This is a genomic window from Streptomyces sp. NPDC043870, assembly GCF_056435785.1.
In genome coordinates, this window is the sequence record NZ_JBWKDT010000020.1 from 1 (window position 1) to 57,671 (window position 57,671).

The 57,671-nt window shown below is 71.7% G+C and carries 27 protein-coding genes (1 of these 27 running past the window's edge); 15 read left to right on the forward strand and 12 right to left on the reverse strand.

Annotated elements, in window-relative coordinates:
* From AC0699_RS23305 to AC0699_RS23330, 6 genes are all read left to right on the forward strand, one after another.
* On the forward strand, positions 1-14,476 hold a 14,476-nt coding region (locus tag AC0699_RS23305; RefSeq protein WP_478663358.1), incomplete at its 5' end, for an amino acid adenylation domain-containing protein.
* The gene (locus AC0699_RS23310; protein ID WP_478663361.1) at positions 14,473-21,678 is read left to right on the forward strand and encodes an amino acid adenylation domain-containing protein; all 7,206 of its coding nucleotides are present in this window, start codon (positions 14,473-14,475) and stop codon (positions 21,676-21,678) included. The genes AC0699_RS23305 and AC0699_RS23310, both read left to right, overlap by 4 nt.
* A gap of 133 nt (positions 21,679-21,811) precedes the next feature.
* A complete protein-coding gene (locus AC0699_RS23315) occupies positions 21,812-23,062 on the forward strand; it encodes a cytochrome P450 (RefSeq protein ID WP_478663363.1) in 1,251 nt (416 codons plus the stop codon).
* 28 nt (positions 23,063-23,090) lie between these two features.
* Positions 23,091-23,315, forward strand: coding sequence for an MbtH family protein (locus tag AC0699_RS23320; RefSeq protein WP_478663366.1), 225 nt, complete (start codon positions 23,091-23,093; stop codon positions 23,313-23,315).
* Between the two features lie 81 nt (positions 23,316-23,396).
* Positions 23,397-25,847 (forward strand): penicillin acylase family protein, encoded by a 2,451-nt coding sequence (locus AC0699_RS23325; protein ID WP_478663369.1) that lies wholly within the window; start codon positions 23,397-23,399, stop codon positions 25,845-25,847.
* A gap of 7 nt (positions 25,848-25,854) precedes the next feature.
* Positions 25,855-26,688 (forward strand): alpha/beta fold hydrolase, encoded by an 834-nt coding sequence (locus tag AC0699_RS23330; RefSeq protein ID WP_478663371.1) that lies wholly within the window; start codon positions 25,855-25,857, stop codon positions 26,686-26,688.
* Between the two features lie 76 nt (positions 26,689-26,764).
* Here AC0699_RS23330 and hisC read toward each other — a convergent pair whose 3' ends face one another.
* The 5 genes from hisC to AC0699_RS23355 form a co-directional block, all read right to left on the reverse strand.
* Positions 26,765-28,882, reverse strand: coding sequence for a histidinol-phosphate transaminase (gene hisC / locus AC0699_RS23335; RefSeq protein WP_478663373.1), 2,118 nt, complete (start codon positions 28,880-28,882; stop codon positions 26,765-26,767).
* A 72-nt stretch (positions 28,883-28,954) separates the two neighbouring features.
* On the reverse strand, positions 28,955-31,705 hold the full coding sequence (locus AC0699_RS23340; protein ID WP_478663375.1) for a ferritin-like domain-containing protein: 2,751 nt from the start codon (positions 31,703-31,705) through the stop codon (positions 28,955-28,957).
* A 21-nt stretch (positions 31,706-31,726) separates the two neighbouring features.
* Entirely contained in the window at positions 31,727-32,860 is a 1,134-nt protein-coding gene (locus AC0699_RS23345) for a cytochrome P450 (protein WP_478663378.1), read from the reverse strand.
* Between the two features lie 352 nt (positions 32,861-33,212).
* Positions 33,213-34,025, reverse strand: coding sequence for an ABC transporter (locus AC0699_RS23350; protein WP_478663380.1), 813 nt, complete (start codon positions 34,023-34,025; stop codon positions 33,213-33,215).
* Positions 34,022-34,966 carry an ABC transporter ATP-binding protein gene (locus tag AC0699_RS23355; RefSeq protein ID WP_478663382.1) on the reverse strand — a complete coding sequence of 315 codons (945 nt, stop codon included), beginning with the start codon at positions 34,964-34,966 and terminating at the stop codon, positions 34,022-34,024. Before AC0699_RS23355 ends, AC0699_RS23350 begins: the two co-directional genes overlap by 4 nt.
* A gap of 283 nt (positions 34,967-35,249) precedes the next feature.
* Here AC0699_RS23355 and AC0699_RS23360 point away from each other — a divergent pair, with 283 nt between their 5' ends.
* The 3 genes from AC0699_RS23360 to AC0699_RS23370 are packed head-to-tail and all read left to right on the forward strand — an operon-like array spanning position 35,250 to position 39,141.
* The gene (locus tag AC0699_RS23360; protein WP_478663388.1) at positions 35,250-36,077 is read left to right on the forward strand and encodes an aspartyl/asparaginyl beta-hydroxylase domain-containing protein; all 828 of its coding nucleotides are present in this window, start codon (positions 35,250-35,252) and stop codon (positions 36,075-36,077) included.
* A 49-nt stretch (positions 36,078-36,126) separates the two neighbouring features.
* Complete coding sequence (locus AC0699_RS23365; protein WP_478663389.1) at positions 36,127-37,050, forward strand: hypothetical protein; 924 nt, start codon at positions 36,127-36,129, stop codon at positions 37,048-37,050.
* An 18-nt stretch (positions 37,051-37,068) separates the two neighbouring features.
* Positions 37,069-39,141: a glycosyl hydrolase family 95 catalytic domain-containing protein gene (locus tag AC0699_RS23370; RefSeq protein WP_478663391.1), complete on the forward strand. Its 2,073-nt coding sequence runs from the start codon at positions 37,069-37,071 to the stop codon at positions 39,139-39,141.
* 88 nt (positions 39,142-39,229) lie between these two features.
* On the opposite strand, the gene AC0699_RS23375 is transcribed toward AC0699_RS23370, so the two are convergent.
* Both AC0699_RS23375 and AC0699_RS23380 read right to left on the reverse strand, forming a co-directional pair.
* Positions 39,230-41,743, reverse strand: a complete 2,514-nt coding sequence (locus AC0699_RS23375) for an ABC transporter permease (RefSeq protein ID WP_478663393.1) — start codon at positions 41,741-41,743, stop codon at positions 39,230-39,232.
* On the reverse strand, positions 41,743-42,486 hold the full coding sequence (locus AC0699_RS23380) for an ABC transporter ATP-binding protein (RefSeq protein ID WP_478663395.1): 744 nt from the start codon (positions 42,484-42,486) through the stop codon (positions 41,743-41,745). Before AC0699_RS23380 ends, AC0699_RS23375 begins: the two co-directional genes overlap by 1 nt.
* 154 nt (positions 42,487-42,640) lie before the next feature.
* Here AC0699_RS23380 and AC0699_RS23385 point away from each other — a divergent pair, with 154 nt between their 5' ends.
* The 3 genes from AC0699_RS23385 to AC0699_RS23395 all read left to right on the forward strand — a co-directional run bounded on the left by AC0699_RS23385 (position 42,641) and on the right by AC0699_RS23395 (position 47,186).
* Positions 42,641-43,873, forward strand: a complete 1,233-nt coding sequence (locus AC0699_RS23385) for a sensor histidine kinase (RefSeq protein WP_478663398.1) — start codon at positions 42,641-42,643, stop codon at positions 43,871-43,873.
* Positions 43,870-44,517 carry a response regulator gene (locus AC0699_RS23390; RefSeq protein ID WP_478663400.1) on the forward strand — a complete coding sequence of 216 codons (648 nt, stop codon included), beginning with the start codon at positions 43,870-43,872 and terminating at the stop codon, positions 44,515-44,517. Before AC0699_RS23385 ends, AC0699_RS23390 begins: the two co-directional genes overlap by 4 nt.
* A 224-nt stretch (positions 44,518-44,741) precedes the next feature.
* A complete protein-coding gene (locus tag AC0699_RS23395) occupies positions 44,742-47,186 on the forward strand; it encodes an HAD-IC family P-type ATPase (protein ID WP_478663402.1) in 2,445 nt (814 codons plus the stop codon).
* Between the two features lie 177 nt (positions 47,187-47,363).
* Here AC0699_RS23395 and AC0699_RS23400 read toward each other — a convergent pair whose 3' ends face one another.
* From AC0699_RS23400 to AC0699_RS23420, 5 genes are all read right to left on the reverse strand, one after another.
* Complete coding sequence (locus AC0699_RS23400; protein ID WP_478663404.1) at positions 47,364-48,233, reverse strand: sugar phosphate isomerase/epimerase family protein; 870 nt, start codon at positions 48,231-48,233, stop codon at positions 47,364-47,366.
* Positions 48,234-48,567: 334 nt separating this feature from the next.
* Positions 48,568-48,945, reverse strand: a complete 378-nt coding sequence (locus tag AC0699_RS23405) for a hypothetical protein (RefSeq protein WP_478663407.1) — start codon at positions 48,943-48,945, stop codon at positions 48,568-48,570.
* A 60-nt stretch (positions 48,946-49,005) separates the two neighbouring features.
* Positions 49,006-49,737, reverse strand: coding sequence for a DUF4097 family beta strand repeat-containing protein (locus AC0699_RS23410; RefSeq protein ID WP_478663410.1), 732 nt, complete (start codon positions 49,735-49,737; stop codon positions 49,006-49,008).
* A gap of 228 nt (positions 49,738-49,965) precedes the next feature.
* Complete coding sequence (locus AC0699_RS23415) at positions 49,966-52,038, reverse strand: SpoIIE family protein phosphatase (RefSeq protein WP_478663412.1); 2,073 nt, start codon at positions 52,036-52,038, stop codon at positions 49,966-49,968.
* A 179-nt stretch (positions 52,039-52,217) separates the two neighbouring features.
* Positions 52,218-54,683 carry a SpoIIE family protein phosphatase gene (locus AC0699_RS23420; protein WP_478663415.1) on the reverse strand — a complete coding sequence of 822 codons (2,466 nt, stop codon included), beginning with the start codon at positions 54,681-54,683 and terminating at the stop codon, positions 52,218-52,220.
* A gap of 254 nt (positions 54,684-54,937) precedes the next feature.
* On the opposite strand from AC0699_RS23420, the gene AC0699_RS23425 reads away from it, so the two are divergent.
* The 3 genes from AC0699_RS23425 to AC0699_RS23435 all read left to right on the forward strand — a co-directional run.
* Complete coding sequence (locus AC0699_RS23425) at positions 54,938-55,912, forward strand: alpha/beta hydrolase (protein WP_478663418.1); 975 nt, start codon at positions 54,938-54,940, stop codon at positions 55,910-55,912.
* A 225-nt stretch (positions 55,913-56,137) separates the two neighbouring features.
* Positions 56,138-56,557: a cell division protein SepF gene (locus AC0699_RS23430; RefSeq protein ID WP_478663420.1), complete on the forward strand. Its 420-nt coding sequence runs from the start codon at positions 56,138-56,140 to the stop codon at positions 56,555-56,557.
* 56 nt (positions 56,558-56,613) lie between these two features.
* Positions 56,614-57,671, forward strand: the 5' portion of a protein-coding gene (locus AC0699_RS23435; protein ID WP_478663422.1) for an AAA family ATPase. Its footprint extends 70 nt past the window's final position; only the first 1,058 of its 1,128 coding nucleotides appear in the window; it begins with the start codon at positions 56,614-56,616; its stop codon lies off the right edge, out of view.

The window sequence follows — 57,671 nt, forward strand, 5'->3', positions numbered from 1 at the left end:
GGATGATTCGTTCTTCGACCTGGGTGGGCATTCCCTGCTGGTGACGCGGCTGGTCAGCCGGATCCGTACCGTCCTCGGCGCCGAACTCCCCATCCGGCAGGTGTTCGAGAACACCACGGTCGCGGAGCTGTCCGCCCTGCTCGACACCGCCGCCACGGCACGCACCCCGGTCACCCGGTCGCAGCCCCGGCCCGACCGCATACCGCTCTCCCTCGCCCAGGAACGCCTCTGGTTCCTGCACCGCTTCGAGGGACCGGCAGCCACCTACAACCTGCCCATGACGCTGCGGCTCTCCGGCCGGCTCGACCAGGAGGCGCTGCGCGCCGCCCTTGCGGACGTCCTCGAACGCCACGAGCCGCTGCGTACCGTCTTCGCCGAGGACGCCGACGGCGCACACCAGGTGGTGCGTGACGGCGCCGTACCCGAGCTGACCGTCGTCCCCGTCGACGCCGGGCAGCTCGACGAGGAACTCGCGCTCGCCGCCCGCCACCCCTTCGACCTCACCGCCGAACTACCCGCCCGCGCCTGGCTGTTCGAGGTGGCGGAGGAGGAGCACGTTCTGCTCTTCCTGGTGCACCACATCGCGGCGGACGGCTGGTCCGTACGCGTCCTCGCCGGCGACCTGGCGGCCGCCTACACCGCCCGCTGCTCCGGAACGGCCCCCCAGTGGACCGAGCTGCCGCTGAACTACGCCGATCATGCGTTGTGGCAGCGGGAGGTGCTGGGGTCGGGGGACGATCCGGACTCGCTGCTCGGTGGCCAGCTGGCGTACTGGCGGGAGGCTTTGGCGGGGCTGCCGGAGGAGTTGGCGCTGCCGGTGGACCGGCCGCGTCCGGCGGTGGCGTCGTACCGGGGTGAACGGTTGGAGTTCGAGGTGCCGGCCGGGCTGCACGCGCGGGTGGCGGAGGTGGCGCGGCAGCACCGGGTGAGTGTGTTCATGGTGGTGCAGGCCGCGCTGGCTGCGCTGTTGTCGAGGCTTGGTGCGGGGACCGATGTGCCGATCGGTACGCCGGTGGCCGGGCGTACGGACGATGCGGTGGAGCGGCTGGTGGGCTGCTTCGTGAACACGCTGGTGCTGCGGACCGACGTGTCGGGCGATCCGACGTTCGCGGAGCTGCTGGACCGGGTCCGCGACACCGACCTCGCGGCCTACGACCACCAGGACGTCCCCTTCGAGCGGCTGGTCGAGGAACTCAACCCCGAACGCTCCCTCGCCCGGCACCCCCTCTTCCAGATCATGCTGGCCTCCGCGGACGGCGCGGCCCGGGACCTGACCGGGCTGCCCGGACTGACCGCGCGACCGGTCCCGGTCGGCACCAGCACCGCCCAGTTCGACCTGTACCTCACCATCCAGGAGCAGCGCGGAACCGAGGACGCGAGCCCCCAGGGCATCGGCTGCTCCCTGGAGTTCGGCACCGATCTGTACGACCGCGGCACCGCGCGCAGCCTGGCCGACCGCCTGGTGCGGCTCCTGGCGGCGGCGACGGAAGCCCCCGACACCGCGGTCGCGGACCTCGACCTCCTGGACCCCGCCGAACGCGACCAGGCTTTGTCCCGCTGGAACGACACCGCGGCCGCGCTGCCCGCGGCCTCGCCGGTCGAGCTGTTCGAACAGCAGGCCGGGCGCACCCCGGACGCGGTCGCGGTCGAGCACGAGGGCCGGGCCCTCACCTACCGCGAGTTGAACACGGCCGCCAACCGGCTGGCCCACCACCTCATCGACCGGGGCTGCGGCCCCGAGCGGTATGTGGCCCTCGCCCTGCCCCGCACCGAGCAGCTGATCGTGGCCATGCTTGCCGTGCTCAAAACGGGCGCGGCCTACCTCCCGGTCGATCTCGACTTCCCGTCCGACCGGATCGCGCTGATGCTCGCGGAGGCCTCGCCGGCCCTGACGCTGACCATGGCCGACGTGGCCGGCCCCCTCCCGCTGCCGGACTCCGGCCGGATCGTACGGCTCGACGCGGCGGCCACCCGGGCGGCCGTCGGCCAACGACCCGACCACAACCCGACGGACACCGACCGCACGGCACCCGCGCACCCCGCCCACCCGGCGTACGTCATCTACACCTCCGGCTCCACGGGGCGCCCCAAGGGAGTCGTCGTGCCGCGCGGTGGACTGGTCAACTTCCTGCGGGACATGGGCCACCGGGTCGCCCTGAGCCCCGGCGACCGGCTGCTCGCCGTGACCACCGTCGGGTTCGACATCGCGGCCCTGGAGATCTTCGGCCCGCTGCTGAACGGTTCCACCGTCGTGCTCGCCGACGGCGACACCGTGCGCGACCCGGCCGCCCTGCGCGCGCTCCTCACCGGCCGCGGCATCACCGTCATGCAGGCCACCCCCAGCCTGTGGCACGCGCTCACCGGCGACGGTGGCGACACCGACCTGCGGGGCGTGCGCGTACTGACCGGCGGCGAGCCGCTCCCGGCGGACCTGGCCCGCACACTGCGCCGGCACGCCCCCGCCGTGCTCAACCTGTACGGACCGACCGAGACCACCGTCTGGTCCACCGCGGCCGCCGTCGACGAGCGCGCCGAACGATCCCCGGACATCGGCACCCCGATCGCCAACACCCGCACTTATGTACTCGACCGCGCTCTGCGGCCGGTGCCCGCGGGCGTGGCGGGCGAGCTGTACATCGCCGGAGCGGGCGTCGTCCGCGGCTACCTCGCCCGGCAGGACCTCACGTCGGAACGGTTCGTCGCCGACCCCTACGGCGCCCTGCACGGCGACGCCGGGGCCCGTATGTACCGCACCGGCGACCTGGCACGCTGGACCACCGACGGGCGTCTCCGCTTCGTCGCCCGCGCCGACGACCAGGTCAAACTGCGCGGCTTCCGGATCGAGCTGGGCGAGGTCGAGACCGCCCTCGGCAGCCACCCGGACGTCCTCCGGGCCGCTGCCGCGGTCCGCGAGGACCGCCCCGGCGACAAGCGCCTGGTGGCCTATGTCGTCCCGGTGGACGGACGGGTTCCGCAGGCCTCCCGGCTGCGCGAGCACGCCGCCGCAACCCTGCCGGACTACATGGTGCCCTCGGCGTTCGTGACGCTGGAGGCGCTGCCGCTCACGCCGAACGGCAAGCTCGACCGCAAGGCGCTGCCCGCGCCCGTCCACGGCGGTACGGACGGCGGCGGACGGGCCCCGCGCTCCCCCCGCGAGGAAATCCTCTGCGCGCTCTTCGCCGAGGTGCTGGGTGTACCCGACGTGACGATCGACGACGACTTCTTCGCCCTCGGCGGGCACTCCCTGCTCGCCACCCGCCTTGTCAGCCGGGTCCGCGCCACCCTCGGCGCGGAACTGCCGCTGCGCGCCCTGTTCGAGGCATCCACCGTCGCCCGGCTGGCGCCCCGGCTGGACTCCGCGGACCGCGCGCGCCAAGCCGTGACGGCGGGCCCCCGGCCCGACCGGCTGCCCCTGTCGTACGCGCAGCAGCGGCTGTGGTTCCTCAACCGCTACGAGGGGCCCTCCGCGACCTACAACATGCCGCTCGCGCTGCGCCTCACCGGCAGGCTGGACGAGCAGGCCATGCGGGCCGCGCTGACCGACCTCGTCACCCGGCACGAGCCGCTGCGCACCGTCTTCGCGGAGGACGAGCACGGCCCGTACCAGATCGTGCGGAGCGCCGCCCCCCTCGAGCCGGAGACCGTGGCCACCCTCCCCGGGGAGCTGGACGCGCGCCTCGCCGAGGCCGCGCGGTACGGGTTCGACCTGTCCGCCGAACCCCCCGTCCGTGCCTGGCTGTTCCAGCTTCCCGAGCCGGAGGGCCCGGCGGAGCGGGAGCAGGTGCTGCTCCTCCTGGTGCACCACATCGCGGCGGACGGCTGGTCCCTCCCGGTGCTCTCCCGCGACCTGAACCTCGCCTACACCGCCCGTTGCGCCGGGCGGCTGCCCGACTGGCGGCCCCTGCCCGTCGGGTACGCGGACTACGCACTGTGGCAGCGACGGGTCCTCGGCGCCGAAGACGTCGCCGACACGCCCGTCGGCAGGCAGCTCGACCACTGGCGGACCGCCCTGGACGGCCTCCCCGAGGAGATCGCCCTCCCCGCGGACCGGCCCCGGCCCGCCACCCCCACCCACCGCGGCGACCGGATCGACTTCGCGATTCCCGCCGCTCTCCACGCCGAGCTGGCGCGGTTGGCCCGCGAGAACCACTGCAGCCTGTTCATGGCGCTGCAGGCCGCCGTGGCCACGCTGTTCTCCCGCCTCGGCGCGGGCACCGACATCCCGTTGGGCAGCCCTGTCGCGGGTCGCAGCGACGAGGCCGTCGAGGATCTGGTCGGCTGCTTCGTCAACACGCTCGTCCTGCGGACCGACCTGTCCGGCGACCCGACGTTCGCCGAACTGCTGGCGCGGGTGCGGGAGACCGGCCTCGCCGCGTACGCCCACCAGGACGTGCCCTTCGAGCGGCTGGTCGAGGAGCTCAACCCGGAGCGCTCCCCCTCGCGTCACCCCCTGTTCCAGGTCCTGCTCGTCCTCAACAACGCCGTACGGGACGGTGGTGTGCGCCCGCTGCCCGGCGTCACCGCCACCGCCCAGCAGGTGGACACCGGCGTGGCCCGCTTCGACCTGCTGCTGTCCTTCACCGAGCGGCGTGACCCGGACGGCGCCCCGGCCGGGATGGACGCGGCGCTGGAGTTCAGCACCGACCTGTTCGACCGCGCCACCGCCGACGCGATGACCGGCCGCCTCCTGCGCCTGATCGAGACCGTGACCGCCGGCCAGGACCAGCCGGTACACGCCATCGACGTGCTCGGGCCCGAGGAACGCGAGCGGGTGCTGGAAGGCTGGAACGACACCGCTCGCGAGGTGCCCGCCGTCACCCTGCCCGGCCTCTTCGAGCGGCAGGCGGCGCTCACCCCCGACGCACCCGCCGTCGTGGCAGCGGACGCCACGCTGACGTACCGGGAGCTCAACACCCGGGCCAACCGGCTGGCACGCCATCTGATCAGCCGTGGAGCGGGGCCGGAACGGTGCGTGGCCCTCGCGATGCGCCGGTCCGAACGGTGGATCGTCGCGCTGCTCGCGGTCCTCAAGGCTGGTGCGGCATGGCTGCCCATCGCCCCCGAGCAGCCCGCCGAGCGCACCGAGTTCATGCTGGCCGACAGTCGTCCGGTCCTGGTCCTCGGCGGAGACGAGCCGGAACTGGCCGATGACTTCGGCCGGTCCCCGCGACCGGCGGACGACGACGTCACCGACGCCGAACGCATCACACCACTGCTCCCGGGCCACCCGGCGTACATCATCTACACCTCGGGCTCCACGGGCCGCCCCAAGGCCGTCGTCATGCCGTCCGAAGCCCTGGTGAACCTGCTGACCTGGCACGACGACGCCCTGCAGGGTGGCTGCGGCACCGTCACCGCGCAGTTCACCGCGATCAGCTTCGACGTGTCCGCGCAGGAGATCCTCTCCACGCTGCTGTACGGCAAGACTCTCGCCCTCTGCCCCGAGGACGTACGCCGTGACCCCGACGCGCTGGCCGCCTGGCTCGACCGGCACCGGGTGGAGGAGCTGTACGCGCCGAACCTGGTGGTGGACGCCGTCTGCCGGGCCGCCGACGAGCAGGGGCTCGAACTGGCCGAACTGCGCCACATCGCCCAGGCGGGCGAGGCCCTCACGCCGCGCGGCGCCATCCAGCGCTTCCACGCCCGCAGGCCGGGCCACCGGCTGCACAACCACTACGGCCCGACCGAGACCCATGTCGTCACCGCCCACACCATGCCGGAGGACGCCGCCGGGTGGCCCGAATCCGCCCCCATCGGGCGCCCGGTCGCCAACACCCGCGCCTATGTCCTCGACGGCCGTCTGCGTCCGGTCCCGTCCGGCTCCGCGGGTGAGCTCTACATCGCCGGCACCGGCCTGGCCCGCGGCTACTGGGACCGCCCGGCGCTGACCGCGGAGCGGTTTGTGGCGTGCCCCTACGGCACGCCGGGGGAGCGGATGTACCGGACCGGTGACCTGGCACGGTGGAACAGGGACGGAGAGCTGGAGTACCTGGGCCGGGCCGACGACCAGGTGAAGATCCGCGGCTTCCGCATCGAGCTGGGCGAGGTGGAGGCCTGCCTGGGGCGCCACGCGGACGTGGCCCGCGCCGCCGTGATCGTGCGCGAGGACACCCCGGGGGACAAGCGGCTCGTCGCCTACGTCGTACCGGAGGACGGAGTGGTCCTGGACACCGCGGCCCTGCGCACGTACGCGGCGGGCACACTGCCCGACTACATGGTGCCGTCCGCGGTCGTGGCCCTTGCCGGACTGCCGCTGACGCTCAACGGCAAGCTCGACCGCCGGGCGCTGCCCGCGCCGCAGTACGGGCCCGACGGCGGCGGGCGCGCACCGCGCTCGCCGCGCGAGGAGATCCTTTGCGGTCTGTTCGCCGAGGTGCTGGGCGTGTCCGAGGTCTCCGTCGACGACGACTTCTTCGCCCTGGGTGGTCACTCCCTGCTCGTCACCCGGCTCGTGAACCGTGTCCGCGCGAACCTGTCGGCCGAGATCTCGGTACGGCAGGTCTTCGAGTCGCCCACGGTCGCGGCGCTGAGTGCCGCCCTCGACGGTGCGGACCGGGGCCGTACCGCGGTCGCCGCCGTCACACCCCGCCCGGCGCGGCTGCCACTGTCGTTCGCCCAGCAGCGGCTGTGGTTCCTGGAACGCCTCCAGGGCCCGAGCCCCACCTACACCATCCCCGCGGCGGTCAGGATCTCGGGCCGGATCGACACCGACGCGCTGCGGCAGGCGCTCGCGGACACGGTGGGCCGGCACGAGGCGCTGCGCACCGTGTACGCCGAGGACGCCGAGGGACCGCACCAGGTGGTGCTGGGCGTCGGCGCGGCACCGGAACTGCACGTGGTGGCCACCACGGAGGAGGAGCTGGACCAGCGCGTGGGCGAGGCCGTGCGGCGGCCCTTCGACATCCGCGCCGAACTCCCGGTGCGCGGTCATCTGCTGGCCCTGGCGGAGGACGATCACGTCCTGCTGCTGCTCATGCACCACATCGCCGGGGACGGCTGGTCGATGCCGGTCATCGGCCGTGACCTCGGCGCGGCCTACGCGGCGCGGTGCGCCGGACAGCGGCCCGACTGGCAGCCGCTGCCGGTGCAGTACGCGGACTACGCCCTGTGGCAGCGTGCGGTCCTCGGCGACGAGAGCGACCCCGACAGTGTGCAGGCGCGCCAGCTCGACCACTGGCGCGAGGCGCTGAGCGGCGTTCCGCAGGAGCTGGCGCTGCCCACCGACCGCCCCCGCCCGGCGGCCACCGCCCACCACGGAGATCTGGTCGGCTTCGAGATACCCGCCGAGCTGTACACGCGGCTGCGACGCGTGGCTGGGCAGAGCCGCTCCAGCCTCTTCATGGTGCTGCAGGCGGGCCTCGCCGCCCTGCTGACACGGCTCGGGGCGGGGACGGACATACCCGTGGGCGCCCCTGTCGCGGGCCGCGCGGACGACGCCGTGGGCGAGGTGGTCGGTGTCTTCGTCAACACCCTCGTCCTGCGCACCGACACCTCAGGTGACCCCACCTTCGCCGAGCTGATCGAGCGGGTGCGGGAGACGGACCTGGCCGCCTACGCCAACCAGGACATCCCGTTCGAACGTCTGGTGGAGGCCATCGCACCCGAGCGTTCCCTCGCCCGCCACCCGCTCTTCCAGGTCGCGCTCGCGCTCAACAACACCGCGGGGTCCGGTGTCACGGAGGCACTGGCGCTGCCGGGCACGAGCATCGCACCGTACGAGGTGAGCACGGCCACGGCCAAGGTCGACCTCGCCTTCGCCCTGCACGAGCGGCCGGAGGCGCACCGGGACGGGCTGCGTGGCGTTCTGGAGTTCAGCACCGACCTGTTCGACCGGCACACGGCCGCGGAGCTGGCCGAGCGCTATGTGCGCCTGCTGGACTCGGTGTCCGCCGCACCCGGCCGCCGTATCGGCGCGGCCGAGGTGCTGGACGCCGGCGAACTGCGCCGCGTCCTGGAGCGGTGGAGCTCGACCGGACACGCCCTGCCGCCGCGCACCCTGCACGCCATGCTCGAGGAGCAGGTGGCCCGTACGCCGGGACACATAGCCGTGGAGAGCGGCGGACAGCGGCTCTCGTACGCGGAGCTGAACGCGCGGGCGAACCGGCTGGCCCGCTTCCTGGTGGCCGAAGGGGCCGGTCCCGAGAGTCTGGTGGCGCTGGTCCTGCCCCGTGGTGAGGCATGGGTCGTGGCGATGCTGGCCGTCGTCAAGGCCGGGGCCGCGTGGGTGCCGGTCGACCCCGACTACCCGGCCGACCGCATCGCGTACATGATCGACGACGCCGCGCCCGTCCTGGTGCTCGCCGATTCCGGTACCCGGGACGTGGCGACCGAGGCCCTCGGCGCCGCCGGCACCGAGCGGCTCGTCGACCTCGACGCACCGGCGGTGCGCACGCGGGTCGACGCGCTGGCGCACAGCGATCTGGCGGACGGCGAACGCGCGGGCGCGTCGCGCCCGGCGAACACCGCTTACGTCATCTACACCTCGGGTTCCACCGGTCGTCCCAAGGGCGTGGCCGTCTCCCACCACGGGCTCGACTCGCTGCTCACCAGCCACATCGAGAACCTGGCGATGGACACGTCGAGCCGGGTGCTGCAAATGGTGTCGCTCAGCTTCGACGCCGCCGTGGCCGACGTCACCCAGGCGCTGGTCTCCGGAGCGACGCTGGTGCTCGGCCCCGCCGACGGCAGGCTTTCCGGTGACGAGCTCGCGGACCTGATGACCGAGCGGGCCGCCACCCACGTACTGCTGCCACCGCCGCTCCTGGCCACCGTGCCCGAGCACCGCGCCGCGACCATCCGGACCGTCATGACCGGCGGTGAGGCGTTCGGACCCGAACTCGCCCGGCGCTGGACGCGCGGTGGGCGCAGGGTCATCGACGCGTACGGCCCGACGGAGGCCACGGTCACCGCCACCATGAGCAGGCCGCTCGCCGAGGGCGAGGCCCCGCACATCGGGCGGCCCGTGGCCGGCACCCGGGTGTACGTCCTCGACCAGGGGCTGCGGCCCGTGCCCCCGGGCGTCGGCGGCGAGCTGTACATCGGCGGCGCGGGTCTCGCCCGCGGCTATGTGCGGCGCGCGGCGCTGACCGCGGAGCGGTTCGTGGCCTGCCCCTTCGGCGCACCGGGAGAGCGGATGTACCGCACCGGCGACCTGGTGCGCTGGCGCCGCGACGGCACTCTGGAGTTCGTGGGCCGGGCCGACGACCAGGTCAAGGTACGCGGTGTCCGCATCGAGCCGGGCGAGATCCGGACCGCCGTCGCGGGCCTGCCCGGGGTCGCGACGGCCGAGGTGCTGGTGCGCGAGGACCGCCCCGGCGACCGGCGGCTGGTCGCCTACGTGGTCCCGGCCGACGGCGCCTCGCCGACCCCCGCGGAGCTGCGCGGGGACCTCGCCCGGACGCTCCCCGACCATCTGGTCCCCTCGGCGTTCGTGCTGCTCGAAGCCGTGCCCCTGACCCCCAATGGCAAGCTCGACCGAAAGGCACTCCCGGCACCCGACCACACGGCGGCAGGTACGGGGCAGGGCCCGCGCTCCCCCCGTGAGGAGATCCTGTGCGGGCTGTTCGCCGAAGTGCTCGGCGTGGAGCGGGTGTCCATCGACGACTCCTTCTTCGACCTCGGCGGACACTCGCTGCTGGCCACGCGGCTCGTCAGCCGCATCCGGACCGTCCTGCGCACGGAGGTCGGCATCCGTACCCTCTTCGACTCCCCGACCGTCACCGGCCTCGTCGCCGCCCTCGACGGCGGCACCGGCACCCGGGTCCGTGTCACGGCCGGGCCCCGGCCGGATCGCACGCTCCTGTCGTACGGACAACGACGGCTGTGGTTCCTCAACCGATTCGAAGGACCCAGCGCCGGCTACAACATGCCGCTGTCCCTGCGCCTCTCCGGAGCGCTGGACCGCGCTGCCCTGGCCGCGGCGCTCCGTGACGTCGTGGCCCGGCACGAGCCGCTGCGCACCGCCTTCGGAGAGGACGACCAGGGGCCCTACCAGCGGGTGCTCACCGCCCAGGAGTCGGACACCGGCCTGCTCGTGGTGCCCGTCACCGAGGAGGAACTGGACGACCGGCTGGCGAAGGAGGCCCGGCACCCGTTCGACCTGAGCACCGAACTGCCGCTGCGGGCCCGCCTGTTCGCCCTGGCGGAGGACGATCACGTCCTCCTGCTGCTCATGCACCACATCGCCGCGGACGGCTGGTCGATACCGCTGCTGGCCCGTGACCTGACCCGCGCCTACACCGCGCGGCTGGAGGGCGAGGAGCCCGACTGGCCCGCCCTCCCGGTGACCTACACCGACTACACGCGCTGGCAGCGCGAGCTGCTCGGCTCGGAGGACGACCCGGACAGCGAGATCGGCGCCCAGCTCGCCCACTGGACCCGCACGCTGCGCGGGCTGCCGGAAGAGCTGACGCTGCCCACCGACCGCCCCCGGCCGGCGACCCCCTCGTACCAGGGAGACCGCTTCGAGATCGACGTCCCGGCCGCGCTCCACGCCCGGCTGCGGGAGGTGGCGCAGGCGCACGACGCCAGCGTCTTCATCGTGCTGCAGGCGGCCCTGGCCACCCTGCTGTACCGCATGGGCGGCGGCAGCGACATCCCGGTCGGCTCCCCGATCGCCGGACGCACCGACGACGCGCTCGACGACCTCGTGGGCTTCTTCGTCAACACCCTCGTGCTGCGCACGGACGTCTCCGGCAGCCCCACCTTCGCCGAGCTGCTCGGCCGGGTCCGGGAGACCGTACTGAGCGCCTATGCCCATCAGGACGTGCCGTTCGAACGGCTCGTGGACGCCCTCAGCCCCGAACGCACCCTGGCCCGGCACCCGCTCTTCCAGGTGGTGCTCTCGCTCAACAACACCGACCGGGTGGTGCCCGGACGCGCGGCCGGGCGCCACGGCCTGCGGGTCGCCGGCCACCCCGTCGGCACCGGCACGGCCGGCTTCGATCTCCTCTTCGGCTTCGGTGAGATCCCCGCCGCGGACGGCACTCCGGGCGGTATGTACTGCTCGGTGGAGTACAGCACCGATCTCTTCGACGAGGGCACCGTGCGGGCCATCGCCGACCGCTACCTGCGCCTGCTGGACGCCGTGGTGGCCGACCCGGGCCAGTCGGTGGACCGGATCGACGTGCTGGAACCGGCCGAACGCGACCTCGTCCTCGGCACCTGGAACGACACCGCACTGGACCTGCCGCGGCAGACCTGGCCCCGGCTGTTCGAGGCGCAGGCCGGACGCACACCGCACGGCACCGCCGTCGAGTACGAGGGCACGGCCGTGTCGTACGAGGAACTCAACGCACGGGCGAACCGGCTCGCGCACCACCTCATAGACCTGGGGGTGGGGCCCGAGCAGTTCGTGGCCGTGGCGCTGCCCCGCACCGACGAGCTCGTCGTGGCGCTGGTCGCCCTGCTCAAGGCCGGCGCCGGCTATCTGCCCATCGACCCCAACTACCCCGCCGACCGCATCGCGTTCATGCTCGGCCAGGCCCGTCCGGCACTGCTCGTGACCACCTCCGAAACGGCCGGCGCCCTGCCCGTCGGGGACGCGCCGCGGCTCCTGCTCGACGAACCGGAGACCCGTGCCGCCGTCGCCGCCCGGCCGGCCCACAACCCGGAGGACCGCGACCGCGTGGCGCCCCTGCGGCTCGACGGCGCGGCGTACGCGATCTACACCTCCGGCTCGACCGGCCGCCCGAAGGGTGTCGTCGTGCCCCACACGGGCCTGGCGTCGCTCGCGGCCGCCCACGCCGACAAGCTGGCCCTGGACGACGGCAGCCGGGTGCTGCAGCTGGTGTCGCCCAACTTCGACGCCGCCATCGGCGATTTCGTGATGACGCTGCTCACCGGGGCCACGATGGTCCTCGGACCGGTGTCCGGCCTCGTCGGAGGGGACGAACTGGCCGAGCTGATCACCCGCGAGCGGGTGACGCACACGGCGCTTCCGCCGACCTTGCTGGCCACCCTCGACCCCGAACGGGCACGCACGCTGCGGGGTGTGCTGATGGGCGGTGAGTCCTTCTCCGCCGAACTGGCCCAGCGCTGGTGGCAGGCAGGGGTACGGGTCATCAACGTCTACGGCGCGACCGAGTCGACGGTACTGACGACCATGAGCGACCCGCTGCGCGGCGACACCGTGCCGGACGCCGGCAGCCCCGTCCCCAACGACCGTCTCTACGTCCTGGACGGTGCGCTCAACCCGGTGCCGCCGGGCGTGACGGGCGAGGCGTACCTCGCGGGCGAGGGAGTGGCCCGGGGCTACCTGAACCGGCCCGACCTCAGCGCCGAGCGGTTCGTGGCCGATCCGTTCGGGCCTTCCGGCGCTCGCATGTACCGGACCGGCGACCTGGTGCGCTGGACCGCCGACGGTTCGGTGGTGTTCGTCGGCCGCGCCGACGAACAGGTCAAGATCCGCGGCTTCCGCGTCGAACTCAGCGAGATCGAGGCCGTACTGGCCCAGCACGCGTCGGTGGCCCAGGGCATGGTGACGGTACGCGAGGACCGGTCGGGCGACCGGCGACTGGTGGCCTACCTCGTGGGCGCCGCCGGAGCGGTCGACCCGGGCGAGATCCGCGCCCACCTCACCCGCAGCCTGCCCGACTACATGATCCCCGCCGCCCTGGTCGGGCTGGAGGAGTTCCCGCTCACCCCCAACGGCAAGATCGACCGCACGGCGCTGCCCGCACCCGAGTTCGGCACCGGTTCGCCGGGCGGTGATCCGCGGGACGAGCGCGAGCGGCTGCTGTGCGAGCTGTTCGCCGAGGTCCTCGGCCTCGAACAGGTCGGTGTGGAGCAGGAGTTCTTCGCGCTGGGCGGCGACAGCATCATGTCCATCCAGCTGGCCAGCCGGGCGCGCAGGCGGGGCCTGGTGATCTCGGCGAAGGACGTCTTCGAGCACAAGACCGCCGCCGCGCTCGCCCGCGTCGCCACCGAGACCGACGGCGCGAGCGTCGAGGAGGAGGGCGCCGGCATCGGTCCCGTCCCGCCGACACCGATCGTGCACTGGTTCGCCGAACTGGGCGGCCCCGTCGACGAGCTCCATCAGTGGCGGGTGCTCCAGGCGCCGGAGGGCTGTGACCGGGATCGGCTGGTGGCCACCGTGCAGGCCCTGCTCGACCACCACGACGCCCTGCGGCTTCGGCTCGCCACCGATCCCGGCGAGCCGCGCGAGGGGCGCGGCGCGGGCGACGGATGGCAGCTGGAGGTCACCGAACCCGGTACCGTCCCGGCCGAGCGCATCGTGCGGCGAGTCGACTGCGAGGGACTGGACGAGGACGCGTACCTCAAGCTGATGGCCGAGCACGCGCACGCCGCGCGGAACCGGCTGTCCCTGGAGGCGGGCAGTCTGGTGCAGGTCGTCTGGTTCGACCGGGGCCCGGGCGAGCCCGGCCGGATCTACCTGAGCGTGCACCACATCGCCGTCGACGGCGTGTCCTGGCGCATCCTGCTGCCGGACCTCGAAGAGGCCTGGCAGGCGGTGGCCGGGGGAACGCGGCCCGCGCTGCAGCCGGTCGGCACCTCCCTGCGCGGCTGGGCCCGGCGGCTCGCCGACTGGGCACAGGACCCGGCCCGGGAGACCGAACTCGCCCACTGGCAGGAGGTGCTGGCGCAGGACGAGCCGCTGCTCGGGCAGCGGCCGCTGGACCCGGACCGGGATGTGAACGAGCGCGCCGCGACCCTGGCCCGTACCCTGCCCCCCGACCTCACCGAAGCCGTACTGACCACCGTCCCGGACACCTTCCGCACCGGTGTCGACGATGTCCTCCTCACCGCGCTGGCCATGGCCGTCGCCGAGCTGCGGGGCGACGGGAATACGGGGCTCCTCGTGGACCTGGAGGGCCACGGCCGCGAGGAACAGGTGCTGCCCGGCACCGAACTGTCGCGGACCGTCGGGTGGTTCACCAACATGTACCCGGTGCGCCTGGACCCCGGCACCTACGACCGGGCCGAGGCGATGGCCGGTGGGTTCGCGGCGGGCCAGGTGCTCAAGCGGATCAAGGAGCAGCTGCGGGCCGTGCCGGACAACGGGCTCGGTTACGGCGCCCTGCGCTACCTCAACCCCCGTACGGCTCCCCGGCTCGCCGGACGGCCCGGACCCCAGATCGGCTTCAACTACCTGGGCCGGTTCAACGAGACGGAGACCTCCGGGGCGTCGACCGACTGGTCGGTGCTCGCCGACCTCAGCGGCGTCGGCGGGCAGGCGCCCGGAATGCGGCTGCCGCACGCCGTCGACCTTGCCGCCGTCACCCGGGACGGCGCGCGCGGGCCGGAGCTGACGGCCCATTGGCTGTACGCGAAGCACGTGCTCTCCCACGACGAGGTCCGTCGCCTTGCCGACGCGTGGTTCAGAGCCCTGGAGGCGCTGGTGGAGCACGCCCGGAAGCCGGACACCGGCGGCTACACCCCCTCGGACATGCCTCTGGTGGAGCTGAGCCAGAGCGAAATCGATCTGCTGGAAGACGACTGGAGGATGTCGGAATGAGTCAGTCGGGGCTGGAGGAGATCCTGCCGCTGTCACCGCTGCAGGAAGGGATCTTCTTCCACAGCGTGTACGACGAGAGCGCACCGGACCTGTACGCCGTGCAACTGGTCGTCGACCTCGAAGGCCCGCTGGACCGCGTGGCGCTCAGGGCAGCGGCGGACGGCCTGCTGCGCCGTCATGCGAATCTCCGTGCGAGCTTCCGCTACGAAGGGGTCAACCGCCCTCTGCAGATCGTCCACCGCGAGGTGCCGGTGCCCTGGCACGACGTGGACCTCACCTCGTCGAAGGAGGAGGACCGCGCCGCCGAAGCCGATCGCGTCGTCGCCGAGGACCGGGCCCGCCGCCTCGACCTGGCCAAGCCGCCCCTGATGCGCTTCACCCTCGTCCGGCTCGGGGACGTCCGCCATCGACTCGTCCTGACGTTCCATCACGTACTGCTCGACGGCTGGTCGCTGCCGGTCCTGTGGCGGGAGCTGTTCGCCCTCTACACCGGCAAGGGTGACGCCTCGAAGCTGCCGGCGGCCCGCCCGTACCGCGACTATCTCGCCTGGCTCCAGGGGCAGGACCGCGTCGCCGCCGAGAACGCCTGGAGGGAGACGCTGGCGGACCTGGAGGGACCGACGCTGGTCGCGCCCGGCGCGGGCACGGTGTCGATGGTGCCCGGACAGGTCAACGTCCAGCTGTCCCGGCACGTGACGGAGGCACTCACCGACTGGGCCCGCGACCAGGGCCTGACCATGGGCACCATCCTGCAGGGCGTCTGGGCGCTGGTGCTCTCCCGGCTCACCGGCCGCGACGACGTGGTGGCCGGGGTCACGGTCTCGGGACGGCCGTCCGAGATCGACGGCGTCGAGAGCATGATCGGCCTGTTCATCAACACGGTACCCATGCGCGCCCGGCTGCGGCCGGGCGAACCGATGGCCGCGTTCCTCAGGCGCCTCCAGGAGGCGCAGACCCGGCTGCTGTCACACCAGCACATCGGACTGGCCGACATCCGCAAGGCCATCGGGGCCGAGGGACGCGACGGACTCTTCGACACGCTCACCGTGTTCGAGAACTACCCCGGCGGAGGAGGCGGCGGGGGCGCGTCCGCCGCGGCCCTGAAAGTGACCCGGGTCGACAGCCAGGACGCCAACCACTACCCGCTGTCGCTGATCGGCGCGCCGGGCGAGCGCATCTGGTTACGCCTGGACCACCGCCCCGACCTGTACGACGAGTCCGCGGCGCGGCAGATCATGGACCGGGTGGTGCGGGCCCTGGAAGCGGTGGCGGCCGCCCCCGAGAGCCCGGTCGCCCGGATCACCGCCGCCTCCGAACCGGGCGGTGGCCACACGCTTCCCCCGGGCACGGAGGGCGCCGAGCGGGCCGTCCCCGACGCCTCGCTCGTCCGGCTCTTCCAGGACCAGGTCCGGCGTGTGCCCGACGCCCCGGCGGTGGTCCACGACGGGGGGACGGTCACCTACACCGAGCTGAACGAGCGCGCCAACCGGCTTGCGCACCACCTGATCGACGAGGGCGTACGTCCCGAGTCCCCGGTCGTGTTGCTGCTGGAGCGCTCGCCCGAGGTACCGGTCGCGGTGCTGGGCATCCTCAAGGCAGGCGGCCATTACGTTCCCCTGCACCACAGTTACCCGCTGGAGCGGATGCGCCAGGCCGTCGCCGATGTCGGTGCGCAGGTGGTCGTCACCGACCGGGCCACGGCCCCGCGCGCCGATGAACTCGGCCTGCGCACGGTCGTCGTCGACGCGCAGGGCCCGCAGCCGTGGCCGGCCACCGACCCGGGCGTACCCGTGACCGCGGACCAGGCGGCGTACGTCATGTTCACCTCCGGCTCCACCGGCAGGCCCAAGGGCGTGGTGGTGACCCAGCGGGGCGTCGCCGAGCTGGCCTTGGACGGCCGCTGGCACACCGGCGCCCACGAGCGGGTCCTGATGAACGCCACGCTCGCCTTCGACGCGTCCACGTACGAGCTGTGGATACCGCTGCTGGCCGGGCACCGGATCGTCGTCGTCCCGCCCGGTGAGGTGGACGTGGACGCCGTGGAACGGGTCGTCACCCGGTACAAGGTCACCGGCGCGCTGCTGACCACCGCGCTGTTCAACCTGCTCGCGGAGGAACGCCCCGGCGTCTTCGCCGGCATGCGGGAGGTCACCACGGGCGGCGACGCGGCCTCGGCGCCGGCGTTCCGCAGGGTGCTGGAGCACTGCCCCGGCGTCACGGTGACGAACCTGTACGGCCCGACCGAGATCACCATGAACGCCACCCACCACGCCGTCACCGACGCCGGCTCGCTCAGGTCCGTGGTTCCCATCGGCGGACCCATGGACAGCACCCGGCTGTACGTGCTGGACGCGAACCTGCTGTCCGTGCCCGACGGGGTGCCCGGGGAGCTCTACGTCGCGGGCGCGGGCCTGGCACGCGGTTACGCGGGCCGCTCGGCCCTGACCGCGGAGCGGTTCGTCGCCGACCCGTTCGGGCCGGCGGGCTCCCGCATGTACCGCACCGGCGATCTGGTGCGCCGCACCTCGGACGGTGTCCTGGAGTTCGCCGGCCGTGCCGACCACCAGGTCAAGATCCGCGGTTTCCGGATCGAGCCCGGCGAGGTGGAGGCCACCGTCGCCAGGCATCCCTTCGTCGGGCAGACGGTGGTCCTCCCGCGCCTCGACCGGGCCGACGAGAAGCGCCTGGTGGCCTATGTGGTGCCCGCGGCCGGCGGTGACGCGGACGCTCTGGACACGGAGGAGCTGCGCGCGCACACCGCGCAGACCCTGCCGGGTTACATGGTGCCCACGGCGTTCGTGTCGCTCGCGTCGCTGCCGGTCCTGCCCAACGGCAAGGTGAACCGCAAGGCCCTGCCCGAGCCCGACTGGGACACCGCCGTACTCGGCCGCGGGCCCCGCAGCCCCCGCGAGGAGATCCTGTGCGGCCTGTTCGCCGAGGTGCTCGGCGTCGCCCGGGTCGGCATCGACGACGACCTCTTCGAGTCGGGCGGCAACTCCCTCCTGGCGACCCGCCTGGTGAGCCGCATCCGGTCCACGCTCAAGACCGAACTGGCCATCCGTGAACTGTTCGAGGCACCGACAGTGGCCGCGCTCTCCGCGGTACTGGACCGTACCCACGGCGGTCGCCCCGGCATCTCCGCCATCTCCCCGCGCCCGCCGCGCGTTCCGCTGTCCTTCGCACAGCAGCGCCTGTGGTTCCTCCACAGCGTCGAGGGGGCGAGCCCCACCTACAACCTCCCCGTCCCGCTGCGGCTCAGCGGACGGCTCGACCACGCCGCCCTGCACGCCGCGCTCGCCGATGTAGTGGCACGCCACGAGCCCCTGCGCACCGTTTTCGCGGAGGACGCCACCGGCCCGTACCAGAAGGTGCTGCCCGCCGCACCCGTCGGCATGGAGGTCGTGCGGACCACCGACGACCGGCTGCGCGGCCTGCTCGACGAGGCCGTGGAGCACCGCTTCGACCTGAGCGGCGAACCGCCCCTGAAGGTATGGCTGTTCCAGCTGTCCGAGACCGAACACGTGCTGCTGCTGCTCATGCACCACATCGCCGCCGACGGCTGGTCCATGCCGCTGCTGCGGCGTGATCTGACCGTGGCGTACGCGGCACGCGGCGCCGGCCACGCCCCGCAGTGGCAGCCCCTGCTGGTGAACTACGCCGACTACGCCGTCTGGCAGCGGGAGATGCTGGGTTCCGAGGACGACCCTGACTCGGCCATGTCCCGCCAGCTCGCCCACTGGACAGAGCGACTCGCCGGTCTGCCGGAGGAGCTGGAGCTGCCCGCCGACCGCGAGCGTCCGATGGTGTCCAGCGGCGACGGCGGCATGCTGGTCTTCGACGTGCCCGAGCGGACGCACGCCGGACTGGCGCGGCTCGCCCGCGACACCCGCTCGACGATGTTCATGGCCGTCCAGGCAGGGCTCGCCGCCCTGCTGTCCCGGCTCGGCGCGGGGACGGACATCCCCATCGGCACGCCCGTCGCCGGACGCACCGACGACGCCATCGGGGAACTGGTCGGCTTCTTCGTCAACTCCCTGGTCCTGCGCACCGACGTGTCGGGCGACCCCACGTTCAAGGAACTCATCGCCCGGGTCCGCGACACCGATCTGGCCGCCTACGCCCACCAGGAGGTTCCCTTCGAGCGCCTGGTCGAGGTGCTCAACCCCGAGCGGTCGCTGGCCCGTCACCCGCTCTACCAGGTCCAGTTGGCCTTCAACAACAACGACCAGCAGGCCGCCGCGAGCGTGCAGGGCCGGCTGCCCGGGCTGACCGTCTCCAACGAGCCGGTCACCGTCAACACGGCAAAGTTCGACCTGCTGTTCTCCTTCGCGGAGCGGCGCGATGCCGACGGCACGCCCGCCGGAATGCAGGCCTCACTGGAGTACAGCCGTGATCTGTTCGACGACCGCACGGCCCAGTCTCTGGTGGACGGCCTGCTCAGGCTGCTCGCCGTGGTCGTGGAGAATCCCGCCGCGCGGGTGGGGCGCATTGACGTCCTGTCCGCCGAGGAGCGCGACCAGGTCCTCACTGTATGGAACGACACCGAGCGAGAGCTGCCGTGGCGAAGCCTGCCGGAGCTGTTCCAGGCGCGGGCCGCGCTCATTCCCGACACCTTCGCCGTGGTGCACGAGGAGATGACGGACGACGGCACGCCGGGACGGGTCGAGCGGCTGTCCTACGCCGAGCTGAACGCGCGCGCCAACCGGCTCGCCCGGCTGTTGATCGACCGCGGCGTCGGGCCGGAGACGTACGTGGCCATCGCCATGCCCCGCTCCCCGCTGCAGGTCACCGCCGTATGGGCGATCCTGAAGACCGGTGCCGCGTACGTGCCGGTCGACCCCGCCCACCCGGCCGAGCGCATCGCCTACATGCTCTCGGACGCCGACCCGGCCGTAGTGCTCACCACCGCCCCGGTCGCGGCCGGCCTGCCCGGTGAGCCTGCCGGCACCCTCCTGCTCGACGACCCGGCCGTCCGCGACGCACTCGCGGCATACCCCGGCACTGATGTCACCGATGCCGAACGGCCGTCGCCGCTGCTGCCCGACCACCCGCTGTACGTCATCTACACCTCGGGTTCGACCGGCCGCCCCAAGCCCGTCGTGATGCGGGCCGGTGGCCCGGCGAACCTGATCGTCTGGCAGGACGCGCTGCTCCCGCAGGGCAGGATCACCGCCCAGTTCGCCCCCATCGGCTTCGACGTGTCCGTTCAGGAGATCCTCTCCGCGCTGGTGTACGGCAAGACCCTGGTGCAGTGCCCCGAGGACGTACGGCGCGACTCCGATCGCCTGGTGGCCTGGCTGGACCGCCACCAGGTGCAGGAACTGTTCGTGCCCAACCTCGTCGTGGAGGGCATCGCCGACGCCGCCCGCGAACGCGGCATGGACCTCCCGGCGCTCTGCGACATCGTGCAGTCCGGCGAGGCTCTGGTCCCCAGCGAGTCCATCCGGGCCTTCCACGCGCGTGTGCCCGGCCGCCGCATGCACAACCAGTACGGCCCCACCGAGACCCATGTGATGACGGGCTGGGTGCTGCCCGAGGACGTTGCACAGTGGCACTCCGCGCCGTCGATGGGCGGTCCCATCGCCAACGCCCGGCTGTACGTGCTCGACGAGGCGCTCCGCCCGGTCGCACCGGGCCGCTCCGGCGAGCTGTACCTCGCCGGAGCGGGCCTGGGCCGCGGCTACCTCAACCGCCCGGGCATGACGGCCGAGCGTTTCGTGGCCGACCCGTTCGGCGCACCGGGCCGGCGGATGTACCGCACCGGGGACGTGGTCCGCTGGACGCCGGAGGGCCGGGTCCGCTACGTCGGCCGCGCCGACTTCCAGGTGAAGATCCGCGGCTTCCGCATCGAACCCGGCGAGGTGGAGGCGGTGCTGGCCCGCCATCAGGCCGTGGCCAAGGCCGCGGTACTCGCCCGCGAGGACGTTCCGGGCGAGAAGCGGCTGGTCGCCTATGTGGTGCCGGACGGGTCCGGGCGGGAGCCCGGGGGAGAGGCGGCCGACGAGGAGGCCCTCGCCGCGCACGTCCGGCGGAGTCTGCCGGACTACATGGTCCCTTCGGCCTTCGTGACCGTGGACTCCTTCCCGTTGACCCGCAATGGGAAGCTGGACCGCCGCGCGCTGCCCGCCCCGCTGCCCCGGCCCGCGTCCCTCGCCCATCCCCGCACACCCGAGGAGAAGATCCTCGCGGACCTCTTCGCCGAGTTGCTGGAGGTGCCGGCGGTCGGTGTCCACGACGACTTCTTCCGGCTCGGCGGCCACTCCTTCCTGGCGACGCGGCTCGTGCGCCGGATGCGCTCGGACCTCGGGGTGGAGATGTCCGTACGCACCGTCTTCGAGGCGCCGACCGTGGCCGGGCTGGCCCGGGAACTGGGCTCGGACACGTCACGGGACCCGCTCGCTCCGCTGCTGCCGCTGCGCCCCCGGGGCGGTCGCCCCGCGCTGTTCTGCGTCCACCCCGGCTCCGGCACGAGCTGGTCGTTCTCCGGCCTCCTGGCACACCTGGACACCGACCAGCCCGTCTACGGGCTCCAGGCCCGTGGACTGACCGAGCCGGACCGGATGCCCGCGTCGGTCAAGGAGATGGCCGCCGACTACATCGAGCGGATGCGCACGGTGCAGCCGGCCGGGCCGTACGCGGTCCTCGGCTGGTCGTTCGGCGGTCTGGTCGCCCACGCCATCGCCGTCCAACTGGAGGAACAGGGCGAAGAGGTGAGCGTGCTCGGCATCATGGACACGTTTCCGCCCGACCTGGAGGCGGAGGCGCCCGACTGGGCCGACCACGAGATCATCGCGCCCCTGCTGGCGTCGGGCTTCGCCTTCGACATGGAGGAGCTGGCCAGGGATCGCGAAGCCGTTCTCGCCCGCTACGCGGCCTATCTCGACGAGGAGAACAACCGGCTGGCCGCCCTGGGCGAGCAGGGGCTGGTGAAGAGCATGAACGCCTACGTCCACAACAACCGTCTGATGGGGACCTTCGAACCGGGCGTCTTCGGCGGGGATCTGCTGTTCTTCACCGCCACCCGCCCCACCCCCGGGGTCAGCCACCCCGAGGAGGTCAGGAACAAGCTGGTGCCCGAGGCATGGCGGCCGTACGTCAAGGGCGCCATCACCAACCACGAGGTGGACGCCACGCACGGCGGGATGCTCTCCCACTCCGAAGCCGTCGCCGTCATCGGCAGGGCACTCGCCCGGGCGCTGTGAAACAGCTGGAATGATGGTGGGTCATTTGGCTGCCGCTTAATGACGGTGCCCCCGTCGACGGCCGGTGCTAGCTTCGGTACGTCGGCCGTCGACGGAAAGACCCAACACCACGACGAACGAGGTAATCCGCGGCATGACGGAAGTAATGCAGGGTGTAGACCTGGCCGACCCGCAGACCTTCAACGACCGTGACCTCACGGAATTCTGGCAGCGGCTCAGGTCGGAGAGTCCGGTCTCCTGGCACCCGCCGCTGGGAGGGAATCAGGGCTTCTGGGTGATCAGTCGGTACGCCGACATCATGGCCGTCTACCGCGACAACGTGAACTTCACGTCGGAGCGCGGAAACCTGCTGGTCACCCTCCTGGCCGGAGGGGACTCGGCAGCCGGTCAGATGCTCGCCGTCACCGACGGCCACCGGCACCGCGAACTCCGGAAGATCATACTGAGGGCCTTTTCCCCGCGCGCCCTGGAGCGAATATCGGACCGGGTTCGGGAGAATACCAGGAGGCTGGTGGCCGGGGCGGTCGAGCGCGGCACCTGTGATTTCGCCGCGGACATTGCCAGCCATATCCCCATGGGTACCATCGCGGATCTTCTGGGTGTTCCCGCTGCCGACCGCGAATTCCTGCTCTCCTTGACGAAGTCCGCCCTGAGCTCCGATGCCGCCGACGCCCAGGAAATGGACGCGCTCATGGCGCGCAACGAAATCCTGCTGTACTTCGGCGAGCTGGTCGAAGAGCGGCGCCGCTCTCCGGGCGACGACGTGATCAGCGTGCTGGCCGGCGGCGAGATCGACGGGCGGGCCCTGACCGAGGACGAGATGGTCCTCAACTGCTACAGCCTCATCATCGGAGGCGACGAGACGAGCCGGCTCTCGATGATCGACTCGGTGTACACGCTGTCGCACCACCCACAGCAGTGGCAGCTGCTGCGAGACGGCGAAGTGAGCCTCGGCACCGCGGTGGAGGAAGTGCTGCGCTGGGCCACGCCCGCCATGCACTTCGGGCGCACCTGTCTGAACGACACCGAGGTGGGCGGCGTGCGGATCGCGGCGGGGGACATCGTCACCCTGTGGCACAGCTCGGGCAACCGCGACGAGGCCGTCTTCGAGGATCCTGGGACCTTCGCTCTGGGCCGTACACCCAACAAGCACATCACCTTCGGATACGGGCCGCACTTCTGCCTCGGCGCCTATCTGGCCCGCGTCGAGGTATCCGAACTTCTGTCCGCGCTGCGGACCTTCACCCAGGGGTTCGAGGTCACCGGCCCGGCACAGCGGATCCACTCCAACTTCCTGACCGGATTCAGCGGGCTGCCCGTGCGGTTCGACCCGGATCCGGCGGGACTCGCCCAGTACGAAGAGACGCGTGGCGCGAGCGTGTGATCGCGGCACCAGCTGAGGAGGAACACAGATGAGCACCAACCCGTTCGAGGACGCCGACGGCACGTACCTGGTCCTGGTCAACGACGAAGGCCAGCACTCGCTGTGGCCGTCCTTCGTGGAGGTACCCGCGGGGTGGGAGGTCGTACTGAAGGAGACCGACCGGCAGTCGGCGCTCGACTACGTCAACGAGAACTGGACCGACATGCGGCCCAAGAGCCTGATCGAGGCCATGGAGAAGGCCGACGCCGCCTGATCCGGACGGCCCCGCCCCCGTACCCCCGCCCTCGATGACGGGCGTACCCGACAGGACCGACACAGAAAGGGGGCCTCACGCATGCCGCGCGTGACCCGGCTGCCCGAACGAACCCGCAGGGCGGTGACCTCTCTGGTGGCCGGGATCACGCTGGTGGGACTCGCCGCCGCGCCCGCCTCCACCACACCGGCCGCCGATACGACCGTCCACGACCGCCGTGCCGTGATCCAGTACACCGAATACGGCGTACCGCACATCACGGCCGCCGGCTACCCGGGGCTCGGCTACGGCTACGGGTACGCGTCGGCCAAGGACAACGTGTGCGTCCTCGCCGACGCGTACCTCACGGTCAACGCCGAGCGCTCCCGCCACTTCGGCGCCGACGCCCCCGCCAACCCGGGACTGGGCGCGGCGGCCGACAGCCTCACCAGCGACGTGTACTTCCAGCGGCTCAAGGACTCCGGCACCGTCGAGCGACTCGTCGGCCAGCCGCCGCCCGTCGGCCCGGAACCTGAGGTCGCGCAGCTGGTGCGCGGCTACGTTCAGGGCTACAACCGCTATGTGGCCGAGGCCACGGCGAAGGGTGTCGCCGACCCCGCCTGCCGCGGTAAGGCGTGGGTGCGTCCCATCGCCCCCATCGACGTGTACCGGCACATCCACGCGGTCACCACGATGACCGGGGCCGGCTCCTTCATGGACGGCATCGCAGGCGCCCGCCCGCCCGCCGGAAAGGGCCCGGCCCCCGAGCCGCCCGCGGACGCGGCGGCCGGACTGGGCGCCGCGGTCCGCTCCGCCCGTGGCGATGGCGAACTGGGCAGCAACGCCCTCGCGATCGGCACCGACGGTACGAGCGGCAGCCGCAGCGTGCTGCTCGCCAACCCGCACTTCCCCTGGCACGGCGCGCGCCGCCTCTGGCAGAGCCACCTGACCATACCCGGCCGACTGGACGTCTCCGGCGCCTCGTTGCTCGGATTCCCCGCCGTGCTCATCGGCCACAACCACAATGTCGCGTGGACCCATACCGTCTCCACCGCCACCACCTACGGGCTGTACGAAGTACCGCTCGTACCCGGCGAGCCGACCCGGTACGTCGTCGACGGCGTACCCGAGGCGATGAAGAGCCACCGCGTCCGCGTCCAGGTCCGCCAGAAGGACGGGAAGACCGGCACGGTCGAGCGGACGCTGTGGGAGACCCGCTACGGGCCGGTGATCAGCGCAGGACCGGGAGGGTTTCCGCTGCCCTGGGGCAACGGCACTGCCTACACGCTGCGGGACGCCAACGCCACCAACCTGCGGGCCCTGAACACCTGGCTCGGCCTCGGGCGGGCGAGGGACACCGACGAGGTGCGGCGGGTGCAGTCCCGTTCACAGGGCCTGCCGTGGGTCAACACCGTGGCGGTGGACCGCGGGGGCAGCGCGTACTACTCCGACATCCAGGTCGTGCCGCACGTCACCGACGACCTGGCGAAGAAGTGCTCCACCCCCCTGGGACAGCGACTGTTCGCCACCAACGGCGTCCCCGTACTCGACGGCGCGCGCGGTGCCTGCGCCTGGGGAAGCGACCCGGACGCGGTGGAGCCCGGCCTGCTCGGACCCGGCCGGCTCCCGCGGCTGGTCCGCGACGACTACGTCACCAACTCCAACAACAGCCCCTGGCTGGCCAACCCGCAGGCACCGCTGACCGGTTACCCCCGCATCGTCGGCGACGTCGGCACTCCGCGCTCACTGCGTACCCAGGAAGGCATCCTCTCCGTGCAGCGACGGCTGGCCGGCACGGACGGGCTGCCGGGCAGGGGCTTCTCGCGCACGACGATGGAGCGGATGCTCTTCAGGGACCACAGCAGGGCCGCCGAACTGGCCGCCGCCGACACCGTCACGATGTGCCGGTCGTTCCCCGGCGGAGCGGCACCGTCGTCCCACGGACCCGTCGACGTGTCGACAGCCTGCCGGGCACTGGCCGACTGGGACGGCAGCTACAGCCGCCACAGCCGCGGCTCGCTGCTCTTCGCGCGCTTTGTGACGAAGTCCGCCACCGTGACGGGCGGGCCGTGGAAGGCGCCCTTCGACCCCGCCGACCCGCTGCGTACGCCCCACACCCTGGCGGTGGACCACCCAGAGGTGCGGCGGGCGTTCGGCGACGCGGCCGCGGAGCTCCGTACGGCCGGCATCCCCCTGGACGCCCCACTCGGCGACCACCAGTACGTGGTCCGGGGCGGCGAGCGCATCCCCCTCCACGGCGGCCCGCACCAACTCGGCGTGCTCAATGTGATCACGCCCCAATGGGACCCCGGGGCGGGCAACACCGAGGTGGTGTCCGGATCCAGCTTCCTGCAGGTGACGGAGTTCCCCGACGGGGGCGCGCCCCGCACCTCGTCGCTGCTCGCCTACGCGCAGTCCGGCGACCCCACCTCCCCGCACCACGCCGACCAGACACGGCTCTACGCCACGGGCACCTGGGTCCGTGAGCGGTTCACCCAGCGGGAGATCCTCGCCTCACCACAGCTGCGGACCCGCATTCTGACCGGGAAATAGGAGAACCATGCCCCTCGTGACCGTCAACGGCATCCGTCTCAACTACGAGGACAGCGGCTCCGGTGAACCCATCGTCATGATCATGGGTTCGGGAAGCGGGGGCCGTGCCTGGCACATGCACCAGGTGCCGGCACTGACGGCAGCCGGCTACCGCGTGATCACCTTCGACAACCGCGGCATCCCGCCCACCGATGTGTGCGCCGACGGCTTCACCGTCCAGGACATGGTGGCGGACGTCGTCGCGCTGATCGGCACACTGCGTCTGGGCCCGGTCCGGGTCGTGGGCACCTCCATGGGCGCGTACGTCGCCCAGGAGCTCGCCCTGACCCGCCCCGATCTGGTGCGCCAGGCCGTGCTGATGGCCGGCCGGGCCCGAAGCGACGCGCTGCGCGCGGCCCTGGCCCGGGCCGAACGGGAGCTGCACGACGAGCGGGTCTCGCTCCCCGCTCGCTACCGGGCGGTGGTCCAGGCGATGCAGAGCCTCGCTCCCCGGACACTCGACGACGAGCAGGCCATCGTCGACTGGCTGGACGTGATGGAGATGTCACCCCAGGACGAAGCGGGACGCGGCGCCCAGCTCGCCCTGGAGCCGATGCCCGACCGCCGCCGTGCGTACACCGGCATCCGCGTCCCCTGCCACGTCATCTCGTTCGCCGACGATCTGGTCACCCCGCCGCGCGCCGGGGAGGAGCTGGCGGCCACGATCCCGGGCGCCGGCTTCGAAGTCATCCCGGACGCCGGGCACTACGGCTATCTCGAGAACCCCGAACCGGTGAACAAGAGCATCCTGGAGTTCTTCCGCGCCGGCATCGCCGACGCCCCTGCCGGCACGGCGGGCTGACACACCCGGTCGCGAAGGCGGGGCGGTCGCCACGGCGACCGCCCCGCCTTCGCGTGCGGTGGTTCCCGCTCTCACCTCACTCGGCGGTCAGCAGCCACAGCCAGGTCGACGGAGCGCCGAGCGGCTCCCGCCGCTCGACCCGCAGCCCCGCTCCGGCGAAGGCGCTCTCGTAGGTCGTCCGGTTCATGATGGGCGTGTCCATGAACGCGTGAACCAGTTCGAAGCCCACCGAGAACACCGGCAGCGGCGCCCGGTGCTGCTCCCAGTCCTGGGCCACGGTGTCGCCGATCAGGAACCGCTTGGCGTCCGGGAACACCCGGCGCAGCGTGCGCATGACCCCGACCGGATCCCCCGTGGCATCGAACAGGTCGTGCATCATCAGGAAGCTGGAAACCAGGTCGACCCCGGGGAACGTGCGGTCGGAGAAGCCCAGGATGTCGCCGTGCACGATCTCGATGCGATCGGACAGCCCCGCCTCGGCGACCCGTTCGGTCGCCTGCACGCAGGCCGCCTCATTGATCTCGATGCCGGTGCCGCGCCGGGCCGCGTCCCCGCCGCAGAGCCGCAGCAGCCGGGTGGCGTCCCCGCAGCCGAGGTCGGCGACCGTGCCGAAACCGACCGTGGTCAGCACCTCCTCCTCCAGCGGCAGCATGAGCTCGCGTCCCACCTCGCCCGAGCCCACGGCGACCATCCCGCCGTCGCGGTCGATGTCCCCCTCGAAGACCGAGGTGCCCAGGGCGAGACCGGACAGTCCGCGCAGGACGTCGTGGTAGCCGCCGACGCCCCAGGTGAAGAAGCCCCTCAGCCGTACGAGTTGCCGGCCGGCCGGCGTCAGGGCGACGGTGTGGGTGTCGCCGGTCCGTAGTTCGACGTATCCCAGCAGGGCAGCCACGCGCAGCATCGCCATCAGCCCGGTGGCGTCGGAGCCCGAGGAGGCGGTGAGCGAGTCGAGCGTGCACACGGGCCGCGCGGACAGCTGCTCCCACACACCCAGCCTTGTCAGCGCGAACACCACGTGGGCACCGACGTAACCGTTGAAGAGGTCCTCCGGGGCGACGGCGTCCAGGGTCGGCACGGCGATCACGTCCCGTGCGGCTCCCAGGCCGTGGCCGCGCGCGGCATGCGAGCGCGGAGAGGCGAGCAGCTTGTCGAGCGCCTCACAGAACCGGTCGGTGTCCTCGGCGGTACCCACGGTGACCCGCACATGGCCCGGATGCCCGAAGTGCGTCAGGTCGCGTACGAGTATTCCGTGCTCATCGGCGAGCCGTGCAGCGAACCGGGTGCTGTCCCCGGGCGCTTTGGCCATGACGAAGTTGGTGACCGAGGGCACGAACCCCACGCCGAGGCGTTCCAGGCCCCGGCACAGCCGCTCCCGTTCCTCGGCGGTGCGCTCGCGGACCTCCGCGATGTGGTCCGTGCTGTCGAGGGCGGCCACGGCTGCCTGCTGCGCCAGCCTGTTCATGCTGAACGGCAGCGCCCGGCGGACGTCCTGGATGCCCGCGATGAGGTCCGCCGGGCCGACGGCGTACCCGGCGCGCAGGGAGGCCAGTCCCCACGCTTTGGAGAAGGTCCGCAGCACCAGCAGTCGCCGGCCCGCGCGCACCGCCTCCATGGCGTGGTCGAAACCGGGCCCGGCGAACTCCATGTACGCCTCGTCGAAGACCGGTATCACTCCGGCGCGTTCGGCGGCGCCAAGGATCTCCTCGACGGCGGCCGGGGCGAGCACGGTGCCCGTCGGGTTGTGCGGATTGCAGACGAAGACGAGACGGGCGCCCTCGCCGAGGGCCTCCGACAGCGCCGCGGCCGGGACTCGGTTGTCGATCAGCGGGACCGTACGGACCGTCGCCCCGGCCACGGCCGCCGAGGTGGCGTACCCGGGGAACGTCGACTCCGTGACGACGACGGTCTCGCCGGGGCCGGCCGACGCCAGCGTGATGAGCAGCACGAGCTCGTCGGCACCGTTGCCCACCGCCACCATGTCCGCGGTGACGGCGACATGCTCGGCCAACCGCTCCCGCAGCACGGTCGCGTCGCTGTCCGGGTAGGTGGCGCACCGGCCTTCGAGCTCCTTGGTGACCGAGGCGATCACCCCCGGTGGGGGGCCGTACGGGTTCTCGTTGCAGTGCAGTCGCAGCATCCCGTCCCCCCTCTCGTGCTCGCGGTGGAGGGAGTGCACTGTCGGTGGGCGGCTCACGGTGTCTCCTTTGGCTGGGAAGTGCCTGTGTGCGGCGTGCGCGCGCCCGGCTGTCCGGTCCGCCGGCCGCAATTACCGGCCGAGGCTGACGCCGGGCGACTGGAAGGCGGGCCCCAGGACGGTCCTCGCGCCCTCCGCCGAGGGGATGGCGAACAACTTCTTGGCCTCTACCTGCACTTGGAACATCAGCCCCACGGCGTCGTCCAGCTCCTCCGGGTGGCCGTTGAACACCCGGTTCAGGCCTTTGAGAAGGTTGGTGTAGGACGCGTCGCAGCGCAGTGACTCGCGCCGCCCGAGGGAGTCCGCGGGCAGCCGGTACGTGTCGGGGTCGTCGATCACCGGGTGGACCCCGTCGGGATCGAAGGGGATCGTCGGGCCGGTGTGACTCCACTTGCCGCTACTGTCGCGCGCGAGCTGCCGGCCCTCGACGATCTCCGCGAACATGTAGTAGTGGCCCAGTTCCTCCGGATCGCCCAGACCGTCGCCGTCCAGGTCGTGCGGAGAGCCCTCGCCCTGTTCCACGATCTGGTGGACGGCGAGGAGGGCGGAGCGACTGTCGGTGACCTTGTACAGCGTTCCCGGGGCATCGGGCCATCCGACCTGACGGGCGGGGTCCCCGCTGAACAGCTTGCCGTCCTCATCAAGGCGGATGATGGCGCGGGCGATGCGGTTGTAGAGCCACGCGATGGTCTGCGGCTCGTACTCGGCCTTGGAGAACCAGGCCTTGAGCGTGTCGACGGCGTCGTCGTCCACGTGGCGCACCTCGCCGTCGCGGGTGACGCGCACACTCTTCGGGGAGATGACGTGGCCCTTGAACGGCTTGCCGTCCACCATCGGGTGCTGCGGCTGCTCGATGGCCATGAAGACGTCCCGTACGTGCTCCAGCGACAGCTTGCGCAGCCTGACCTGGAGGTCGGGAAGGACACCGGCGGGCAGCGCGCCCGGATAGGTCGGCACGAACCCGGGGCGGCCGATCCGCGGCTGCCCGCCGACGGCGTTCAGCAGATTGCACACCTGCGCCATGTGCTGCATCTCCTCCAGCACGACGGCCCGTATCAGCTGTGCGATCTTCACGTTGCGGCCGGGCTTGATGGACATCAGCGCGGCCAGATAGGGCGGGACGGTCGCCAGTTCCACGAGCATCGCCTGTTGCAGTACGTCCCTGAGCTCGTCGACGGTGCCGATGTCGAGCAGCGGCGGCCGGGGGCCGCTGTCCAGCCAGCTCACGATCATGTCTCGCTTTCCTGGGGAGAGATCCCGGGTGACCGGCATGTGGTTGGGGGAGTCGGGGGACGCGAGCAGGGTCCGTCTGATGTAGGTGCGGTGCCGCAGGACGTCGTTGTAGTTGCCCAGGTCCAGCACGTCCCGCATCACCGGGTAGAGGTTCGCGTACTGCTGGAGGACGGGCTGTACGTCACGAAGCCACGTGGGGCGGGCGGGCGCCCGGTAGGCGTCGAAGACGCGGATGGAGAGCTTGCCTTCCGGTTCGCCCCGGCGGTGCAGCGGCCCGTACGAGACCTCGGTGAGGGCGCCGTCGATCGTCCTGCGGGGATTGCCGGGGTTCGTGCCCGTGAACGCCACCACGGCGCGGCCCCGGGCGTCGGTGACCGCCTCTTCCGGGACGGTCAGGGGCCGGGGGCCCTTGCCGGCGTCCAGGAACAGCCGCATCCCCGTGGCCGGGCGCCCGAAACGCGTCGCGTACAGCGTCGTGGAAGCCATCTCGCGCGGGCTGTCGGGGTGGAGACGGAAGACGAAACCGTCGGCATGCACCCATGAGGCGTCGGCGTTCTCGGTCAGCAGGGCGACGGGCGGGTCCGCCGCGCGGACCACGGCGATGCGGCGCCGCGAGATCAGCGCGAGCTGCTGCCGGGTCAGTCGCGCGGTGGCGATCCCCGCGTCGCGTTCGTAGAAACCTCGGTCGATGCCCGCGAGCGGGGCGAGCGTTTCGGGCTCGGCGTCCTCGTCCAGTACGGCGAGAGCGAGCGGACCGACGTCCTCGAGCGGGCCGCCGCGCCCGGTGGCCCGGATGCTGTTTCCCAGGTCGACGAAGACGGTGGCCGACCGCTCGTCGACCCGGCACGGCGCGTGGAACAACGGGCTCTTGTCATCGGCCTTGCGCAGTCTGCGCCCGGCGAGGAAGCGCTGGGGCTCCCCCGAGAAGTAGGGCCCGATGGAGCCGACGATGCGCCCGAAGGTGATGTTGTCCGGCCAGTGCTCGATGCCGTCCTCGACGGCGTCCATGGTGACCTTGACCGAGAGCATGCCGTCCTGGGTGAGCGCCCGCAGGGCGCGGAGGAAGGGGGACGCGGATGTGGGCGCCCAGGCCAGGCCGGTGAGGACGGAGTGGTACACCCCGGATATGTCAGGACGGCCGGAGGGAAGGACGGCGCGCGGCCACAGGTCCTCGACGGCGGAGGGGAGGAAGTGGCCCCGCAGTACCTCCTGGCCGTCCTTGTCCAGCAGGCGCGGCCGCCAGCCGTAGATCTCCGGCACCATCTGGTTGTGCGGGTCGAGGTCGACCATCTTGCCGTTGGTCCGCAGGTCGTCGTCGACCAGTCGGCCGCCCACGACAGGGTCCTCGCGCCGGTCGGTGACCTGTCGGCCGTCCGGGAAGCAGACGCTGGTCACGGACACGTCGGCCAGCCGCAGCGTGCCAGGTCCGCGCGGATTCCACAGCCCGTTGACGTCCGGCAGGTTCATCCGCCACTGGTAGCGCGGTTCGAAGAGGTCGTTGTCGAAGTACTGCGGCACGTTGTTGGCCGTGGCCACGTCGGTCTGGATGGTGCCCGCGAAGTTCAGCCTGGGGAACCCGAGGTAGGACACGGTGCTCTCCTCTCCTGCGGACTAGCGGCTCACGGAGCGGGCCCAGCGGACGTCCACCGGGAGCTTGGCGGGCGCGAGGTTCACCCGGGGCGCCGGATACTCCAGCGGGATGCTCCGGGAGACGGCGACGCTCGAACAGCGGTCCAGGAGCAGGGACATGGCGTTCTCGGCCACGACCCGGGCCAGCGGAGCGCCGAGGCAGAAGTGCATGCCGTGCCCGAAGCCCAGATGGCGGTTGGGCGTGCGGCGGACGTCGAAGCGGTCCGGGTGGGCGAACTGGGTCTCGTCCCAGTTCGCCGACGCCGTCCAGACGGCGACGGGAGCACCGGCGGGCACGATGTGCTCGCCGATCCGGCATTCCTCGGTCGCCAGCCGCAGGGCGCGCGGCAGCGGCCCGCGGTAGCGGAAGACCTCTTCGATGGCCGAGGGGATCAGGGTGCGGTCGGCACGTATCGCGGCCGCGGCGGCCGGGTTCTCGTCCAGGCACACGACGAGGTTCGCCAGCAGCATGGTCGTGGTGTTGTGGCCGGCGAGAAGCATGACCGCGGCCAGGCTCACGACGTCATCGGCCGTCAGCTGCTCGCCGTCGACCTCGGCCGTGGCCAGCCGGCTGAGCAGGTCCGTGCCTGGCTCCTCGCGGCGCCGGCGGACCAGTTCGTGGAGGTACTGCTCCAACTGCTCGAGTCCGTCCCCGAGTTGGCCGCCACCGGCCGCGGCCTGCGCTGCCGGGTCGGTCAGGATGGCCGCCCAGCTCTGGAAGGCGCGCCGGTCGTCGTGGGGCACCCCCAGCAGCTCACACAGCACGATCATCGGCAGGGGGTAGGCGAACCGGTCGAGCAGATCGAAGTGCTCCAGGCCGTCGAGCTCGTCCAGGATGCCGGTGGCCGTCTCGGCGACCCTGGGTGTCAGCCGGTTCACCAGACGCCGGGAGAACGCCTGGCTCACCAGGCCGCGGAACGAGCGGTGGGTGGCCGGATCCATGGTGAAGAAACTGGCAGAGGTCAGCCGCTCGATGACCGGCGGAACGAAGGTGTCAATTCCGGCGGCCCGGCTCGCCGCGCGCATGTCGGCCGAGAAGGAAGGGTCGGACAGCACCTTCTGTGCCTCGTCGTAACCGAATACCTGCCAGGCGCGGATGGACTCGTCGTATCCCACTGGACCGGTATGACGCATGTGCGTCAGCCACGAATAGAATTCCGCCACCTCCTTGTCCAGAGGACGGGCCGCGTTATCGTTGATTTCTGGCCCAGAAGACAGCATGAGACTCCACCAGAGGCAATTGACGGCTGACGGGCAACTGGAGACTAACGCAGCTCCGTTGCCCTGTCAGTGTCGATCGTTCTGCTATTGGGCGGAGTTGGCGGGCATTGCTCGTGAGAATATGGTCCCCGCCAGTTTCTTTTCATCACCGCTTAATCAGCATTCCCTCGGGGCTGGAGTCCCGGGCCCCCCGGGGGATGTAGGGGCCCGGGACGACGGGGGCGCCCCGTGCGGGGCGGGCGTGCCTTCAGGCGTCGCGGGTGCGCAGCACCCAGTACCCGGCCGTGTTGGCGGCCAGGGCCCAGAAGGCCAGCAGCGCGACGGCCGCGGGGGCACCGTACGTGTCGTTCTCGGAGACACCCATGAGCGCCATGCCGGCCGGGCCGGGCAGGTAGTCGGCGGCCTTCGCGAGGAACTCCACCGAGATGGACTGCAGGGTCATGGGCAGCACCAGCAGCACCAGGAACCCCACGGTGAGGGTGCCCGCGACACTGCGTACCGCCGCACCGATCCCGATGATGATCACGCCGACCGCGCCGAGGTAGCCGCCGACGGCCAGCGCTTGGCGGACGGTCGCGCCAAGGTTCACCGGATCCGCGACATCGCCCAGCGACGCGATCGCCGAGCCCAGCGCCACCGGTGTGAGCACCAGGCCGGTCACGAACAGCACCGGGAACAGCACCAGGCCCTTGGCCAGGAGCATGCGGTGCCGCACCGGCACCCACTGCAGGGTGGACCGGATGCTGCCGGTCGCGTACTCGGCCGCGATGACCATGGTCGCCATGGCGAGCACGGCGAACTGCCCCATGAACATGACGCCGGTGCCGATGTTGTCCAGCGGCGCGGTCGGCAGTCCGCCGCCCGAGGCCGCCTGCGTCGAGGACCGGGCGGAGACCCCCACGATGACGGTGTACGCGATGAGGAGCGCGGCCGTGGAGGCCAGACAGACCCATGTGGAGCGTACGGTCCACAGCTTGGTCCACTCGGCGGCGGCGGCGCCCGGCAGTCCGCCACGGCCGTGGGCCACCGCCACGGGAGCGGTCGTCGTCTTGTCGTTCATGCGTCCAACCCGTCTGTTCGGTTCGCGCTCCGGGATGTGCCGTACTCGACGCTCTCGGAGGTCAGTTCCATGTACGCCTCTTCAAGTGAGGGCTCCTGCATGCGCAGTTCATGCAGTCGGGCACCGGCCTCGTGCGCCAGGTCACCCACCCGCTCGGCCGTCGCACCGCGCACGATCAGCACGTCGTCCCCTGAGCGGTCCGCGGTGAAGCCCGCCGACGCGATGCGCAGCGCCAGCTCCTCGCGGCTGCGTGGCTCCGGGACCCGCGCCCGCACCGTGCCCAGGCCACTGCGCTCGATCAGCTCCAGGATCGGCGTGTCGGCGATCAGCTTGCCCTTGCCGATGACGACGACCTGGTCCGCGGTCTGCTGCATCTCGCTCATCAGGTGACTGGAGAGGAAGACCGTCCGGCCCTCCTCGGCCAGCGAGCGGGCGATCCGGCGGACCCAGCGCACCCCGTCGGGGTCGAGGCCGTTCACCGGCTCGTCGAAGATCAGCACCCCCGGATCGCCGAGCAGCGCTCCGGCGATGCCCAGGCGCTGTCCCATGCCGAGGGAGAAGAGCCCGACCCGCCGCCCCGCGACCGATGTCAGGCCGACCACCTCGAGCACCTCGTCGACCCGCCGGCGCGGGATGCCGTTGCTGCGGGCCATGGCCAGCAGGTGGCTCCTCGCGGTCCGTCCGGGATGCAGTGCCTTGGCGTCCAGGAGGGCGCCGACCTCCCGCAGGGGGTGGCGCAGTTCCTCGTACGGCTTGCCGTTGACCAGCGCCTCGCCGGCGGTGGGACGGTCCAGGCCGAGGATCATCCGCATGGTGGTGGACTTCCCGGCGCCGTTGGGGCCGAGGAAGCCGGTCACACGGCCCGGCTTGATCTCGAGGCTCAAGCCGTCCACCGCGGTGACCGTACCGTAGCGCTTCGTAAGCCCGCTGAGGCTGATCATGCATGCTCCCTGTTGGTGCGCCGATGTCCACCACCCTAGAAATCGGGGCGCGTCGGCACATCCGACGATGGGAATCGGCTGTCTGCCACTTTCGTAGGGGGCGGGCCGCGGCTTCCGGCGGTCCGTCGACGAGCCCCTGGGGGAGTATTTTTCGTCGGGGACTTAAGAACGGTGACTGTCTCTTGCCCCAGTTGTAGGGTCCAGTTGCCGGTGCGGTAATGGGTTGGCGCCTGAACCAGTATTTCGCGGCGGAATCACCGGCAAACAGGAAGGAAGACGTTCGGTGAATGCCCTCTCCACGTTGGCGGAGCAGGTCGGGCGCATCCGCGCAATGGACCCGTACACACTGGACCTTGTCGGGCGTGAGGCACTGACGGTGCCCGGAAGCCTGGCGACGGAGTACGGCGAGTATCAGAGCGGCGGCTGGAAAACGCTGTCTCTCTACAACGACAGCGGCGATCCGACGGACGCCACGATCCGGGACTGCGAGGCCAAGGAGACCACGCTCCTGGAGGAGATGCCGGCCACCCGGGAACTGCTCCGGTCGTTCGGCCTGAGCTACATGTGGGTCCGGATAGCCCGCCTGCAGCCCAACTCCTTCCTGTGGGAGCACAAGGACTACAACGAGCTCTCCGAGGAAAAGCACCACCGACTGCACATCCCGCTGCAGACGAACTGCTCCAGTGCCCTGGTCATCGGCGGAGCGCGGGTCCACATGGCGTACGGCGCCATGTGGTGGCTCATGCCGACGCATGCGCACGGCGCGTGCAATCTCACCGGCCCGGACCGTCTTCACATCATCATGGACTGCTACGGCGACGAGGCCTTCGACGAACTGACGGCGGACATGGGCCTCCACGGCGCGGCCGTCGACCTGCTGCCCGAGCCGTCCAAGAAGGAACTCGCCGACCATCTCGACCGGGCCGTCATGCTGGCCGGGATGGGATACCACGCCGCCGCAGAGCACTCGCTGTTGCGGCTCTTCTACCGCTATTCCATGCCGGACGGGACGGTCTACGACCTCATCGTCAGTACGTACCAGCGCCTCGGCGACGAGGAGCGGGCCGACGCCTGGGCGGCGAAGAAGAACGTCATGCTCTGCCTCGACTGAACCGCCCCGACCATCCCTGCCCCGAGTCCCGCCATCGCGAGGAGCCACCATGCCCGCATCACTCGTCATGGACCTGGCCGAGGCCGGCCGATCCGCACTTGTCGCGCTGCTGGACCACGTCGTGGACAAGGTGGGCGGGAGCCCGTCGGTGTGCCGCGTGCACGCCGCCCTGCCCACGGCCGAGGAGGCCGGGGGCGGCGAACTGTTCCTGGTGGCCGAGGTGCGCGGCGACCGGCTCGGCGACTTCTGGAACGTACTGGACACGCTGATGCAGAGCCAGGTCGGTACGGTCCTGCCGGGCTGGTGCGACCTGTCGGCGCCGCACGCCCTCGAAGCCGTACACCTCGTCGCGCACTCCGGCCGGCTGACACGGCTGCGCATCCGTGCCGTCGCGGCCGGCACCCCGGCAGCGCAGCCACCGGACGGCGCGAGGACCGTCCTGGACCGTACGGACTCCACGGACACGGACTCAACGGACACGGACTCGACGGGCATCAGCACCGCTTCGGTGCCGCAACAGAACCCCGTTCCCGCCCTGCTGGAGGCGGAACGCCGGCGCGACCGGGTTCCGGTCGAACTGCTCACTGAAGCGCTGGTGCGGCTGCACATGGCCCATGACCACGCGCACGCGGGCCGGTTCCTCCAGGCGCACGGCGACTTCACGCTCGTCTGCGTGGCGCTGCGCGAACTGCTGCGCAGCTCGATCGTCGCCGGCGCCGGAGCGCCACCCGCCAAGAGCGCCTACGCCGCGGGGTGGGCCGGTTTCGACGAGATTCTCGGGCTGACGCCGATCGGCCGCCGCTGCCTCGGGGAGCTGCGCGCCCTGATGGTCGACGGCCCGCCCGCCGGCGCCCCCGAACTGGCCCGTGCCGTCGACCGCGTCCTGCTGCTGGCCGGGGAAGCCGCACCCGCCGCCGTGGCCGAACTGGCGTGGCCGGTCGACTCGTTCCGCCGCTACCTGCACATCGACTGAAGCCGGAGGTCCTCGACAGTGAACGCCGGATTCGGCAGACGGACCTTCATTCGTACCTCGGCGGGAACGGGCCTGGCTGCCGTGTCCGGTGCCGCCTGGGCGACGGGAGCGTCGGGCGCCTGGGCGGCCGCGGGCCGGGAAGCGGCCGACGACCCGTACGAACGCGCGGTACGGGACGCCCGCATGGAATGGGCGCGGCTGCCGGAGGACCGGCACGCCGCACCGTACCTGGGCAATGGCCGACTGGCCGCGCAGCTCGTCGCCGCACCGGGCGGACGCGGGGTGCGCCTTCTCCTCGGCGGACCCGGCACGCGCCCCACCGACCCGTTCCCCGGCCAACTGGACATGGTTCCGCTCGGTACGCCCACCGGCCTGGCCTGCGTACTGGACCTGTGGAACGCCGAGCTGACCGGACGGCTCACCACCACCAGGGGCAGTGTCGCTTTCACGGCGATGGTGGACCGGTACAGTCCGGCTCTCCTCCTCCGCACGACCGCGGAAGGAGGCGAAGAGGTCTCCTTCACCAGCCCGTCGCCGGGCAGCCGGGCGCGGCCCCTAACCTGGGTACGTCAGGGCGGCGGCGCCCACCAGCTGCTCGCCGCCTCGCCCGGGGAAGGTTCCCGGAGCGACGAGGGCGCGCTGCGCGCCCTGCTGACGGACGATCCGGACGGGATGGTCGCCCGGCACCGCGCATGGTGGCAGGCCTTCTACCGGCGCGGCTACGTTTCCCTGCCGGACAGGACCCTCCAGCGGTTCCACTGGATCCAGATGTACACCCTGGCCGCCGTCACCAACGCCGCCCCCGAGCTCCTCGGCCACGCCCCTGTGCTGCTCGGCCCGGCCAACCACCTCGACATCGGCCCGGTCGCCACGGCGCTGGAGCACGGAGCGCACCACAACCACGACCACTTGACCAGTGCCTTGCCCGGAGTGGGGTCGAAGGCCGGACGTACGGAGAACCCGGTGCGCGCCTCGGGCGCGCTCGCGCTGTGGGAGGCCTACCGCTACACGGACGACCGGCGCGTTCTGCGGGACCTCCTGCGGCCCGCGCTGTGCCGGGCGGTGGACTTCTACGCCGGCTTCCTCGTCGAGGGCGTGGACGGACTGCTGCACTTGCCCGTCATGCACTCGCCCGGCCAGGCCGATGTCAGCGACTGCACCTACGACCTCTCCCTCGTGCGGTGGGCGGTGACGACGCTGATCACCGCCACCCGCCGACTCGGCGTGACCGAGCCACGCATGGCCGGCTGGCAGGACATCGCCGCCCGGCTCGCCCCGTATCACCACGACGACACCGGCGTCATGATCGGAGCCGGCGTCCGGGCGAGCCGCTCCCATCCGGTGCCCTCGCATCTGCTGTGGCTGCTGCCCCTGCGCGAGAGGGTGTGGAGCGACCACGGTGACCGCGAGCTGATGCGGCGCAGCTTCGACCACTGGTCGGGCATGCGGGACGCCTGGCACGGCGGGTCCTACGCCCTGGGCGCCTCCATGGCCGCGGCCCTGCGCGACGCGCGACGGGCGCTGGAGATGCTGCACCATCTGACGGGCACGGGCACGGGCACGGGCACGGGAACGGGCACCGGCACGGGGGCGACCGGCGACGACGCACTGTCGCCGAACTCCCTTTACGCCCACGGCACATCACCGTTCACGGCGGCCCCCTTCGAGGCGGGGCAGGCCCTCCTCGAACTCCTCGTCGGTGCCGAGGACGGCCCGGTCGACGTGTTCCCCGCCGTACCCGAGGGCTGGAAGGACGTCCGTGTCGCCGGGCTGCGCGCGCCGGGCGGGTTCGTCGTCGACGCGGCGCGCCACGACGGGCGCACGCAGTGGGTGCGGGTGCGCAGCGAGTCGGGCCGGCCACTCACCCTGCGGCACGGCATCGAGGGTGATGCCGAGGTGTGGGTGAGCCGCCCCGGCGACGAGGCCCCGGGCCGCCGGGCTGCGGTACGCCGGGCCGCCCCGGGTACGGCTCTGCTCCGGCCCGCCAAGGGCGAAACACTGACCGTCGTACGCCGTGGTGCCGACCCGGTCTTCGAGGCGCATGAGGTGCCCGCGACGGGCAGTGGCCGCCGCTGGGGCATGCCCGGCTGACGACGAGGGACGGAACAGCGAGGCGGGGCCGGTGGATGTTCACCGGCCCCGGTCTTTCGCCGTGGGGCGCTGTGCCGCCCCCGCCGGGCTATTCGCTGGCGATCGCCGCCAGCATGTTGGTGTTGGCCGCTCGGCGGGCCGGCCACATCGCCGCCAGCACGGCGGCGACGGCGATCCCGATCAGCGCGAGGCCGATCACGGTGAACGGCATCGTGAAGTCCCACAACCGCTGTCCGAACATGGCGTGCTGCATCACGGCGCCCGCCGGAACACCCACGACGACCCCCAGGAGCGCGCCGAACAAGGAGATCGCGATGCTCTCCGCCCTGATCGTCCGGCGCACCAGGAGCCGTTTGGCGCCCACTGCGCGGATCACACCGATCTCACGGGTGCGTTCCATGACCGACAGCACCAGCGTGTTGACGACACCGAACACCGCGATCACGATCGCCACGCCGAACATGGCGTACATCAGGGTGAAGGCGAACCGCTGCTGGTCGACCCCCTGCTGGACCAGGCCCTCACGGTCGGTCACGGCCACATCGGGGCGGTCGCGGAACGCCGCTTCGATGCTCTCGCGCGCCTTGTCCGGGTCGGCCCCCGAGGCATACAGGAGGGTGATCTGCTTGCGCAGCGCCTGCGGTGCCTGCGCCACGTCCAGGAAGATACTCGCCTGCAACTCCGTGGCGTCGTAGATGCCCACCACGGACTGCGTGACCGACGTCGTGGCGTCCAGCTTCAGCGTGAGCTCGTCGCCCATGCCCAGGTCCAGCATGTCGGCCTGGTTCTGCGAGATGACCACGCCCCGCGTCAGATCGGGGCTGCCCGCAGTGATGTTGGGCGTCAGCACCGTCTTCAGCGCCTCGGGCTCGATCGCGGAGATCCGCCGGACGGTCTCGCCGCCCGCGTAGGACAGACCGACCAGCACATCGCGGCTCGCGGCGACGTGGTCGACGCCCGGCAGCCCACGGACATGGTCCGCCTCCGCCGGCGTGAGGGTCGACTCACCACCGGCGGCCGACTGCAGCACCGTGGTCGTGATCGGCACGTTGGCCCGGGTCGTCGAGGCGATCAGTCCGGAGAAGGACGCGCTGAGTGTGGCGAAGGCACACACCAGCCCCAGGCCGACCGTGATGGCGGTCGCGGTGCCCGCCGTACGCCGCGGATCGCCGGCGGCGCTGCGCAGACCCAGCCGGACGGCCGGCCCACTCCTCACCCCGAGGAACCGGGTGACCGGATGCAGCACCTTCTCGGCGAAGAAAGGAGCGAGCAGAATCATGCCGATGACACCGAGGACCGTGCCCACCAGCGCGATGATGCGCAAGGTGTTAGAGGAGTTCGGGTCCGCCGTGGCGATGACCATCACCGCGGAGACGACCAGGAAAGCGACCCCCAGCAGGTTCCGCCGCCGCTTGGTTTCACGGGGGACGACCGCGTCGGTGCGCAGCGCGGCCACCGGAGGCACGGCGGCGGCGCGCCGCGCCGAGTTGTACGCGGCCAGCACCGTCACCAGGACGGCCACGCCGAAGCCCAGCAGGATCGCGACCGGCCGGACGGTGAACTCGACGTTGTCGTCCGGCCGCAGCACAGTGATCATCAGGGGACCGATCGCGACCCCCGCCAGTGAACCGATCGTGCCGCCGGCCAGGCCCAGCACGGCCGCCTCCACGATGATCCCGGTCCGCACCTGCCGCTTGCGCGCGCCGACGGCGCGCAGCAGCGCGAACTGCCGGGTGCGCTGGCTGACCAGCATCGTGAAGGTGTTGGCGATGACGAACATCCCGACCATCAGCGCGACCGCGGCGAACGGCAGCATCGTCAGCCTCAGGTCCTGCGCCTCGTCCTCGGACTGCGCGGCCGCGGCGTCGGCCAGAGCCTTGCCCGTCGCCACGGGGTAGGTGTCGGGCACGGCGCCGCGTACGGCGTCCGCGAGCGCGGCGGGGGTGGTCCCGGGCGCAGCCGTCAGCTCGACGCGGTGGAAGCGGGGACCGAGGACCTTCGCGGCGGTGGCGTTGTCGTAGGCCACCACCGGAACCGCGTCGGACGCCTCGTCCGAGTCCGCCTCCGCCTGCGGTCCCAGACGGTGGTACGTGAACAGGGCGGTCACCTTGGCCTGGTCCGAACGGCCGCCTGAGAGCAGGACGCGCACAGTGTCGCCCACGGCGAAACCGGCGGTCTCGGCATCGGCCCGGTTGAGCGCGACCTGGCCCGATCCCTTGGGCGCCTCGCCCGCGTCCACCGTGAAGCGCTTGTCGCTGCTCCAGTTCGTACCGGCCCGGTCCAGAACCGTGCTCGCCTTGACCAGCTTGCCGTCGCGTCCGACGATGCCGGCCCGCGCGACGGTCACCCCCTCGGCCCTGGCGACGCCCGGCAGCCCGGCCAGCCGTTCGCGTTCGGCAGCGCCGAGTACCGGATCCTTGCCCGGGCTCTGCACCGCGACGCTGACGTCCTCCCGCGTCTTTCGCAGGGTGAGCGTCGCGGCGATGGAGTCGCTCACCACCCAGCTGCCGACCGTCGCGGTGACACCCAGGGCGATGGCCACGAGCGTCATCACCACACGGCCCTTGTGCGCGAGCAGATCGCGCAGCATGGTCCTCAGCATCAGGCAACGGCCCTTTCGAAGGACTTCATCCGCTCCAGCACGCTGTCCGCGGTCGGTGCGAGGATCTCGTCCACGAGAGCACCGTCCTTGAGGAAGAGCACCCGGTCGGCGAAGGCGGCGGCACTGGGTTCATGGGTCACCATCACCACGGTCTGGCCGAGGTCGTCGACGCTCTGGCGCAGGAACCGGAGCAGCTCCGCGGAGGCGCCGGAGTCCAACGCACCGGTCGGCTCGTCGGCGAACACCACATCCGGCTGGGTGACCAGGGCCCTGGCACAGGCGACGCGCTGCTGCTGGCCGCCGGAGAGCTGGCTGGGCCGGTGGTGCAGCCGGTCCCGGAGGTTCACCGTGGTGATGATCCTGTCCAGCGTCTCCTTGTCGGGCTTGCGCCCGGCGAGGTCGAACGGCAGAAGGATGTTCTCCAGGGCCGTGAGGGTGGGCAGCAGATTGAACGCCTGGAAGACGAACCCCACGCGGTCCCGGCGCAGATCGGTGAGGGCGTCGTCGCTCAGCCCGGTCAGCTCGGTGTCCCCGATCCACACGGTGCCCTCATCGGCCTGGTCCAGGCCCGCGACGCAGTGCATCAGCGTCGACTTCCCGGAGCCGGAAGGGCCCATGATGGCGGTGAACTCCTGGCGCATGAACTGCACATCGACGCCCGCGAGGGCGGTCACCCGGGCGTCGCCGGATCCGTAGTGCTTGCCCAGTCCCGAGGCCCGGACAGCGGCTGTTGTCTGTGTCATGGAAGCGAGTCTGCGAGAACGGGCCCCCGCGCACGTCGCCGGAAAGTCCACCGTCACGCCCCACTTAGGTCACGGACACACCCAACCTTCGTGGGGGGCGCGTACAGACGCACGGCGGACGCCGGCGACCTGGTGGACGAACTACGCTCGGCGTGTGACCCGACGTACGCGGACGACCACCGAACCAGCACTCCGAGCGCGCGTACGGCGATGGCTGGACCGCTGGGGCCTGAGACTGCTGGCGGTCGCGCTCGTCGCCGGCGCATTCTTCCCCATCGACGGCCGGCCGGTCCCCCACGTACAGGCGGAACTGGGCCTCACCCCGCTGCCGGCCCTGATCCTGGCCGTGGTCGTGGCGGCCGGCTCCGCGGCCGCGGTCCTGGTCCTTCCGCGCATGCGTCGGCCGGTCGTCCTGGCCGGATGCGTCTCATGGGTCCTGACCTCCGTCTGGGCCACGCTGTGCGTCGCGTCGTACGTCGTCGGTTCCACCGTGCGCAGACCGCTCCAGCAGATGTCCTACGTGGCGGGCGCCAGTGCGATCACGGTGCTCCCGACGACCACGGGCCTGGCCATCGGGCTGCCGGGGGTCGTCTGGGGAGACATGCTCTCGTCGCTCGGCGGCGCCGGGCTGTTCGTCTGGCTGCCTTTCGCCCTCGGACTGTGGAACAAGGCCCGCCGGGACGTGGTCGAGAGCCTGCACGAGCGGGCGGAGCAACTGGAGCGGGAGCAGACGGCCCGTGCGGAACAGGCGCGCCTGCAGGAACGCGCCCGCATCGCCCGGGACATGCACGACGTGGTCGCCCACCGGGTCTCGCTGATGGTGCTGCACGCCGGGGCCCTGGAGATCAACGCGAAGGACGAGGGGACCGCGGTCGCGGCGGAGCTCATCCGGACCACGGGCCGTGAGGCCCTGGCACAGCTGAGGGATGTCATCGGCGTGCTGAAGGCCTCGGACGGCGGAGGAATCGCACTCGGACCGCAGCCCACGCTGGTGGACCTCGAAAGGCTCCTCAACCAGTCGCGCGCCGCCGGCATGTCCGTCAGCAGACGCGACGAAGGTACGCCGCAGCGGCTGCCCACCCTGCTCGAACACGCCGCATACCGCGTGGTGCAGGAAGCCCTCACGAATGTGCACAAGCACGCCGGGGCGGCCCGCACCGAAGTCCTCGTCCGCTATCACCCCTCCGATCTGGAGATCGCCGTGCGCAACGACGCCCCCGACGGCCTCGTCGAGTCGCTGCCGGGCAGCGGCATGGGTCTCGTCGGGCTGCGAGAACGCGTCGAGCTGCTGGACGGCGAATTCACCGCGGAGCAGAGAGCGGGCGGCGGTTTCTCGGTCCGCGCACGGCTTCCCATTTCCACGCACGTCATGGAGGAACACAAGTGATCCGGGTCCTGGTCGTTGACGACGAAGCGCTGGTACGGGCCGGGTTGCGCATGATCCTGGATCCGGCCGAGGACATCGAGGTGGTCGCCGAGGCGAGCGACGGCAGTCAGGCCGTGACCGCAGTGGCCAAGCACCGCCCGGACGTCGTGCTCATGGACGTACGCATGCCCGGCATGGACGGACTGACCGCGCTCAAGGAGCTGCGCCGATCGCCAGGCGCGCCCAGCGTCATCATGCTGACCACCTTCGACCTCGACGACTACGTGCACACCGCGCTGCGGAGCGGCGCGGCCGGTTTCCTCCTCAAGGACACCTCGCCGCGCGACCTCGCGGGCGCCGTGCGCACGATCGCCGAAGGAAGCGCGATGCTCACGCCCAGGATCACCAAACGGCTGATCGACACATTCGCCGGACTGGAATCGGGCGACTCCGCGAAGGCCCGCGAACGACTGGCGGTACTGACCGACCGCGAAGAGGACGTGGTCCGAGCCGTGGCCCGGGGCCTGTCGAACGCCGAGATCGGCCGTGAACTGGCCATGAGCGAGGGCACGGTGAAGTCCCATGTGAGCCGTGCACTCGCCAAACTGGGGCTCTCGAACCGTGTCCAGGTGGCGCTCCTCGCCCGCGACGCCGGCATGAGCTGAGAAGGGCGATTACGGCGCGGCTGAAACACGGGGCCTGTCCGGCGCGAGTCGGGCAGGCTTCTTCCGTCCCGGCCGACTGCGGGAGCCGGCCCGGCCGATCGTCCCGGCGCAGCCACCACCAAAGTGGGGGCGACCGACATCGTTCGTCCGTAGTGAAGGGAATCGTGCCGACTTACGGTCGAGGCCAGTTCAGTGGTCGCGACCAGTGTGGAGGGGAACCAGGCATGGATGAGTGGTCGAGGGGCTCGGAGGGCACGGAAAGAGCCGACGGCCGTGACACCGTCGGTCTGCTCCCGTTATCTCCGGAGGTCGAGGCCATCGGCCTGACCTCCGCCGAGGTGGCGCAGCGGACCACGCAAGGTCAGGTCAACGACGTACCCGTGCGGTCCAGTCGCAGCATCGGCGAGATCGTACGGGCCAACGTCTGTACGCGCATCAACGCCGTCATCGGTGTGCTGTTCGTGATCATCCTGATCGTCGGGCCCATCCAGGACGCCCTCTTCGGCGGTGTCATCCTCGCCAACACCCTCATCGGCGTCATCCAGGAGGTGCGCGCCAAGCGAACCCTCGACCGGCTCGCCATCGTGGGCGAGGCCCGCCCGACGGTGCGCCGCGACGGAAAGACCGTCGAACTGGCCCCGGCCGGCATCGTCCTCGACGACGTCATCGAACTCGGCCCCGGCGACAAGGCCGTCGTCGACGGCACCCTGGTGGAGGCGGACAACCTCGAAGTCGACGAGTCGCTCCTGACCGGTGAGGCCGACCCCGTGCTCAAACGCCCCGGGGACAAGGTGATGTCGGGGAGCTTCGTCGTGGCCGGCTCCGGTGCGTTCGTCGCCACGCGCGTCGGTCGCGACGCGTACGCCAGCCAACTGGCGGAGGAGGCCCGTCGCTTCACGCTCGTCAACTCCGAGCTGCGCAACGGGATCAACACCATCCTCAAGTTCGTGACCTACGCCATCATCCCCGCCGGCATCGCGCTGATCATCAGTCAGCTGACCGTCGGCAGCGGCGATGTGCCGGAGGCCGTGCGGCGTATGGTCGCCGGGCTCGTGCCCATGGTTCCCGAAGGGCTCGTGCTGCTCACCTCGGTCGCCTTCGCGGTCGGTGTCGTCCGGCTCGGCAAGAAGAAGTGTCTCGTACAGGAACTGCCGGCCATCGAAGGGCTCGCGCGTGTGGACACGGTCTGCCTGGACAAGACCGGGACCCTGACGGAGACGTCCATGGACGTCGACGAAGTGCACCAGATCGAACCAGGCATGCCCGTGGCGGATGTGCTCGGCGCCCTCGGCGCGGTGGACGCCCGGCCCAATGCCAGCATGCGGGCCATCATCGACGCGTATCCCGCCCCCGAGGGGTGGACCGAGCAGGAGAGCGCCCCGTTCTCGGCCGCTCGCCGCTGGAGCGGTGCGACCCTGACCGACCGCGACGGCGACACCTCGACCTGGCTGATCGGAGCCGCCGATGTGCTGCTCCCCCCGGGGCACGCCGTGCTGGTCGCCGTGGACGCCTACGGTGAGCGCGGCCTGCGCGTACTGCTCGTCGCGCGCTGTTCGCTCCCGCTGAGCGAGGCGCTCGACACGCCGGAGAGGGTCACGGGCGCGGCGGCCCCGGTCGCCCTCGTGGTCATCAAGCAGCGCACGCGCCCGGAAGCCCCGGCCACTCTCCGGTACTTCGCCGAGCAGGGCGTGGACGCCAAGGTGATCTCGGGTGACAACGCGCTCTCGGTGGGGGCCGTGGCCCGTGGGCTCGGATTGCCCGGCAGCGACCGTCACATCGACGCGCGCAGGCTGCCCGAGGACCCCGATGGGCTGGCCGACGCCGTCGAGAGTAACGCCATATTCGGCCGGGTCGGACCTCAGCGCAAACGCGACATGGTCGCCGCCCTGAAGTCCCGTGGCCACACGGTGGCGATGACGGGAGACGGCGTGAACGACGTGCTCGCGCTCAAGGACGCCGATGTCGCCGTCTCCATGGGAACGGGAAGTCCGGCCGCCCGCTCGGTCGCCCAGATCGTGCTCCTCGACAACAACTTCTCGTCCCTGCCGTCGGTGGTGGCCGAGGGACGGCGCGTCATCGGCAACATCGAGCGGGTCGCCAACTTGTTCCTCACCAAGACCATGTACTCCGTGCTGCTGGCCGTCGTCGTCGTCCTCGCCAACGTCCCCTACCCGTTCCTGCCACGGCACCTCACGCTGATCGGCTCGCTCACCATCGGCATTCCGGCCTTCTTCCTGGCCCTCGCTCCCAACACCGAGCGGGCCCGGCCCCACTTCGTACGGCGGGTGCTCAGGTTCGCCGTTCCGTGCGGCCTCGTGGCCGCCACGGCCACCATGGGCTCGTACACGATCGCGCGTTCCGTGTACGGGGGGAACCTTGAGGCGGAGACGTCGGCGGCGACGCTCACCCTGTTCCTCGTGGGACTGTGGGCCCTTTCCATCATCGCCCGTCCCTACACCTGGTGGCGCGTGCTGCTCGTGCTGGCGATGGCGCTGTCCTTCGCGGTGGTCCTCGTCGTGCCGTTCCTCCAGCGTTTCTTCCAGCTGGAGCTGGTGGGGACGACCGCTCCGTGGGCCGCGGCGGGAATGGCCGTCGCGGCCGGTGTGCTGCTCGAAGGCGTCTGGAGGGTCGCGCGCCACCGGACGGCGAACGGGACGGAGCGGGACTGACGCCGGAGCTCGGCCCCCGGGAGCAGCCGGCGGCCCGTCTGCCCGGTACCGAGCAGCGCTCGGTACCGGGCATCGAGGCCCTGGGCGCCTCCCCCGACATCCGGACGCCGAGGAACCCCTCGAAGGAGGGGCTGCGGCGCCCCGCTACGCGCCGTGGTGCGTCCTGGTGTTCCGCGGTCAGGCCGAGGCTGACACGGCCGTGGCGGAGCGCAGGAATTCCAGGGAGCGGCGGGCGACCTCCGGGGCTTCCAGGGACGCACCTTGGATCTCGACCGAGACCATGCCGCGGTGCCCGGCCGCGGCGAGGGCCGCGAGCACGGGTGGGAAGTCGATCTCCCCCGCGCCGAATTCGAGGTGCTCGTGGACGCCGCGCCGCATGTCCTCGATCTGCACGTGGACCAGGTGGGGGGCGGCCAGCCGCACGCAGTCGAGCAGGGGGATCTTCTCCACGCAGTGTGCGTGCCCGATGTCCAGTGTCAGGCCGAACCGTGTGTGGCCGCCGAGCCTGCGGCGCAACTCCAGGTAGCGGTCGACGACATCGATGAACATGTACGGCTCGGGCTCGAAGCCAAGGGATACACCGTAGTCGTCAGCGGTCTTCAGGACAGCCTCGCACCCGGCGGTGAGGCGATCCCAGGAGACCGGCTCGGGCACTCCGTCGGGGGCGGGGCCGCTGCACAGATGCACGGCCGGTGATCCCAGCTCGGCGGCGATGCGCACCGCGCGGCGCAGCAGGTCGATCCGCTGCCGGGCGGCGTCCGGATCGGACATCAGGCTGGGGACGTGCTTGCTCCACGGATCCAGAAGGTAAGGGGAGCCGGTCTCCACCACCACCGACAGACCCAACCGGTCGAGGCGCTGCCCGAGGCCCGCCACCTGCCGGGGAAGGTCCTCCGCGAAAGGGTCGAGGTGGCCGTGGTCCAGGGTGAGAGCCACACCCTCGTAGCCGAGGTCGGCAAGGACGGTCAGGACGTCCCCCAGACGGTGGTTGGTGAACCCGTTGGTCCCGAATCCGAAGCGGAACGGCGCCAGGGCTGCGGCAGTCATGTGACGGAGACCTTTCGCGAGGGCTTTCGGGGCAGCGGGTGCGCGGCGGCCGGCACAGCGGCGGCGCCGGATGCGCCGCTCCCGGCGGTGAGCGCAGGATGGAGGGGGATCGGCCCGGAGGCCCCGGCGCCCACCGGAGACCGGCGATGCAATGTCTCTACCGTGGGGGCTTGTCGACTGACATGCCGTCACTCTACCTACGCGGGACGACGTTTCGGCGTGCCTTCGCTTCCGTCACTGCTGCCTCATGAGTGCGCTCAGAGCGCAGGCGTGGGAAAGTTCCGAGCGCTTCCGGGGGCTCAGCGAGCCGGCGCTCCACACGCGGCCGCGGCGGTCACCGTGGCCACCGGGGTCGCACCGGCCGCGCCACCGGACCGGGCAGACACCCGTCGTCACTCCCGCGCACCGCCGCCGCCCCGTGGAAGACCCGCGGCACCCGGTAGCGCTCGCCGTCATGGCGTTCCACCAGGTGGACCTGGACGAGTTCGTCCAGAAGCCGGGCCGCGGTCCGTTCCGGGACGTCCAGGACTGCGGCCGCATCCGCCGGGCCCATCGGTGCGCCGGCGCTCCGTGCCAGTGTCTCGTGGAGGCGGGCGGCCGCGTCGGTCAGACCGCGCAGGGACCAGGACACCGCCGTACGCAGATCCGTACCGTCCTCGCCGAGGCGGAACATGCTCAGCGGCTCGCACTCACCGCGGAGCTCCGCCACCATCCGGGCCAGGGGCACCCCGGGCCGCAGTCCCGCTGCTCGCCGCGGTGGCGATGAGTGCGCTCAGCCGGAGTTGACGGTGATGTCCCCGTTGCTCGTGGTCAGGTCGACTTGGTACTCACCGGCCGGGTCGTCGTCCACATGGATGTTCTTGTCGCCGTTGTTGCTGTTCACCGTCACCTTGTAGCGCGCGCTCGGCACCGTCACGTCGATCTCGCCGTTGGACGTCTCCGCGCGGATGTCCTGCGGCCTCGCCGGGTTGAGGGTGATCCCTCCGTTGGACGTCCTGGCCCGGATGCCCGTGCCCTGCAGCCCGGTTCCGGTGATCCGGCCGTTGCTGGTCTCCACATCGACCGGACCGGCCACACCGTCCAGCTCGATACGCCCGGAGCTGGTGGCCACCTCCACCTTGCCCACCTGGGTCAGACTGACCGCGCCGGACGAGGTCCGGCCCGACACCGGGAGTCCCGCCGGCAGCTCGACCGTGTAGTTCACCGAGCAGTCCTCGCCGCAGCCGCCGAGCACCAGGACACCGTTCTCGACCCGGTGGGTCGCCCCTTCCGGCTTGTCACCCCTGTAGTCGACGGAACGGTGCAGGGACACCATGCCGGCGTTCTTCGCGCCGCGCAGGGTGACGCCGCCGGAACTGCTGTCCAGCCGCACGGAGGTGATCTTCTCCGTCACCTTTGCGTCGTCCTCGAACGTGGAACCGCCCACCAGGCCGCACGCGCTGAGTCCCATCACACCGATGCCGGCCACCGCGACGACCCCGAGGAGCCGGAGCTGCTGGCGCATGAGATTTCCCCGATTCTGTAGTGCCGGCTGCCACCCGGCCCGCCGAAGTCCGGCCTCGATGAAGTTATCCGCACGCGCCGCGGGCCGGACATGGGGGAAACCCCCGGGTGCCGCTATGGGCTCCCCCCGATCGTGGCGCGTGAGATCCCACCTGGTCGGCCTTGAGAACCGGTCCGTCGGAGACGACGGCCCGCGGCGACCGCCACCGCCCTGCGGCGACCGCCGCTGTCAGTCGCGGACGCGGGCGATGAGCAGGGCCACGTCGTCGCACCAGGTGTCGCCCCGTAGTGCGTCGAGAAGCCGGTCGCAGGTCTCCTCCAGTCCGGCGGGCGGATCCGAAAGCAGGGTGAGCAGCACATTCAGGCGGGTGTCGATGTCGTCGGTCCGGGTCTCCACCAGCCCGTCGGTGTAGAGCACGAGCGTGTCGCCGGGGGAGAGGGCGATGGTGAGGGAACGGAAGGGGACGCCGCCGACGCCGAGCGGGACCCCGCTGGGCAGGTCGAGCAGTAGCGGCGGGCGGCCCGAGCGCAGCAGCACCGGGGGCAGATGACCGGCCGTGGAAATGGTGCACTGCCCCTGGTGGGGGTCGTAGAGCACATAGAGACACGTGGCGATGTAGGGCTCCAGCCCGCCCGTGATCACATCGAGATGGTGCAGCACCCGCTCGGGGTCGAGGCCGAGCGAGGTCAGGGTCTGGGTGGCGGTGCGCAGTCGCCCCATCGCCGTGGCGGCGTTGATGCCGCTGCCCATGACATCGCCCACCACCAGCGCCGTCTTGTCGCCGCTCAGCGGGAGGACGTCGAACCAGTCGCCGCCGACCTCGCTGACGGCCCCGGCCGGCTGGTAGCGGGAGGCGACTTCCAGGCCTGCCAGATACGGCGGATGCCGGGGCAGCAGGCTGCGCTGGAGGGCGAGGGCGGCGTTGCGCTGCTGCTGGTACCAGCGGGCGTTGTCGATGCACACCGCGGCCCGGGCCGCCAGTTCGGTGGCGAGCAGGACATCGTCGGAGTCGAAGGGCAGAGGATTGCGGGAACGCTTGAGATCCAGCACGCCGAGCACCTCACCGCGGGCGGTCAACGGCACGGCCAGATAGGAATGCACACCGGCCTCGGCCAGCAGCACGGCCGAGTCGGCGTCGCGCGCGATGCCCGGCAGTTCCGCCTCGGTCACCTGGGACACGATGACCGGCTCCCCGGTCTGCACACACTGGGCGACCAGCCGGTCGGCGTCGTAGTGGGCGAGTTCGCCGGGAGGGTCGGCGGCCCGGACCGCGGGAGTGGGATAGGCCGCGGCGACGGCGAGGGCGCGGAAGACCGCCGGGCCGCCCGCCGGCACCGTTTCGCGGCGGCCCTCCACGGCGGCGTCCAGCACGTCCACCGCCGCGACGTCGGCGAGCTCGGGCACGGCGACATCGGCCAGTTCCCGGGCGGTCTGCCACAGGTCCAGCGTGGTACCGATACGCACCGAGGCATCGGCCACCAGGGTGAGGCGGTGCCTTGCACGCTCCGCCTCCCGGGACGCCTGGTGCCGGTCCGTGACATCCACGACCGAGGCCGCCAGCCCCAGAATCCGCCCGCTGGGATCCTCCAGCCGGTACAGGGACAGGGACCAGGCCCGCTCGGTGTTCCGGGCGGACGGGTGGCCGAGCACCCGGCGGTCCACCAGCGGCGTTCCCGTCTCCAGGACCCGGCGCATGGCGGCCTCGATCCTGTCGGCGTCCACGAACGGCAGGGTCTCGCCCACGCGCCGGCCCACATGCCGTGACGCCGGGATGCCGCTGACTCGCTCCAGCGCCGGGTTGACGGTGATGAAGCGCAGACCGGAGTCCAGGACGGCGAGGCCGATCGGGGACTGGTCCACGAGCCGCACGGACAGCGCCAGGTCCCGCTCCACCTGGCGCAGCGTCGCCTGGTCGGTGGCCAGGCCGAGGGCGTAGTAGCCGCCGTGCTCGTCCTGCAGCCGCATGTTGCGCATCTCCAGCAGCCGCATGCCGCCGTCCTTGTGCCGGACGGGGAAAACCCCCGCCCAGCTCTGGCCGCTCTCCATCACGTCGGCGAACAGCTGGAGCACGAGGTCGTAGTGCTCCTCGGCGACCAGCAGCCGGACCGCGTAATGGCCCAGCGCCTCCTCGGGGGCATATCCCAGCAGCTCCTCGGCCTGCCGGCTCCACAGCGCGATCCGCCCGTCCGCGTCGAGCACCACGGCCGCCATGCCGAGCACGTCGAGCAGCCCGCCCGGCGGAGCGGGTCCGAGCTCCGCGTTCGGCACCAGGTCACCGGAGAACGCTTCGGTGCCACCCATCCGCAGCCGCTCCTCCCGCCGCCGTGACGGCGTACGCGTCCAGGCCACGCCCACACTGCCGGAACCTGGGCGCTCTCCATCGTCCCTCCGCCCCCAGATCCGCGCAGCTCCTGCCCCGCAATCCGCGCACTTCCCGCCCCGCATCCGCACGACCCGGCCGGCGGTGCCGGCACGCACGCTCAGCCCGGCAGGCGCCCGACGGCGGGGAAGGGCAGCTCCTGCTCGGTCCAGACGGTCTTGCCTCCGCGCGCGTGCCGCGTGCCCCAGCGCGCCGTCAGCTGGGCCACGAGCAGCAGTCCCCGGCCGCCCTCGTCGGTGCTGCGCGCGCGGCGCAGATGGGGGGAGGTGCTACTGGGATCGGAAACCTCGCAGATCAGCCGGTGCAGGTTGATGAGCCGCAGGGTCACGGGCCCGCCGGCGTAGCGGTAGGCGTTGGTGACGAGCTCACTCACGATCAGCTCCGTCGTGAAGATCATCTCGTCCAGTCCCCACTCGGTGAGCTGCCGTTCGATCAGCCCCCTGGCACGGGCCGGTGCGGTGGGCTCCGCGGGCAGCTCCCAGGTCGCGACCTGCTCCGGCGCCAGAGTCCGGGTCCGGGCCAGGAGCAGGGCGACGTCGTCGGTGGGCCGGACCGGCAGCAGCGCGTCGACCACGTCCTGCGAGGCCTCCTCCAGCGACCGGGCCGGTCCCGCGAGCGCCGCACAGAGCCGTGACAGCCCGGCGTCGACGTCACGGTCGTCGCCCTCGATGAGCCCGTTCGTGTAGAGGGCCATCACGCTGTGCTCGGAGAGCTGCAGCTCCGCGGCTTCGAACGGCAGCCCGCCCAGCCCCAGTGGTGGCCCGGCAGGAAGGTCGGGGAGGCTCGCGTCCCCCTCGGGTGTCACGACCACCGGAGGGGGATGTCCCGCGCGGGCCAGGGAGCAGTGGCAGGACACCGGGTCGTACACGGCGTACAGGCAGGTGGCGCCCACCACCTGGTCGCCGGACGAGCCCTCGTCCCCCGCCTCCTGTTCGCCGGCCAGCCGCGTCACCAGATCGTCGAGGTGCGAGAGCACCTCGTCGGGTTCCAGATCGAGATCGGCCAGCGTATGTACGGCGGTACGCAGCCGGCCCATCGTCGCCGCGGCGTTGATGCCATGGCCGACGACGTCCCCGACGACCAGCGCGACACGGGCACCCGAGAGCGGGATCACGTCGAACCAGTCCCCGCCGACCCCGGCGGCGCCGCCCGCCGGCAGATACCGGTGGGCGACGCGGACCGCCGGATGCCGCGGGAACGAGCGCGGCAGCAGACGGCGTTGCAGCGCCAGCGCGGTGCGGTGCTGCTGCGTGTAGCGGCGGGCATTGTCGATGGAGACCGCGGCACGGGCGGCGAACTCACTCGCCAGGGTGAGATCGTCTTCCTCGAACGGCTCGGGCACCTTGTACCGCCACAGGCAGACGAGCCCCAGCACGAGCCCGCGGGCGGTCAGCGGAACGACCATCAGGGAATGGACGCCCAGCCTGCGCGTCTGTTCCGACCGCACCTGGTCCAGGCCCAGGCCCAGGCCCGCCACGGGGTTCGCAGGATCGAGACGGGCCACCAGAACAGGGCGACGGGTGATCAGACACCGGGCATGCGGCGTGTCCGGAGGGAACGTCCGCAGGGTGCCCACCGGGAACATCACCAGCTCCGGGGCCGGCGCGACCGACTTGAGCGCGGCTCTGCGGAGGGGACCGGCGCCGTCGGGGAGCAGCTCCTCACCCAGGGCGACCGCGTCGAGAAGATCGACCGTCACCACGTCGGCGAGTCCGGGGACCGCGACATCCACCAGCTCCGAGGCGGTCGTCGTCACGTCGAGCGTGGTCCCGATCCGGGCACTCGCCGCGTTGAGCATCGCCAGCCGGCGCCGGGCCCGGTACCGGTCGGTGACGTCCTCGACCAGCTGGGTCACCCCCAGCGTTTGACCGGCGGAATCCTCCATACGGAACGCGGACACGGCGACGTACCGCTCCCGGCCCGGGTCGCTGCGCAGCCGGCACGACTGTTCCGTGAAGATCATCGGCGTGCCGGTCTCCAGCACCTCCCGCAGCCGGCCGTCGATCGTCTCCGCGTCGGCAGGGATCAGGAAGTCCCCGATGCGGTGCCCTCGCGCCTGCTCGCTCGTGATCCGCCCGATGCGGGCGAGCGCACGATTGACCCGCAGGACCGCGAGGCTGGGGTCGTGGATGGCGAGGCCGATCGGCGACCGGCGGAACAGCCCGTCCAGGACCGACCGGTCGATCTCCCACTGGACGACGTCCTGCGCCGGCGCGCCCACCAGGAACCACTCGTCGGCACTGCCGGCCCGGATCACACGGCGGACCCGGACACCGAAACCCGTCCGCCGGCCCTTGCGGTCCCGTACCGGCACGACGCCGAACCAGCCGCCGTGCCTGACACACACCACCACCGCGTCCCGCACGAGATCGCGGTCGTCGGGATCCACCAAAAGGTCCGCGGCAGACCGGCCGAGAACTTCCTCCTCGGTGTACCCCAGGAGCTCGCGCGCGCGTTCGCTCCAGCCCACCACCCAGCCGCGGCCGTCGAGCACGAGAGACGCGGCGCTGCCCAACGAGAACGGGTCCGCCGGGCTCTCACTCATCAGGGACACGGATCCGGTCATCACCTTTCATGCTCCACCGGGTCCGGCCCGTGCGCACGTGCTCGACCGGGTGCGGCTCGTACGTACGTGCTGTCGCCGGGTCGGCTCCGCGGCGGACTCCTCCCGGACGCCGGTTGCCGTCCGTACCCAACGGCGGGTCGCCTGCCGGGCACCGACGGCCCGGGCGGGCACAGCCGCCTGCGCGCGGGGAGCGGATCCCGATCGTAGGGTCGATAGGCGTGCATGTGTCCGGCTGCTCACGAGGGAGTACGGAAATGTCGGAGAGCTGTGCCCCGCAGGCTCCGGTGCTGGAGCCCGCCGCCGCGGAGTTCGCGACGGCGACGGCCAATCCGCCGTTCCTGTTCGACCTGCCTCCCGCCGAGGGCCGCAAGGCCGTCGACGAGGTGCAGTCCGGTGAGATCGCCATGCCGGAGGTGGACGAGGAGTGGGTGACCGTACAGGGCGGTCCCACCGGCACCGTCCGGGTGCGGGTGGTCAGGCCCGTCGGGGCTGCGGGCGCCCTGCCCGTGATCCTCTACATCCACGGCGCCGGCTGGGTGTTCGGCAATGCCCACACCCATGACCGTCTGGTGCGGGAGCTGGCCATGGGCGCCGGGGCTGCCGTGGTGTTCCCCGAGTACGACCTGTCACCCGAGGCCCGCTACCCGGTCGCGATCGAGCAGAACTACGCCGTGGCCCGCTGGATCGTCACGGACGGCGCCGGCCAGGGCCTGGACGGTGCGCGGCTGGCGGTGGCAGGTGACTCGGTCGGCGGCAACATGAGCGTGGCGCTGACCCTCATGGCCAAGGAGCGCGGTGATGTGCCGCTCCTCCAGCAGGTGTTGTTCTACCCGGTCACCGACGCCGCCTTCGACACCGGTTCCTACCGGCAGTTCGCCGAGGGGTACTTCCTGTGCCGCGACGGCATGCAGTGGTTCTGGGACCAGTACACGACGGACGAGGCGCAGCGCGCCGAGATCACCGCGTCCCCGCTGCGCGCCACCACCGAACAGCTCGCCGGGCTGCCGCCGGCCCTGGTCATCACCGCCGAGGCCGACGTCCTGCGCGACGAGGGCGAGGCGTACGCCAACAAGCTCCGCCAGGCCGGCGTGCCGGTGACCGCCACCCGCTACCAGGGCATCATCCACGACTTCGTGATGCTCAACGCCCTGCGCGGCACGAACGCCGCCGAGGGAGCCATCACCCAGGCGGTCACCGTCCTGCGCCGCGCGCTGCACCCCACGGGCTGATCCGGCGACGGTACGGACCGGTCGGCAGCGGACCCCTGACGGGGCCTCGCCCGGCGGGAGTCCTCGGCCCCCTCAACCACGGCATCTCAACCGCGGCATCTCATCCGCGGCATCTCGTCACGGCCCCCGGCACGGGCCACCGCTTCGAGAAGCGAGTTCCTCGAGAACCGGGACCTGCTCGTGTCGCTGTTGGGCCGAATGAGTGAGGGACGCGAAGATGGTCCCATGAGCAGGTACGAGAGGTACGACGTCACCGACGAGCAGTGGGAGGGCCTGGCGCAGGTCGTCCCGCTGCGCGGTCGCAACGAGTGGCCGTCAAGAATCGACCATCGCACGATCCCCCGGGACGCCTTCGCCGACCCGGACGCCGGCGCCGCCGCCGAGCAGCGCCGGATGGTCGTCCTGCGGGTACAGGTCTTCGCGGACGCGCGCGACGTCGCCGAGCACCTCATCGCGCAGGTCCCGGTACTGCTGGACCTCACCAGCGCGGACACCGAAGTCGCCAAGCGCATCCTGGACTTCAGCAGCGGCGTCGTCTTCGGGCTCGGCAGCGGCATGCACCGGGTCGACCGGAACGTCTTCCTGCTCGCACCGGTCGGCACGGAGGTCGAGGGCGTCGCCGCGGCGGCCGTCCCTCATTCGTAGGAAGCACTTTCTGGCGTAACGGTTCGGCGTACGGCGCGCTGCGTAGCGTCTCCCGCATGGAGTTACTCAGCACCCGCCCCACGGTCACCGAACTGCGCCTCTCCGCCTTCGCGTCGCATCGCGCGGGCACCTTCCCCCTCGGCCCGGTGACCCTGTTCGCCGGGCCCAGCGGCAGCGGCAAGTCGAGCGCGCTGCGGGCCTACGAGGCACTGGCCCGGCTCGGCGCGGGCAGCGGGATCGGCGAGGTGTTCCCGGACCCCGCGGGCTGTGTTCCCGAAGGTGCGGAGGGGGACTCCCAGGGCAGACGGGGATTCAGGCTCGGCTGTACGGTCGACGGCCCGGCCGGTCCCGTACAGCTCGATCTCGCCGTCCAGGCCGAGCCGGAACTCCGCATCGTCGGCGAGCGTTTGACCAGCGAAGGGCAGACCCTGCTGAGTACGGCACTGCGCGACCCCGGGCGCACCTGCGTACAGGCCGCCTGGCACACGGCGGGCGCCGCCCGGGTCACCCGCGCCCCGCTGCCCGACGACCGGCTGGGCACGGCACTGCTGCCGCTGCGCGTCGCGGGCAAGACGGACGGACAACGGCGGGTGCTGGCCGCCGCCGAGCAGGTGGTGGTGGCGCTGCGGTCGGTGTTCCCCTGCGATCCGCAGCCCCAGCGGATGCGGGAGCCCGTGCTGCCGGGGGAGGGTCGCCTGCGGCACGGCTGCGACAACCTGGCGGCGGTGCTCCACCGCACCCGCAGCGAGTGCGCCAGACGCCATGCGCGGCTGACCGCTGTGGCCCGGGCGGGCTGCGCGGGACCGGTCGCCGACGTGGGCGTCGAGGAACTCACCGACGGGACGGTGCGCGCGGTCCTCGGCCGGGCCGCGAGCGGACGGGGCACCCCGCTCGGGCGGCTCGGCGACGGCGAACTGCGTTTCCTCGCCCTCGCGCTGGTCCTGCTCACCGGACCCGGTGTGCTGGCCGTGGACCAGGCGGCGGAGGTCCCCGGCGCCCTGCAGTCGCTCACCGTCCTCGCCGACGGCTTCGACCGCTGCCTGGACCGCCGTCAGGCGCGCGAACTGGCCGCACTGGCGGCCTCGATCAGCGCCGGCGGACATCTCCGGCTGGT

Coding starts and splice junctions, on each gene's coding strand:
- AC0699_RS23315 (WP_478663363.1), top strand. CDS start 21,812: ATGACGGAAGTAATGCAGGGTGTAGACCTGGCCGACCCGCAGACCTTC.
- AC0699_RS23420 (WP_478663415.1), bottom strand. CDS start 54,683: ATGACCGGATCCGTGTCCCTGATGAGTGAGAGCCCGGCGGACCCGTTC.
- AC0699_RS23410 (WP_478663410.1), bottom strand. CDS start 49,737: ATGCGCCAGCAGCTCCGGCTCCTCGGGGTCGTCGCGGTGGCCGGCATC.
- AC0699_RS23350 (WP_478663380.1), bottom strand. CDS start 34,025: ATGAACGACAAGACGACGACCGCTCCCGTGGCGGTGGCCCACGGCCGT.
- AC0699_RS23400 (WP_478663404.1), bottom strand. CDS start 48,233: ATGACTGCCGCAGCCCTGGCGCCGTTCCGCTTCGGATTCGGGACCAAC.
- AC0699_RS23330 (WP_478663371.1), top strand. CDS start 25,855: ATGCCCCTCGTGACCGTCAACGGCATCCGTCTCAACTACGAGGACAGC.
- AC0699_RS23310 (WP_478663361.1), top strand. CDS start 14,473: ATGAGTCAGTCGGGGCTGGAGGAGATCCTGCCGCTGTCACCGCTGCAG.
- AC0699_RS23425 (WP_478663418.1), top strand. CDS start 54,938: ATGTCGGAGAGCTGTGCCCCGCAGGCTCCGGTGCTGGAGCCCGCCGCC.
- AC0699_RS23395 (WP_478663402.1), top strand. CDS start 44,742: ATGGATGAGTGGTCGAGGGGCTCGGAGGGCACGGAAAGAGCCGACGGC.
- AC0699_RS23415 (WP_478663412.1), bottom strand. CDS start 52,038: ATGGGTGGCACCGAAGCGTTCTCCGGTGACCTGGTGCCGAACGCGGAG.
- AC0699_RS23365 (WP_478663389.1), top strand. CDS start 36,127: ATGCCCGCATCACTCGTCATGGACCTGGCCGAGGCCGGCCGATCCGCA.
- AC0699_RS23405 (WP_478663407.1), bottom strand. CDS start 48,945: ATGGTGGCGGAGCTCCGCGGTGAGTGCGAGCCGCTGAGCATGTTCCGC.
- AC0699_RS23375 (WP_478663393.1), bottom strand. CDS start 41,743: ATGCTGAGGACCATGCTGCGCGATCTGCTCGCGCACAAGGGCCGTGTG.
- AC0699_RS23430 (WP_478663420.1), top strand. CDS start 56,138: ATGAGCAGGTACGAGAGGTACGACGTCACCGACGAGCAGTGGGAGGGC.
- AC0699_RS23325 (WP_478663369.1), top strand. CDS start 23,397: ATGCCGCGCGTGACCCGGCTGCCCGAACGAACCCGCAGGGCGGTGACC.
- AC0699_RS23380 (WP_478663395.1), bottom strand. CDS start 42,486: ATGACACAGACAACAGCCGCTGTCCGGGCCTCGGGACTGGGCAAGCAC.
- AC0699_RS23355 (WP_478663382.1), bottom strand. CDS start 34,966: ATGATCAGCCTCAGCGGGCTTACGAAGCGCTACGGTACGGTCACCGCG.
- AC0699_RS23320 (WP_478663366.1), top strand. CDS start 23,091: ATGAGCACCAACCCGTTCGAGGACGCCGACGGCACGTACCTGGTCCTG.